We start from the raw sequence: 45,004 nt of genomic DNA, 5'->3' as shown, positions 1-45,004 counted from the left end.
TGGCGGAACGTCAATACCGGGACTGTCGGCATGTACGACATGGATGGCGGGCCAAGCTGGCAGACCATCGGCCAGGCCGCGCTGGCATGGGACGTCGAAGGGCAATTCGTGGACGAGTTCGTGTTCTGAACGGAAATAAGCCTGGATGGAGATTCGGAGCAGGCAGATGACAGGATGGTCATCTGCCTGCTCTGTTCTTGATAGAATGGCGGTTGCGGCAGATGGCAACTGGCCTGAGCATCTCGATATAGGCGTTAGCCTTCCTGACCATTTTGCCAAATTCTTTCCCGGCTTGTCCCTTCGGAAGAGCACCCGAGGCGACAATCGAGGGCTGTAGCGCGTTCCGAAATGGTCTGCAGAACCGCTTTCTACGCCCTACTAAGCTGGACCACGCCAGTTCATTCCAAAGATCGCATTTGCTCAATGGCATGTGCTGACGGAGGCAGGGACCATCCTACAAGCTGCGGGCAATGGGCTGAAATCCCGGCATGATACTTACCCAATCTCGGGTCTCACGTATCCACAATTCAGCGGCAATCGCCCACAGCGAAGCAATTATACAGTCATCCGCCGGTCCTGAAGCCGGTGTCGGCTGGCCCGCCCCCGTCAGAACACGAACTCATCCACGAACTGCCCCTCGACGTCCCATGCCAGTGCGGCCTGGCCGATGGTCTGCCAGCTTGGCCCGCCATCCATGTCGTACATGCCGACCGTGCCGGTATTGACGTTCCGCCACAGGATGTCGTCCGTGCCGTCGCCATTGTAGTCGCCGGTGCCCACGATATCCCAATCGAAGCTGGCCTGACCGAGGCCCTGCCAGACCGGCGAACCGGAGCCCATGGCGTAGTAGCCCACAGCGCCCGAGCTCTCGTGCCGCCACAAGAGGTCATCCGTCCCGTCGCCGTCCAGATCGCCGGTCCCAACCAACCGCCAGTCGTTGGAGACATTGGCCACGACGCTCCAGGTTGGTGTACCCGCGCCGGACATCTCGAACTGGCCCACCTGGCCGGTCGTGGAGTTCCGCCAGATGATGTCGTCGATGCCGTCGCCGGTGATGTCGCCCGTCGCCACGATCTCCCACGGCGCAGATGAACCGCCGATCGTCTGCCAGGTCGCCGTGCCGCCCGACATGGCGAACATGCCCACGCCGCCATTGTTGCTGTTCTGCCAGAGGATATCGTCGGTACCGTCGCCGTTGAAATCGCCGACGCCCATGATCTGCCATTCCGCCCCGGCGGTGCCGAGCGCGTTCCAGACCGGGCTGCCGGTGCCCATGGCCGAGAAGCCGATGCCGCCGGAGGTATCGTTGCGCCACAGAATGTCGTCGGTCCCATCCCCGTCGAAATCCCCGAGCCCGCCGATCTGCCAGGCGGTGCTCTCGCCGCCCAGAACGCTCCAGGTGGGCGTGCCGCCAGCCATGTCGAACATGCCGTACTGACCCGTCGTGCCGTTGCGCCACAGAATGTCCGACGTTCCATCGCCGGTCAGGTCGCTTTCGGGGTCGCTGTCGCCGACACGGATGCGCCCTGCGAGGCCTGCGGTGCTGGTCACACCGTTGAGTGTCAGCGTGTAACCGCCGCCGAAGTCGAGCACGAGATTGCCACTTTGGACGACTGCCGAGGCCAGCAGCGAGCTGACATCGCCAAACCATGAGGTCAGGTTGAGCCGAATAAAGTCCCCGTTGAAGTCCGTGATGACGTCCTGTCCGCCGGAATAGATGAACGTATCGACCGCGGCACCTCCGGTCAGGGTGTCATTGCCGAGGTTGCCATCGAGCACGTTGGCCACGTCATTGCCGATGATCGTGTCATTTCCCCGACCGCCGGTCGCATTCTCGATGACGGCCCCGGCAGCGATGGTGAAGCCGCCATGCACCCCGGTGACATAAGAGACATAGCCTCCGCCATTCGCCGAATAGGTCAGCGGGGCCTCGCGCAGGTCGATTATGGAGGACAGCAGGCCGGGGTTGACGATCGTGTCAATGCCGCCGGTATCCCAGATCGTCGAGTAGTAGGCGTGGGAAAAGGCTGTCTGATTGACCGTGAACAGTTCGTAGGTGTCGTTGCCGTTGTTGAAGGTGGTGTTTGCCCCGTAGAGCGACTGAAGAACCGCGATATCCATGGCCATCGGCGTGCCTTGCCAGCCGTAATTGTCCGACGGGCTGGCCCCGTGCGGGGCGGTCTGCCAGCCATCGTTATAGGACATCGTCGTGTAGATGCCCTGGTTCAGGTCGAAATCGCCCAGGCTGCCGAAAGGCCCGGTCACGCCGTCCATGATGGAAGACGTGCCGCCGGTGTCATGGGGGTGAGACAGGCCCATGCCGTGCCCGATCTCGTGGATCATGGTGATAAACCCGTAGCCACCCTGAGCCTGGCCGAGAGTCGTCCAGCCCTGGCCGCCATTGTAGAACACGCCGTGGCCGTCGAGGTTGTTGTAGGAGGTGCCGTTGATCGTCACCGAGGTGCCGCCAACGCCCCAATAGCCGAGGGAGGAGTCCGGGTCGGTGGATTCGACCATGAAGAAATCGGCCTGGTTGGGGTTCGTGACCACGTTGAAAGTCACGTTGGCCACGTTCTCGAAGGTCTCGAAGGCCAGCATCGCCTGCTGCTGTTCGTAAGTGCTCCAGGTCGAGGTGGTCTGTGGCGTGTCAAAGGGGTCATCGAAGCTGACGCCGCCGGGCACGAAGTAGACATTGATGGAGCTGGGGGCCGTATAGCCCCAGGTGATCGAGTCCAGCAGGTCGTTGCCGGAGGGCGGCGGCGGGTTGGTGCCTCCGCCGCTCATGGTCAGGGTGTAGGTGCCTGTATCGACCGTGCTGCCGGTATAGCCGGGGCTGTTGTAGTAGCTGTCAGCGGCGATGTAGTAGGTGCCGCTCGATGCTGCGGTGTAGACGATCTGGGAGTTCAGGTTGCCAGACCCGATATCGTCATTGCTCCGCACCGGGTTTGAGGCCCCGTCATAGAGATAGAGATACGGATCCGTCATCGAGCCAGCGGTCATCGTGAAGGTATAGGTCACGCCCGCCGTGAGATTCACTTCGACCCAGTCCCAATCGTTGTCAAAGCCAAGCGTGCCAACGAAGGAATCGCCCGAAGACATGCCGTAAACAGTGCTGGAATTTCCAGCTGCATCGGAGGTTTCGGAGATGGTCAGCGCGTTTTCGCTGCCAGTGTCATGCAGCCAGTCGCCATCGGTTTTGAAAGGATTGAATATGGCGCAGGTCAAACACATATCTGGTCTCTCCATGTTGCGTCCCGGCTGTTGCATCCAAGGGCAGGAGGCGGCGGACCCCCGACGGGACATCATTCATTTGCACAGCCAAAGGCCGCTTTGAATAGTCTTCGGGGACTGGTACGTTCTGCCAAAAGCGCGTCGAAGAAAGCTGCAAGACCGGGCAAAACGCGGTGGCTGCCAGGCATCTCCCCCGAAAGAACGCAACCACCACGAATACTTAACGGAGATTTAGGATGAAATTCAAGCTTGGCCACATGGTAAATCTGGCCGGGCTTCTGATGGCAGGAGGCCTGACGATGGTCGCGGACAGCTCATTTGGCAACGGGACAGGCGCTGGCGATGCGCTGCCCCATGCCGAGGGTCGAGAATTCACCACGCTGGATGCCTATCTGGCGCATCTGCAGGACCTTGGGACCATCGGGATCGCCTGGTATGAGCGGATGCCAGACGGGCGCTATCAGCTCGTCAGGCGCCGCCCGCCCTGGGAACAGCCCGAGGTCTTCACGCGCGAAGAATTGCTGGAACGGTTCGGGTTCGAGGAATAGCAGCCGCGCGGTTTTGATCGCCGTCGGTCGGGGCGCAGGGGGCCGGAGTAATGGGCGCCGCATCGTCATGCGCCATGCGGTGGCCGCGGGCCTCGACATCGACAGGCAGGCCACCGAAACGGCAGGGGCTTTGCTCGGCAAGTCACGGCATCAGCCCAAGCATGTCCTGAAGAGCAGGAACGATTCCTGCTCGACCGGATCTGCCAGATGCAGAGGCTTTGCACCTGGTCAACCGATCGTACTGCCCAGCCAAAGCGTGATCGCGGGGAAGGCGATCAGAGCAGCCAGCCGCAGGACATCCGCTGCGATGAAGGGCACGAGCCCCTTGAAGATCCGCACCACGGGCACCTCTGGCAGCACCGCCTTCAGGACGAAGACGTTCATGCCAACCGGTGGCGTGATCAACGCGATCTCGGTCACGACGATGACGATGATCCCGAACCAGACCAGGTCGAACCCCTGCGCCACCACGATCGGGGCAAAAAGCGGCACGAAGATCAGGATGATCGCCATCGAGTCCATCACGCAGCCGAGCACGAGGAAGACCAGCATGATCGCGAGGATCAGCATCGTGCCCTCCAGCCCGGTCGATTGCACGAGGCCCAGAACGCCCGCCGCAAGGCCCGACAGGGTCAGCAGTTTCGACAGCATCAGCGCGCCGAAAAGCACCGTGTAGAGCGAGACCGAGGTATAGGCGGTGTCGACGATGATCCTGCGCAGAGTGGCCCAGTTCAGGCGTCCGTGCAGCGTGGCGATCAGGATCGCAAGGCCCGCGCCCATGCCCGCCGCTTCCGTGGGCGTGAAGAGCCGGGCGTAGAGCCCGCCGATGATGAGCCCAAAGAGCAGCAGGAAGGGCCAGACACCGGACAGGGCGCGCAGTTTCTCGGGCCAGGGGGTGCGTTCGCCCTGCGGGGCGTGTTCGGGCTTGCGCGCGGCGACAAGGCGGATCGCCAGCATGTACATGGCGAGGCCGAGCAGGCCGGGCACCACGCCCGCGATGAACAGGTCGCCGATATTGGTCTGGGTCAGGATGCCGTAGATCACCATGATGATCGACGGTGGGATCAGAATGCCCAGGGTGCCACCCGCTGCGATGGTGCCTGCCGCCAGTTCATCGGAATAGCGGTATTTCTTCATGCTGGGGTAGGAGACCTTGGCCATGGTCGCGGCAGTGGCGTAGCTCGATCCGCAGACCGCCGAGAACCCGGAACAGGCCACCATGGTCGAGAGCGCCAGCCCCCCGCGCACATTGCCGACGAAGGCGTAGGCGGCGCGGAACAGATCCTGTGCGATACCGGTTTTGGAAATGACGTTGCCCATCAGGATGAACATCGGCACCACGGCAAGGTCATAGGACAGAACCGCGTCGGCGATGGTGAGCGGGATCAGCTGGAAGGCGATGTTCCAGTTGATGGCGAAGCCGATCCCGGCCACCGAGACCGCCAGAAGGGCGAAGGCAAGCGGAACGCGCAGGAAGGCGAGGATGATGGCCGAGGCCATCGCGATGGAACCGACGATCATAGGGCTTCCTCCTGGTGGGTGTCTTCGGGATCGACCATCGGCCCGGCGAGGGCGATGATCAGCGCGGCGAGGGCCGAGAGGCCGAGGCTTGCGGACATGACGAAGTAGAGCGGTGCGCGCGGCACCCGCAGGGCTTGGCTGACCTCGGAAATCTGCGAGGCGTTCAGCCCGTGCTTGACGAAGAGCCAGGCCATCATCGCCAGAACGGCGGTGACAAGGACCGAGATCAGCACCCGCCACCAGCCCATCCGGGGGCTGGAGATCAGCTTGTCGAACAAGTCGATAGTCAGGTGGGCGCCGGCGGCGGTCACCAGCGGCAGGCCGGAAAAGACGACCAGCGCCATGAGGTGTTCGGTGATGTCGTTCGAGCCGTAGATCGGCGCGCCGAAGATGCGCCTGCCGATGACGTCTGCGAAGGTCAGGGCCACCATGGACAGAAGGAACAGGGCCATCACCGTTTCGACGGCATGCCGGATCTTCCATGTCAGGTTTCGCATGTTTTCTCCTCCCCTTTTGTGGCCGGAGGCAGGCGGGCTGCCCCCGGTCCTGCCGATCAGCTGCCGGAGGCCTCTGCGTTGACGAGGTCCGTGTAGGTTCGGGTGTAGAACTCCAGAACGGCGGCCGGATCCTCGACCCCGGCGGCGGTGGCGGCGGTGATCCATTCGGCGATCATGTCGTCGGTGATGGCATCGACCGCTGCGACCAGTTCGGGCGAGGCTTCCACGATCTCGTGGCCTTCGCCGGACAGGGTTTCGAACGCGGCGGCGTTCTGGATGTCGAAGGTCGCCCCCCAGGCCGCCGACAGGGCCTCGCCCGAGATCTCTTCGATCGCGGCGCGGTCTGCGTCGCTCAGGCCGTCCCAACGGGCGCCGTTCATGGCGATGAAGAAGCTCGCGTCGTAAAAGCCGCCCGGAAACACGGTGTGGTGGGTCAGGCTTTCGTCGAGGCGAAAGTTGACCACGGATTCCATCGTGTGCAGCGAGCCGTCGATGACGCCGCTTTCCAGCATCTCGTAGGCGCGGGTTGCGGGCGAGGCTACGGGAACCGATCCGAGCGCGGTCAGCAGCTGTTCCTGGATCGGGCCACCCATGCGGAACTTTTGCCCTTCCATGTCCTCGGGCGCGGAAATGGTGGTGGAGCCGTGGTGAAGCTGACCGCCACCGAAGAGGCCGACGCCCAGAACTTCAACGCCGTCGAACGCCGCGTTGTCGGCAAGATAGGTGTCAAAGGTGCGCCACAGGGCAACGCTTTGCGCTTCGGCATTGGTGCCGGAGTTCGGGAATTCCGAGAACCACATCGAAACGAAGCGCTCGGGCTCGTAGGTGAAGTTGCCCCAGGTGATGTCGGCCACGCCATTGCGCGCCAGTTCCCAGTGTTGCGGCGGGCTGGCCAGCGGCGCGGGCAGGATCATGATGGTGACGCGGCCCTCGGTGGCCTCGGCCACGCGCTCGGTGAAGGGCACGAGGATGTCGGTGTGTACGAAATGGGTCGGCGGAACCCAGGACGACATGGTCAGCACTTCGGCGCTTGCAGCCTGGGTGCTTGCGACAATCGCGATGGCGGCGACCGACGCCTTGAGGGTTTTGGTGGTGAAGTAGGTCATCTGGAACCTCCCTTTGATGACGGTGTGTTTCAGGTGTTCGCTTGCGCGTTGAGCGAACGGCTCGTCCGCGTTCGGGCGAGATCGGCAAAGATTGCCGCGCCGACGGGGATGATCTCGGGGTCGAAGACATATTCGGGGTGGTGGGGCGCGCGGCCCGACTGGCCGACGAAGAAATAGGCACCCGGAACGCGCGCGCTGAATTCCGAGAAATCCTCGGAGGCCATCAGGCTGCGGGCGTTCTCGATCACCTTGTCGGGGCCGATGACGCGGCTGGCCGACGTCACGACGGCGGCCACGGCGGCGGGGTGGTTCATGGTCACTGGCGCGACCTTTTCCACGGAAACGGTTGTCGTGACGCCGAAGATCGCGTCGGTCGCGCGGGCGGTGTCGGTCAGGAGCGTTTCCAGGCGGTCGCGGACCGAGGTTGCGGTCGTGCGCATGGTGCCTTCGAGCCGGATTTCCTCGGGCAGGATGTTGCGGGCGGTGCCGCCGCGCAAAGTGCCGAAGGAAATCACGCCCGCGTCGCGGGCATCGAAAGCGCGCGTCGCGGCCTGCTGGACAGAGGTCAGGAAACTGGCGGCGGCGAGCATCGCGTCCTCGCCGGTATGCGGCATCGCGCCATGGGCACCGTTCGCGCGGATCGTCACGTCGATATTGTCAGCCGATGCCAGCGCAGACGATGCGGGAACCGCGACGGCCCCCTCCGGCAGGCCCGGCAGATTGTGCAGGGCGTAGATCTCGTCACATGGGAAGCGCCCGAACAGCCCGTCAGCCAGCATGGCGCGCGCCCCGGTCAGAAGCTCTTCGGCGGGCTGGAAAATGAAACGGATCGTGCCGTCGAAGTCGCGGTGCTGTGCCAGGTAGGCGGCGGCGGTCAGCGACGTGACCGTGTGCCCGTCATGGCCGCAGCCGTGAAAGCGTGCCGCATCCGTGGAGCGGTAGGCGACATCGGCCTTTTCTTCCATCGGCAGCGCGTCCAGTTCGGCCCGGAAGGCGATGCAGCGGCCAGGGCGTTCGGGGCTGGCGTCGCGGCCATACAACGTGCCGACAACGCCTGTTCCGCCGATGCCGGTGGCGACCTCGAAGCCGAAATCGGCCAGGCGCGCGGCAACAAAGGCGGCGGTACGGACCTCTTCGAACCCGGTCTCGGGGTGGGCATGCAAGTCCTGAAGCCAGGCCAGCGATGTGTCGCGCTGCGTGTCATACCAGGTGTCGAACATGTCGGCTTTCCCTTGATTCTCAGGGTGAGATGGTTGCATGTTGAGACTTGTATCCCAAAAAGGTTTCAAGCTGAGAATAAATTGACCACCCAACAGGTATCGTGCGATACCTTTTGAGTATGAACGGAAGGGCAGGGCCAAAATGCTGGAGAAAAAAACCTTTCAAAACGAGCGGTTGACCTACCGTCTCGATATCGTCGCGCAAGAGGCGATCCGGGCAAACGATGCCATCTTCCTGCGAGAAACCGGCTGCCGAATCCGGGAGCTGAGGGTTTTGCGTCTGGTTGACGATTCTCCGGGAACGACGTTTGCAGAGATATTGAAGTCAACCGGACTCGAACGCAGCCTGACCTCAAGGATTATCCAAAGCCTCCTGGGTGCTGACCTGATCTATCGCGAAAACTCCCCCGAGGATGCACGCGTTTTCTTCCTCCGAACGACCGAAAAAGGAAAGCAGGTGCGCCGGATCGCAAGGGACCTGTCGGACCGGCTTGAGGTAATTCTGACCGAGCCGCTGAGTGCGGATGAGATGGCGCAATTGAACGGGCTGCTGCTGCGGTTGGGGCGTTGGGTCACCTCTCCGGAATACAAGGACTCTCTGCGCGACGCCTGTGCAACATAGGTATCAAGAAAAGATAGTCTTGATATGAGAATAAATATCGACTATCACCACTCTGCCAACGAAGCCGAGACAGGAGAGGCTGGCCAACATGCCGGCGCCGAAGGAGCAACCCCCCGGAACCTCTCAGGCAAAAGGACTGTGATCGGACAGGCAATCTGAAGCGTGGTGCCGCCCGCGACAGAGGGGATGAGCCCGCCGAACGGCGGAACCTAACCTTTGGTCGCGGAGGACATGATGACCAGAATTGCCGTAATTGGCGCCGGAATCACCGGCGTGACGACTGCTTCCAGCCTCATGGACCGGGGCTACGAGGTGACGCTTTTCGACCGCAACCGTTATGCGGCGATGCAGACGTCCTTCGCCAATGGCGGGCAATTGTCCGCGTCGAATGCCGAAACCTGGAACCGGCTGTCCACCGTCTTCAAGGGCATGAAGTGGATGATGACACGGGGCGCGCCGCTTCTGATCAACCCGCGCCCGAGTTGGCACAAGTACAGCTGGATGGCCGAATTCATCGCCGCGATCCCGCAATACCGGGCCAACACCGTGGAAACCGCCCGCATGGCGATTGCCGCAAGGGGTTTGCTGCGCGAAAAGGCCGACCGGTTCGGCTTCGACTTCGACTGCGAAAACCGGGGCATCCTGCATATCTACACCGACAAGGCCGAGTTCGACCACGCCACCGAGGTCAACAGGCTGCTGGCCGAAGGCGGGCTCACGCGCCGCGCCGTCGCCCCGGAAGAAATGCGCCAGATCGAACCGGCGCTGAGCGGGGAGTTCTACGGCGGGTACTACACGGAAAGCGATTTCACCGGCGACATTCACCGCTACACGACGGGTCTTGCCAAATCCATTGAAGCGAGCGGCGCGGTGTTGCGTTTCGGAACGGATGTGGAAGATATCCGCGCCGATGACAAAGAGGTGCGCATCACCTGGAGCCGGAACACCGAAAGCCAGGTCGAGACCTTTGACGGCATTGTAGTCTGTGCCGGTGTCGAAAGCCGGGCCATCGCAGCGCAGCTTGGTGACCGGGTGAATGTCTACCCGGTGAAGGGCTATTCCATCACCGTTCGCCTCGATGACGAGGAAAGCCAGCGCGCGGCGCCCTGGATCAGCTTGCTTGATGACGAGGCCAAGGTGGTCACCAGCCGCCTTGGCAAGGACCGGTTCCGGATTGCCGGAACGGCGGAGTTCAATGGCTATAACCTCGATATCCGGGATGACCGCATCCGCCCGCTGGTCAAGTGGTGCGAACGTTTCTTCCCGGGCGTCAGCACGGAACACGCCATTCCCTGGGCGGGCCTGCGCCCGATGATGCCGAACATGATGCCCAAGGTGGGGCAGGGTGTTCGGGACCGGGTGTTCTACAATACCGGGCATGGACATCTGGGTTGGACCTTGTCCGCCGTGACGGCCGAGATGGTGGCAGAAACTGTCTCGGAATCCCGCACGGTAAACGGGTCGTGCGGTGAATCTTTGGGCACCTCTACCGCTCTGAGAACACAGGGGGCCATGTGATCTATATCCCTTCATACGACGACATGCTTGCCGCGCAGGACCGGATCGCGCGCATATCCGCCGAACACCGGTGCGGGTGTCGGCCTGCAAGACCTTGCTGTCGCTGCCGCGGTCGTCAACCTCGCCGTTGAGCGCGGCGTCGCTATAGAGATTGCGTTCTCGTCCGCCGCCACCCATGTTGACGGTCCAGATCAGGCGTCACAATTCGTGGCGCCTGTTTTGGTATTCGAGCTGTCGCAACCGGCATGCATCTCGTCAGGGTATCACCCAAGACCCCCCCAATCATCGACAGAATCCGGCCCGGGCAGGCAATCTGCATCCAATCGAAACTTGCAGTTGCGGTGAGCCCCAGTGACCAAGATTGACCAGATCGAGACCATGATCCTCGACATCCCGACCATTCGCGGTCACGTGCTGTCCATGGCCACGATGCGGACGCAAACCGCCGTGCTGGTCAGGGTCAAGTTCTCGGACGGCTCCGAAGGTATTGGCGAAGGCACGACGATCGGCGGGCTGAGCTACGGACCGGAAAGCCCCGAAGGCATCCTGTCGGCGATAGACACCTATATCGCGCCAGCGCTGATCGGGCGGAACGCGGATGATGTGAATGGCGCGATCCAGCTGATCGACAAGCTGGTCAAGGCCAATCGCATCGCCAAGACAGCGGTCGAGATCGCCCTCTGGGACGGGCTGGGCAAGCGGTTGGGCGTGCCGGTGTCGCAACTCTTCGGCGGGTCGGTGCACGAGCGTCTGCCGGTCGCCTGGACCCTGGCTTCGGGCAATTCGGACACCGATATCGCCGAAGCCCACGAAATGATCGAAACCCGCCGTCACAACATCTTCAAACTGAAGATCGGCAAGCGCTCTGTGCGCGAGGACGTGGCGCATGTGGCGCGGATCAAGGAGGCTGTTGGCGACGCTGCAAGCGTGCGCGTCGACGTGAACACGGCATGGTCCCTTCAGGACGCGCGCTGGGGTCTCAAGGGCCTTCAGGATGCAGGCTGCGAACTGGTCGAGCAACCGGTTCCCGCCCGCTATCGCCGTGCAATGGCGGAGCTGACCAGAGGCTACGAGATCGCCGTGATGGCGGACGAGGCGCTGAATGGCCCCGAAGACGCTTTGGAAGTCGCGGCCGCGCGCGCGGCAGATGTGTTTGCCGTAAAGATCGGGCAGTCCGGCGGTCTCAAGCGTGCATCGGAAGTCATTGCCATCGGGCAGGCGGCGGGTCTTGGCCTCTATGGCGGCACGATGCTGGAAACCGGGCTGAGCACCGCCGCCGCGTTGCAGTTGTTTTCGACCGTCGAAGATCTGACCTGGGGCACCGAGCTTTTTGGCCCGCTTCTTCTGACCGAGGACATTCTGGCTGACCCAATCGTCTACCGCGACTTCTGCGTCGAGATCCCCAAGGGCACCGGCATCGGCGCAACGCTTGATCCCGACAAGGTTGATTTCTTCCGCCGCGATGGCGGGCGGACCATGAAAGCCGTCGCCGGCGAATAGGCCCGCGACACCACGTCAAAACCAGCCGAAGCGCGCAACAGGGTGCCAAGGCAGTCAGGAGGAGGACCACACATGTTCACCCAATCCAATCTCGATGAATTCGAGGCCCGCCTCGACGGTGCGATCCAGGACGATCCCGAAAACGGCGTCTTCCGCTGCCGACGGGACATCTTCACCGATGAAGAACTGTTCGAACTGGAGATCAAGCACATCTTCGAAGGCAACTGGATCTACATGGCGCATGAAAGCCAGATCCAGGAACCGGGCGACTATTTCACGCTGCACATGGGCCGCACGCCCGTGGTCATCACCCGCGACAAGGATGGTGAGCTGCACGCGCTGGTCAACGCCTGTTCGCACCGGGGCGCGCAGCTCTGCCGCTTCAAGCGCCGCAACCAGAAGACCTTCACCTGCCCGTTCCACGGCTGGACCTTCTCGAACACCGGCAAGCTGCTGAAAGTGAAGGACCCCAAGGGCGCGGGCTATCCCGAGCAGTTCAACACCGACGGCAGCCACGATCTGACCAAGGTGGCCAGGTTCGAGAATTATCGCGGCTTCCTCTTCGGCTCGCTCAACGCCGACGTGCAGCCGCTGGAGGATTACCTCGGCGAAGCGCGCAAGATGATCGACATGATCGTCGATCAGGCCGACGACGGGCTGGAGGTGCTGCGCGGGTCTTCGACCTACACCTATGACGGCAACTGGAAGCTTCAGGCCGAAAACGGCGCCGATGGCTATCACGTGTCCGCCGTGCACTGGAACTACGTCGCCACCACGGCGCACCGCACCGACGACGGCAAGGAAGACAATATCAAGGCGACCGATGCCTCCAAATGGGCCAAGCAGCGCGGCGGGTTCCACGCCTATGAGAACGGTCACATCCTGCTGTGGACGGAATGGGCCGACCCGACCAACCGCCCGGGTTATCCGCGTCTTGAGGAATGGACCGAGCGCTTCGGCAAGACCAAGGCGGATTGGATGGTGGGCGTTCTGCGCAACCTCTGCCTCTATCCCAACGTCTTCCTGATGGACCAGTTTTCCAGCCAGATCCGGGTGTTCCGCCCGATCAGCGTCGACAAGACCGAGGTCACGATCTACTGCATTGCCCCCAAGGGTGAGAGCCAGGAAGCGCGCACGCGTCGCATCCGCCAATACGAGGATTTCTTCAACGCCTCCGGCATGGCGACGCCGGATGACACCGAGGAATTCCGCGCCACGCAGCGCGGCTATGCCGGGGCGGCCCACGCCCAGTGGAACGACCTGACCCGTGGCGCGACCCAGTGGATCAAGGGCGCCGACGAGGACGCCAAAGCGCTCGGGATCGAGGCTGTCCTGTCGGGCGCGCGCACCGAGGACGAAGGGCTCTTCGTCATCCAGCACAGCAACTGGTCCGACCGTATGGGTGAGGCCATCGCCAAGGAACGCGCCACGGCGTCCGCAGCCCGCACCGCGGCCGAGTGAGGAGACAGAGAGATGAGCATCGCAACGCTTGAACGCCCCGCCACCGACACGGAACTGAGCTTCGCCGAGATCCAGGCCTTCCTTCATGCAGAGGTCCGCGCGCTCGATGATCGCGATTGGGACACCTGGCTGACCTTCTATCACAAGGACTGCCCGTTCTGGATGCCGGCATGGGACGACTACGACACGCTCACGGAAGATCCGGCAAACGAGATGTCGCTGATGTACTACCCCAACAAGCAGGGCATCGAGGACCGCGTGTTCCGGATCAAGACCGACCGGTCCTCGGCCACGTCGCTGCCGGAACCCCGGACGAACCACAACATCGCGAATATCGAGGTGCTGAGCCAGGAGGGGTCGCAACTCAAGCTGCGCTTCAACTGGCACACGCTGAGCTATCGCTACGGCGACACCGACCAGCACTGGGGCACGTCCTTCTACACCATCGACACCAGCGGGCCGAAGCTGCTGATCACGTCGAAGAAGGTGGTCCTGAAGAACGATCACATCCACCACGTGATCGACGTCTACCACGTCTGATCCCTGTTCAACCGGATCGCAACAGACCCCGCGCGCCCGCTCATGGCGCGCGGCCAAGGGAGGAGCTTGGCCCATGACGACCTACAACGTTGCCCTGAACTTCGAAGACGGTGTCACCCGTGTCATCCAGTGCGATGACGACGAAAAGGTGACCGATGCCGCCTTCCGCCAGAAGATCAACCTGCCGATGGATTGCCGCGATGGCGTCTGTGGCACCTGCAAGTGCTTTGCCGAAAAGGGCGAGTACGAGCTGGAATTCTACATGGACGAGTCCATGTCGGACGAGGAGGCGGAACAGGGCTATGTCCTGACCTGCCAGATGATCCCCGAAAGCGATTGCGTGCTGCGCGTCCCGGCCTCGTCTGCCCTGTGCAAGACCGCGCCCGAGGCGGTCGAGGGCGAGGTTCTGGGCGTCGATCGCCTGTCGGAAACCTCCTTCGGCCTGCGCGTCAAGCTGGCCAAGCCCATCGGGTTCCTCCCCGGTCAATACGTGAACGTGACCGTGCCCGGAACGGGCGTGCACCGGTCCTATTCCTTCTCGTCGGCCCCCGGCGCCGAGGAGGCCACTTTCCTGATCCGCAATCTGCCCGGTGGGGTGATGAGCAGCTATCTTGGCGAACGCGCTCAGGCGGGCGATGCCGTCACGCTCACCGGTCCCATGGGGGCCTTCTACCTGCGCCCCGTCGAGCGCCCGCAGCTCTGGCTGGCCGGTGGCACGGGGCTGGCCCCGTTCCTGTCGATGCTGGAACAGGTGGCGGAGCAGGGCGCGGATCACCCCATCACGCTCTACTATGCCGTCACCCGCGCCGCCGATCTGGTGGAACTGGAGCGGGTCCGCGAACTGGCCGACAGGATCGGCAATGTGACGGTCATCACCATCCTCGCCGCCGAGGAGGAAGCGCATGACCGCAAGGGCTTCGTCACCGATCACGTGACCGCCGACGATCTGAATGCAGGCGATGCCGATGTCTACCTGTGCGGTCCTCCGCCGATGGTCGATGCGGTGCGCGCGCATTTCGCCAAACTGGGGGTCGATCCCGCGAATTTCTACTTCGAGAAGTTCAACCCGACCGAGGCGGAGGCGGCTGCAGCATGACCCGGCGGTTCGACGATAAGGTGATGGTCGTCACCGGCGCGGCGCAGGGAATTGGCCGCCTGGTGGCCGAGCGCGCCGCCGCCGAAGGCGCCCGCGTGCTGATCGTCGACCGCTCACCCGCCCGAAAGGACGTGGTCGCCACGATCCGGGGGGCAGGGGGCATGGCCGAGGCGATCTCGGTCAATCTCGAAACCTGGGCGGGCTGCGAGAAGGCCATGCAGAAGGCCGTGGAGCTCTGGGGGCGCATCGACATCCTTGTGAACAACGTCGGCGGCACCATCTGGGCCAAGCCATATGAAAACTATGAACCCAGGCAGATCGACGCCGAGCTGCGCCGCTCGCTCTTCCCCACACTCTACTGCTGCCGGGCGGCCATCGAGCACATGCTGCCGCGCGAAAGCGGCGTGATCGTCAACGTCTCGTCCATCGCCACGCGCGGGCTGAACCGCGTGCCTTATGCGGCGGCCAAGGGCGGGGTGAACGCGATCACGGCAAGCCTCGCCTGGGAAGTGGCCGAACGCGGCATCCGCGTGGTCGCGACCGCGCCGGGCGGCACCGAGGCCCCGCCGCGCATCGTGCCGCGCAACCCCAATGCGGAGGAGGAGCAGCGTGAAGACTGGTACCAGACCATCGTCGATCAGACGATCCAGTCCTCGCTGATGAAACGCTATGGAACACTCGACGAACAGGCAGGACCGATCCTGTTCCTGGCGTCGGATGACGCCTCTTACATCACAGGCGTGACCCTGCCCGTGGGAGGCGGAGACCTGGGCTGACACGGGCGATCTGTCCGCTTAACCGGCCCGGCTGCGCCCTTGGGGCCGCCGGGCCGACCCGCTAGATCACTTTCCGCGCCACCTTCTGGGCGATGGTGACGAAGTTCTTCACATGGACCCCCTGATCGTCGAGCCGGTAATTCACCGAAAGCTCCGTTCTGGCGATCTCCGGTTCGATCTTCAGGAACTTCATCCCTTTCCTGGGCGCATTGGCCACCGACTCCGGCACAACGCAGACGCCTTCGCCAACGGCCACAAGCCCGAGCGCGGTTTGCAGATCCATGCACCAGATCCGCAACGGGGCCTCGAACCCGGCCTCTTCGATCGCGTTCAGCACCATGTCGGCATAACTTGGCCGTGGTCGTTCCGGGTAGAGGATCAGGTTGTGGGTCATCAGCCGTTCGAGCTTGGCCACAGAGCGTGACCCGGTATCCACGATGTCCGGCAACGCAAGGATCAGCTTTTCCTCGATAAGGTGTTTGGACAGGAATTCCGGATCCTTGAGCGTCGGTCTCGCGAACACAACATCGAGCTCGCGTGACACAAGCGCCCTGTGCAGCTCGGCATTGTTCATGGGATTGAGGCTGAGGTTCACCTCGGGGAAATTCGCCCGGTAGGATCGTATGATGTTGGGCAGGATGCCGAAGGTGGCCGATCCAACAAAGCCGATTCTGAGCCGACCTTCGGAGCCCTGGCCAAGACGGCGGACTTCCAGCTTGGTGTCATCAAGCTGCGCGATGATTGACCTGCCGCGCTTCAGCAACCGCTCGCCTGCCTGAGTCAGGGTGATTGCACTGCGGCCCCGATTGAACAAGACAGCCTGAAGCTCTTCTTCCAGCTGCTTTATCGACCGGCTGAGCGGGGGTTGCGCCATGTCCAGCCTTTCGGCGGCACGCCCGAAGTGCAGTTCCTCGGCAACTGCGATGAAATAGGCCAGCTGTTTGAAGTTCATCTTTGCCGCCCTCCCAGGATGTCACGTTAAGCGATCCCTCAAACTGAAAAAAGGCCCCCGAACAAGCGGGGGCCAGTCTTCAGGGAGGAATGTCGGATTATTCGGCGGCGACGGCCTTTTCATCGGCTTCGGCCTTAAGAACGAAGTCGAATTCGAAGTGCAGGTCCGTGCCGAGGTCTTTCGCGGCGGGTTTGAACTTGCCGATCAGGCTCTCCTTCACGGCGAACACGCTGTCATCCTCAAGCCACGCGCTGTCCGCGTCGTAGATCTGGCTGATCAACGGGCGATAGCCTTCGCGCGAAATGATGAAGTGCATGTGGCCGGGGCGGTTCGGGTGATGACCCATGAAGCGCAGCAGTTCACCGGCGGTTTCATCGTCCGGGATCGGGTAGGGGACGGGGCGCACCGCGACAAAGGCGTAGTGGCCGTTTTCGTCGGTCTCGAACCGGCCGCGCAGGTTGTATTCCGGCTGATCGGGGTCCAGGTTTTCATAGATGCCGTTCGGCGCGTCTTCCCAGACGTCGAGCGTCACACCGGCGATGCCATTGCCGTTTTCATCCTTGATGTAGCCTTCGAAATAGGCGGTTTCTTCGTTGTCATAATGTTTCTGGATGGTCGACGCACCCTTGGGCAGAACCGGCGGGTTTTCGCGATAGAACGGCCCCAGAACGGTGGATTCGCTCTCGTTGCCTTCGACGGGGTTGGTCATCATGTCGACCAGCACTTCAACGCCAAGGATGTCGCCCAGTAGAATGAACTCCTGGCGGTTGTCATTGCAGAGCTTGCCAGCGCGGGCGAGGTAGTCGCAGACGAACAGGAATTCGTCATGCTGCAGTTTCACGTCCTTGATGAAGGCGTGCAGATGCTTGACCAAGCCGGTCGCGAGTTCGCGCTGGCGGCCGGTGATGTCGCCATGCTTGCCGAGGCTGTCGATCACGACCTCGGTGATGTTGTCTTGGTTGACGATGCCCATGGGTATTTCCTCCTCCTGGCAGTCTGAATATCTGAGTGCGAGTTGCTTCAATGCTGCCCGCCATAAAACAGACTTCGCCGAATCCCCGTGCTTACCCAATGCCCGTGGCGGTATCGGGTGATACCAGCGGCGGGCTGGCCCTGGCAGAACTATGAAGTCCCTGCGATCTGCAGGTCAGAGTATTGACCCATACCCCTGCTGGCATGGCCCCGGTGCAGCTGATCGTGGCAGCTATGGTCCAGCTTACGAACGCATGGGAGGCCAGGGTGATCGATACCTTCAAGCAAATTCAAACGCGCCTAGAGGCAACGCCGCATTTGCAGCGACTCGGCCGACTGTTTTCCGAAACGGTTCTGATCGAGATCGACGGGACCGAGTTTTACCTGTCGTTCGAAAAAGGCCGCATCGTCTCTGTTGTCGAAGGTCCAAGTCGCAAGACACCGTGGCGCTTTGCGCTGCGGACGGATGCGGAAGCGCTGCAGAAGTTCTGGCAAGCGCGTCCTGAACCCGGATTCCACGATGTTTTCGGACTGGTGAAGATCGGCCGCGGCCGAATCGACGGCGACATCCTGAGCCTCGTGAAAAACCTTCTTTTCTTCAAGGACGTTCTGGGACTGGCCCGCGGCAAAGAGGAGTTTGCGGCATGAGCATCGAGCCCATCACCGGTCGTTACCTGACAGTCACCATCGAGGGCGCAGCACGCCGCATTTATTTCGAAGAGGCCGGGCAGGGACGCCCTGTCGTCTGTTTGCATACCGCAGGCGCCGATACCCGTCAGTGGCGTCACCTGATGAACGATGCCGAGATCACCGAATCGAACCGCCTGATCGCCTTCGACATGCCCTGGCACGGCAAATCCCTGCCGCCCGAGGGCTTCGAAACTCAGGAATACCTGCTGACGACCGAGGCCTATATCGAAACCGTTCTGGCCGTGATCGAGGGCCTCGGTCTGGACCGGCCCGTTCTGGCGGGCTGTTCCATGGGCGGGCGCATCGCGCTGCAACTGGCGGCGCTTCACCCCGACAGGTTCAGCGGCTTCATTGCCATCGAGGCCTCGGATTTCCAGCCCGCCTGGTACGATATCGACTGGTTCCACCGCCCCGACGCGCATGGCGGCGAGATGGGGGCTGCATTGGTGTCCGCCAATATCTCTCCCTACGCACCCAATGCCGAGCGCTGGAACACGCTGTGGATGTTCATGCAAAGCGGTCCGGGCGTATTCCGGGGTGATCTGAGCTTCTACACCAAGGATGACAGCCTGATCCCGCGCCTGCCGACCATTGATACGGGGGCGACCCCGGTTCACATCATCGTCGGTGCCTATGATCTGACCTGCACGCCTGACGACGCTGAACGGACCGCCAAGGCCATTCCCGGTGCAACCCTGGCCGTCATGGATGAGCTTGGTCACTTCCCGATGAGCGAGCACCCGGAGGTGTTCCGCCCATTCTTCGTGGACGCGCTGGAAAAGATGCCGGGAACCGCCGCCAAAGCCGCCTGACAGATCAACCGCCGCACGGGAGGAGGAGCCATGTGCAAGAACGCCAATACCCCATGCCCAGGATGCAAGAAGCACAACAGGGACGATGCCGTCTGGATGTTCTTCACCGATGAAGAACGTCAGACCCTTGAGGCAGCGAGCAAGCATCCGCCCCTTTCAAATCTGCGATCCTGAACACTGAAAAACCAGGGCACTTCGGTAATCTGACCGGAGTGCACAATTCGGAATGAAATCATGACCAAGCCTTGCATCATCTGTGTGGCGATCACGGGCAGCCTGCCTACGAAAGCCAACAACCCCGCCGTTCCGATAACTGTGTCGGAACAAGTGGAGTCGACTCACGAGGCGTTTGAGGCAGGCGCCACCATTGTTCATGCCCATGTGCGAAATGACGATGAAACGCCATCGTCCGACCCCGAGAAATTCGCCGCGCTGAAGGACGGGATCGAGAAACACTGCCCCGGCATGATCATCCAGTTTTCGACCGGCGGACGGTCGGGCGCCGGCCAGACGCGGGGCGGAATGCTGCTTCTGCGCCCTGACATGGCGTCCCTGTCGGTTGGGTCGAACAACTTCCCGACCCGCGTCTACGAGAACCCGCCGGCTCTTGTCGACTGGCTTGCCAGCGAAATGCTTCTGCACGAGATCAAGCCGGAAATCGAGGCCTTTGACCTGAGCCATATCCTGAAAGCGAAGGACATGGTCGACAAGGGGCAGCTTGCCGGGACACCCTATATCCAGTTCGTGATGGGCGTGAAAAACGCCATGCCGGTCGACCGGGATGTGTTCGACTACTACATCCACACCGTCCGCCGCCTCTTCGGCGAAGAAACGCCCTGGTGTGCCGCGGGCATCGGTGCCAATCAGCTCAGACTGAACGAATGGGCCATCGCAGCGGGTGGCCATGCCCGCACCGGGCTCGAGGACAATGTCCGCCTCGACCGTGACCGGCTTGCCCCCAGCAATGCCGCATTGGTGCGCCGTGTCGTGGACATCTGCGACAGCAACAATCGCCCCGTGGCGCGTTGGCAAGAGGCGCGCCGCATTCTCGGTCTGCGCCTGCCTGAACAGACCAGGAAAGGCCAAGCCGCATGAAGAATGCATATGGTTTCGCCGACGAGGCGCTCGCGACGGCATGCGGATCGCCGCCGGGGGGGCTCCATGGCATCCCCGAGCGGCTAATTGACGGGATCGAGAAAGCGGGCACCAAGGTGCTGACCGTCGCGTCGTAGCAAAATGCGCCGGGGGCGGCTTTGACAAACAACGGCTGAGGTCCGGCGCGGAAGAATGGGCCCCTTCCCGATGGGGCAACCATCGTCGACGCGTGGTGCCTTTTTTGGTTCCGGCGAAGGACATGACTGGGCACAGCATGTTCGATCTTGTGCCCGGGACTGACGAGAGGCCTCTGTGCTCTTTGAAGAAATAACGCAGAACGCGTTTGCGTCCGCCTTGGTGTAGGCTTGGAGGTCTTTGTCGCCACATGCGTCGATGCCGTAGCCACAGGCCCTCTCAGCTGCCCTGTGAAAGGTCACAGGTGAGCTGTAGATATATGATCCAGCTTCTGACAGCTTGATCGAGGCCGATGACATGGGCTGCTGCTCGGGACCATCAGGGCGAGTAGCCACCTGCAGCCGCAGCATGTGCTTGCCCGGAAGGTCTGTGGCCTGGCACCGCAGGTGGTACCAATACTCGTGCAGTTGATCGGCTGCTCGTCTGGCCGTGGATTCTACGATCCTCAGGGCTTTAATGCGGAGTGAGTATGCGATCCGGGGAGAAGTACAGTGGCGTTTTAGCTCTTTCGGGATTCGACGGCTGAAGTGGAAGACCCCGTCTTTCACGAAGGTGACCGTTGGTGAAATGGTCTCTGACATGGTCTGCGGCTCCTAGCGGTGGCTAAAAGCTGAATCGAAACCAATGAGTTAGCTCGGGAAGTGGTGCCGGTCGAGGGACTCGAACCCCCGACCCCCTGATTACAAATCAGACGCTCTACCAGCTGAGCTAGACCGGCTCGGGGCATTCGATATGAAATTGCAGGGCCGGATACAAGAGCGAATGCGCCTGGTCGAGGGCCGGGTGCCGCGCGGCAGGAAAATCACCCGTCCGGGCCTTGCAACCACTCCGCAGGGGCCGCACCATGGCACCGGACCAAGAGGGACAGGCAGGCCATGGGTGGCACAGAACAGGATAGCGGGTTTCCCCGGCTTCACCGGATGGGCGAGGCGGGTCTGCTGGTCGAATTCGGGGATCGCCTGTCAATGGCCGTCAATGCCGCGACGCTGGCATTCCGGGCGGCCGTCGAGGCCGCCGCCTGGGACGGTGTCGAGGAAAGCGCCACCTCGCTGAAATCGGTGTTCCTTCGCTTCGACCCGGTCCGGCTGAGCCATGAAGCGCTCGAAGCCGCTCTGAAGGATCTGTTGCGAAGCCGTGACTGGTATGGCGTGCCCTTGCCCCGTGGACGCAAGCTGTGGCGTGTGCCGACGGTGTTCGGAGGCGATCATGGCCCACAGCTGGAAGAAGCGGCCAGCATGGCCAAGCTGTCGCCGGATGATGCGGTCGCGCAGATTTCCCGGACTCCGGTCCGGGTGCTGACCATCGGATTCTCACCGGGGATGCCCTATCTGGGCCGATTGCCGGAGATGTTTGATATCCCTCGGAAAACCGAGTTGAATCCACATGTTCCGGCGGGCGGTCTGGCCTTGGCGATCCGCCAGTTGGTGCTGTTTCCTGTCGGCACCCAGACCGGCTGGCGCTGGATCGGACGGGCGGCGATTGACGTGTTCGGCCAGCAGGCAGAGCAGCCCTTTCCCCTGACCGCGGGCGATGAGATCCTGTTTCAGCCGGTCACGGAATCGGCCTTCGAAGATGCCTGGGCCGGGGTGGAAGCCGGTCGGATGATGGCAAGTTGCGAGGCCCTGCCATGAGCGCGGTCCTGCAGATCCTGTCCGCCGGGCCGGGGCTGTCCTTGCAGGATGCGGGCCGTCCGGGGCTTCTGTCCAAGGGATTGTCGCGCGGCGGTGCGATGGACCCGCTGGCGCTGGCGGAAGGGGCGGCGCTCCTGCGATCCGATCCGGGCCGGGCGCTGGCCATCGAGATGGCCGGGGCAGGGGGCACCTTCCGGGCCGAGGGCGCGGATCTGCTGATTGCCCTGACCGGTGCGCCGATGACCGCAGAGATTGATGGGGCCCGACTGCACTGGTCTGGCAGCCATGTGTTGCCGCGCGGCGCGACGCTGAAGATCGGCGGGGCGCTGAAGGGCAGCTATGGCTATCTCAACGTGTCGGGATTGGATGCGGCAGAGATCCTCGGTGCACGGTCCGCCCATATCTCTGGCGGGATCGGCGGGCGTTTTCAGGCCGGCGACCGGCTGACCTGCCGTCCTGCACCGGATGCGGGGGGCATGATGATTGCCGCCGATGATCGCTTTTCTGGCGGTGAAATCCGTATCCTCCCCTCGGTGCAGACCGATCAATTCGCCACCGATACGCTCGCCCGTCTGGAAACGACCGCCTTTCACAAGGATGCCCGTGCCAGCCGCATGGGCGCGCGGATGGGCCATGATGGCCCGGGCTTTTCCTCGGATGCGCATCTGGCGATCCTGTCCGAGATCATCGTGCCCGGCGATGTGCAGGTGATCGGCGATGGCTCGCCTTTCGTGCTGCTCAACGAATGCCAGTCCATGGGGGGCTATCCCCGCATCGCGACGGTGATCAGCGCCGATCTGACCAAGGTCGCGCAAGCGGCGCCCGGCAGCCCGATCCGGTTTCGTTTCGTGACGCTGGCAGAGGCGCTATCCGCGCGAACGTCGCTCGATAAGTATCTGAAATTACTCCCCTCCCGTGTTGAACCCCGCGTGCGCCATCCCGGTGACATACCTGACCTTCTATCCTATCAACTGGTGAGCGGCGTGATTTCCGCCCATCATGACCCCCATGAACAGGAGACTTGAGCCATGACCATCCGCGTCGATCTGAACGCCGATATGGGCGAAAGCTTCGGTCCCTGGCCCATGGGCAATGATGCCGAGGTGCTGAAGGTCGTGACATCGGCCAATGTGGCTTGCGGTTTTCACGCGGGCGACCCGAGCGTGATGGCCGAGACGATCAAGGTGGCACAGGCCAATGGCGTCGGCATCGGCGCGCATCCGGGCTTTCCCGACCTTCAGGGCTTTGGACGCCGACGCATGCAGATGGGGCGCGAGGACCTGCAAAACGCGATCCGCTACCAGTTCGGGGCGATCAGGGGCATGGCCCGCGCGCTTGGCGCCGAGGTGCGGCATTTCAAGCTGCACGGGGCGCTGTCCAATATGTGCTCCGAGGATGAGGAGATGGCCCGCGCCTGTTATGAGGCGGCGCTGTCGGTCGATCCCGACGTGATCATCTTCGTTCTGGCCTCGACCGCGCAGGAACCGGCGGTGAAGGCTTTGGGCGCGACCTACGCGGGCGAGATCTTTGCCGATCGGGCCTATAATGACGACGCCACCCTTGTGGACCGCAGCCTGCCCGGCGCGGTGATCCATGACGCGGACCGGGCGGCCAAACGCATGGTCGAGATGGTCAAGGCAGGCGCGATCATCGCGGAATCGGGCAAGGTGATCCCGTCGCGCGTCGATACGATCTGCCTGCATGGCGACAACGAGACCGCGCTGCAAATTGCCCGTGCGGTGCGTGCCGGGTTGGAAGCCGAGGGCGTCAAACTGGCCCCAGTGGGGGCATGAGTCTGGCCCTGTCGCCTTGCGTCATGATCCTGTTTCATGCCCGCCATACCGTTAACCCGCGCCTGAGTCGCGAGGCTCCCCTCCTCGTGCGCGCATCTGCCCGGAGGTCAGCCCCATGACCACGCTCTCCAACACCCCTTACGAGTCGCTCAAGGTGGGAATGGAGGCTGCCTCCCCCCGGCTGGTCACGGCGGATGATCTCTATGTCTTCGCCAATTCCAGCGGCAATCATAATCCGATGCATCTGCCGCGAGAGGATGGTGACGGCGATGGACGGCCCGAGGCGATTGCGCCGGGCATGTGGGTGGGGGCGCTGATCTCGTCCGTTCTGGGCAACCAGCTGCCGGGACCGGGGGCGCTGTACAAACGCCAGACGCTAACCTTCCTCGACCGCGCCCATGCGGGCGAAACGCTGGTGGCCAAGGTGCGGGTGGCGGAAAAGCTGCCGGGCAATGTCGTGTGTTTCGACACCTGGGTGGAACGCGATGACGGGCTTCGCATCTGCGAGGGGCGGGCCGAGGTGATCGCCCCGGACCGCCCGATGAGCTTCGATGACATGGACGTGCCCGCGCTGACGGTGCAGCGTCATGTTCATTTCGACCGCCTGCTGGAACTGGCCGCCCCGTTGCCCGCGCTGGCCACCGCGGTTGTGGCCCCGGAAAAGCCCGATGCGCTGAACGGGGCGCTTCTGGCGCGCGATCATACGCTGATTGATCCCGTCTTTGTCGGATGCGCGAAGAAGATCGCCGCAGCCGCGGAGGAGCTTGGCGCGGATCTGACCGGCATCGAGATCATCGACATCCCCGACAACCGCGCCGCCGCTTTGCGCGCTGTGGCGCTGATCCATGAGGGCCGGGCCAAGGCGCTGATGAAGGGGCATCTGCACACTGACCAACTGCTGCACGCGATCCTGAAAAAAGAGGGCGGGCTGCGCACCAACCGCCGCCTCAGCCATGTGTTCGTGATGGATGTGCCGGGGCTCGATCATCTTCTGTTCGTGACCGACGCGGCGATCAACATCGCGCCCGATCTCGATTGCAAGGTCTCGATCTGCCAGAACGCGATTGATCTTGCCCTGTCGCTCGGCATTACGCAGCCCAAAGTGGGGGTGTTGTCGGCGGTGGAAACGGTGACGCCCTCCATCCCCTCGACGCTGGATGCGGCAGTGCTGTCCAAGATGGCCGACCGGGGCCAGATCACCGGCGGGCTGGTCGATGGGCCCCTGGCCATGGACAACGCGATTGATCTGGAGGCGGCACGCACCAAGGGGATCACCGGGCTGGTGGCGGGACATGCCGATATCCTGCTGGCCCCCAATCTCGAAGCGGGGAACATGATCGCCAAGGAGCTGAGCTTCCTCGCCCATGCAGAGGCTGCGGGCGTGGTCATGGGCGCGCAGGTGCCGGTGATCCTCAACTCCCGCGCCGATGACGACAAGGCGCGGCTGGCCTCCTGCGCCGTGGCCGCGCTCTACGCAGAAAGCCTGACATGACCGGCGTGATCCTGACCCTCAATGCCGGGTCCAGCTCGATCAAATTCGCGCTTTACGGGGCGGTGGCGGCACCAGCTCTGGAAGCCTCCGGCATGGTCGACGCCATCGGCCCGGATGCCCGGCTGGTGCTGAAACCGGAAGGCGGCGAGAAAATCAGCACCGCGCTCGGCAAGACCGACCATGTCGCGGGGGTCTCTGCCATCCTGACCGCGTTGGAGCCGTTGCTGGCCAGCCGGCCTGTCCTCGGGGTCGGTCATCGTATTGTCCATGGGGGACCCGAGATCGACGGCCCTCGCGTGCTGGATGCCGCCCTGCTGGACCATCTGGAAACGCTGAAACCGCTCGCCCCGCTGCATCAACCCCATAACCTCGCGGCCGTCCGCGCGGCCCGCGCGGCCTTCCCGGATGCGGTGCAGGTGGGGGCCTTCGACACTGCCTTCCATCGGGGGCATCCGCGGGTGCATGACCTCTTTGCCCTTCCGCGCCGCTACTACGATCAGGGCGTGCGCCGCTATGGGTTCCACGGGCTGAGTTACGATTTCATCGCGGGCAAGATGGCACGTGATTACCCGGATCTGGCCAGAGGCAAGGTGATCGTTGCCCATCTGGGAAATGGCGCTTCGCTGTGCGGCATCGAAAACGGGCGCTCGATCTCGTCCACCATGGGGTTTTCAGCGCTGGAGGGGCTGTGCATGGGAACGCGGCCCGGGCAGGTCGATCCGGGCGTTCTGCTCTACCTGATGAAGGAAGAGGGGATGGGCTATGACGACCTGACCCGGCTTCTTTACAAGGAAAGCGGGATGCTGGGTCTGTCCGGGATCAGCCATGACATGCGGGAACTCTTGGCCTCGGATGTGCCGGAGGCGGAGGAGGCGATTGCCTATTACTGTGCCCGGCTGGCGCGGGAAATCGGGGCAATGGCGGCTGTACTTGGCGGGGTGGATGCGTTGGTGTTCACGGGGGGCGTGGGTGAAAACGCGGCCCCGATCCGGGCGCGTGCGCTGGAGGGGCTCGGGTTTCTGGGGCTGGAGCTCGACCCCGACGCCAATGCGGCCAATGCGACCGTGATTGATGCCGGTCGGGTGCCGGTCCTGGTCCTGCCGACCGATGAAGAAAGCGTAATCGCCCGGTCAACCAAGGCGTTGATTGCTGAGTGACCAGAGACCGGTCCGCTGTTTCGGCCTGCAGCGGGGGTTGCTTTCCCGAAGCTGGCCCGTTTGACACCGCCCGCTGCCAACCCTCGTTTTTGACGCGCAGTCTGACCCATCTTGGGACCGCGCTTCAAAAAGCGTTAATCCTAACCGGCATTAACCCTAACCGGCGTTAACCTTAACCGGTGTAAACCTTAATGCGTTGGTCTTCGAGGGTCGTCAGCACCGCGCGGGAAGAGCCCTGAAATCAGGGCGCAGCTTGTGCCGCGTCACCTTTGCAAATTCGGCGTGCCGCCCCATCTATGGCAGATGCGTTACCTTCTATTGCTCCTGCTGCCCGTTGCCTTGCTGCTCTATATCCGGCTCTCCCCCATGTCGGTCGAGCGGTGGCATGTGGACCCGTCAACGGCGGAACGGCCCCGCACCCCCAATGCCTATCTTCTGAGGGGCAGCGACGGGGACGCCCCGGCGTTGATGCTGCAAGCATCCCCCGAAGCCGTCGCAGATGCCCTGGACCGCGTCCTGGCCATGGCCCCGCGCGTGTCGCGCCTTGCGGGCAGGGCAGAGGAGGGGCTGGTAACCTATGTGCAGCGCAGCCGGATCATGGGCTATCCCGATGCCATTTCCATCCGGCTGAGCCCGGAAGGGGATGGAACGCGGGTCGAGGTGTTTTCCCGGTCCCGCTTCGGCTATGGCGATGCCGGGGTGAATGCGGCCCGTGTCAGCCGCTGGATGGAGCGGCTGGAGGCAGCGCTAGCCCCTTGACGGCGCGCGCGCCCCGCGCCACACCGCCTGTCATGTTGCCCGCAGATCGCCTGACCCAGATCACCGAACGGTTCGAGTTTCTCGAAGCCCGGCTGAATGCCGGTCCCGCCGCCGATGAAATCGCGGCGATCAGCCGGGAGTATTCGGACCTCAAACCGGTCGTGGACCAGATCGCCGCCTATCGCCGGATCCTCAGCGACATTGCCGAGGCCGAAGCGATGCTGGACGATCCCGACATGGCGGAACTGGCGGAGGAGGAGTTGCCGCAGCTGCGCGACGCGCTGCCCGAGGCCGAAAAAGCCCTGCAACTGGCACTCTTGCCCAAGGACGCCGCCGATGCCCGCCCGGCGATGGTGGAAATCCGCCCCGGCACCGGCGGCGACGAGGCCGCGCTGTTCGCCGGTGACCTGCTGCGCATGTATGAGCGTTATGCCGATCAGCGCGGCTGGAAGCTGGAGATCATCGAACAGCAACTGACCGAGCTTGGCGGCATCAAGGAGGTCGTGGCCCATGTGACGGGCGAGGGCGTCTTTGCCCGGCTGAAATACGAATCCGGCGTCCACCGGGTACAACGGGTGCCTGCCACGGAATCGGGCGGGCGCATCCACACCTCTGCGGCCACCGTCGCTGTTCTGCCCGAGGCCGAAGAGGTCGATATCGACATTCCCGCGCAGGACATCCGCATCGACACGATGCGCGCCAGCGGGGCAGGGGGGCAGCACGTCAACACCACCGATTCCGCCGTGCGGATCACCCATATTCCGTCGGGCATCGTGGTGACGAGCTCGGAAAAATCGCAGCACCGAAACCGAGAGATTGCCATGTCGGTCCTGCGCGCCCGGCTTTTCGATCTCGAACGTCAGAAGGCCGCCGATGAACGCGCCGCCGACCGCAAGGCGCAGGTGGGCAGCGGCGACCGCTCCGAACGCATCCGCACTTACAATTTCCCGCAAGGGCGCATCACCGATCACCGCATCAACCTGACGCTCTACAAGCTCGACCAGGTCATGCAGGGCGATCTGGATGAACTGATCGACGCCCTGATCTCGGATGATCAGGCCCGCATGCTGGCGGAGATGGAGGGGTGAGCGACGCCCCTCTGACCGTGACCACCGCCCTTCGCGCGCTGAAATCCGAGATGGAGTATGATGGCGCCGACCTGCCCATGTCCGAACTGCGGATGCTGCTGGCCCATGCCATGGGGGCAGATCCTGCGCGCCTGACCCTGATGGCGCAGGACGAGGTGGCGCAAGAGGTCTTCGAAGAGGCGCGGCGCCTCTACTTCCGTCGCTCCTTCGGTGTGCCCATGTCCCATATCCGCGGCTACCGCGATTTCTATGGCCGGCGCTTTACCGTGACCGACAAGGTTCTGGACCCGCGCCCGGACACGGAGGCCCTGATCGAACTTGCCCTGAGCGAGCCCTTTTCAGAGGTGTTGGACCTCGGCACCGGATCGGGCTGTATCCTGATCACGCTTCTGGCGGAACGGCCTCAGGCGACGGGGATCGCAACAGATCTCTCTACCGACGCGCTGGAAGTGGCCGAGGCCAATGCCGAGAAACACGGTGTCCTGCCGCGCGTTGCCTTTCTGTGCAGCAACTGGCTGGAAATCGTGGGGGGGCAGTTCGATCTGATCGTCTCCAACCCGCCCTATATCGCGCTTGACGAGATGCCGGGCCTCTCCGCCGAGGTGCATCACGAACCAAGGATGGCGCTGACCGATGAAGGGGACGGGCTGTCCGCCTACCGCATCATCACCCGCGACGCGCCTGCGCATCTCAGACCCGGCGGTCGGCTGATGGTCGAGATCGGCCCCACCCAAGGGCATGCCGTGGCCGCCATGTTCCGCAAGGCAGGGCTTGAAGAGGTGCAGGTCCGACCCGATCTTGATGGCAGGGATCGCGTGGTTCTGGGCAGAAAACCTGCCTGATCGGGCACGCATGGCGTCAATTTGCGCGATATTTCCGCCAACCCCGGCGGAAAACGCCGCATAAGGGCCAGTTTGCCCTTGTTTTGCCGGGAAACCCGTGGTTACACAGGGGCAGCGGATGCGGAATGGACATCAGGCCATGCCCCCGCGGTTCACCCTCAGACGAGACGAAAACAGCAGGGATAACCGCAACAGCAGGGGCAAGCTGCAACGTCCAGCCGGACAGGCCCGATTGCCTGACCATCGCATGTCCCGCATCCCAATGACACCAGGACAACTGGAACAGATACAGACACATGAGATCATCTAAAAACCGTTCGCGGTCCAAGGGCAATCGCAACAACAACCGCTCCATGGGCAACATCGTCAACCGCGTGTTCGACAGTTCCGGCCCCGAGGGCAAGGTCCGTGGAACGCCGCAGCAGATTATTGACAAATACAATCAGCTGACCCGCGATGCGCAGCTTGCCAATGACAGGGTGGCCGCTGAGAACTTCCAGCAGCATGCGGAGCATTACGCGCGGATGCTGGGGGAAGCGCAGCGCGAACAGGACGCCCGCCGCGCCGAGCAGGAAGCGCAGCAGCAGCAACAGCAGCAGGCCCGAGAAGCGCGTCAGGCGCGCGAAGATGAGGCCGCGCAGGACCAGCCCGCAGACATGCCCGACAGCAAGCCGGAACAGAAGTCCTTCGGCGAGGTAATCGACGTGCCCGCATCGGGCGACAGCGGCCTGGTCAGCACGCCCGAAAGCGCGCCCAAGCCCAAGCGCCCCCGCACCCGCCGTGCGCCGAAGAAAACGGCAGAAGCCCCGTCAGAGGGGCAGGGTGACGCGCCGAACTCTCCGGAAGAAGGCCCGCAGGCCGCCGAATAAGCCTCAGCCCGCCGCCACCTGGCGGGCGAGCGCACAGAACCCCTCGATCGGGACCTGCTCGGCCCGGTCGGTGGGTTTCAGCCCCGCCGCGAGGATGCGATCCTCGATATCCGGAGCAACCCCCTTCAGGGCCGCCCGCAACATCTTGCGCCGCTGGTTGAACCCGGCGGCGACGACGCGTTCCAGAACCTTGGGATCAGCGGCAAAGCGCGGCTCCGGCAATGCCTCCAGATGCACAACGGCGGAGCGCACCTTGGGCGGCGGGGTGAACGCTTCGGGCGGTAATGTCAGGGCGATCTTCGCGCTGCAACGCCATTGCGCCAGAACCGCCAGACGCCCATAGGCCTTGCCGCCGGGCTGCGCCACGATCCGCTCCGCTACTTCGCGCTGAAACATAAGGGTCAGGCTTTGCCACTCAGGCGGCCAGAGCTTCGGGGTCAGCCAGCGCACCAGCAATTCCGTGCCCACATTATAGGGCAGGTTGGCGACAACCTTGATCGGCGGGGTCAGATGGGCGGCCCAATCGACCTGCAACGCGTCTTCGTTCAAAACCTCCAGCTGACCGGGATAGGCCGCGGAAATCTCGGCCAGCGCCGGCAAACACCGCGCATCCTTCTCGATGGCCACAACCCGCCGCGCGCCTTCGGCCAGCAAGCCGCGTGTCAGGCCGCCGGGGCCGGGCCCCACCTCCAGCACATCGCAGCCGCTCAGATCCCCGGCAGCCCGCGCAATCTTCGCGGTCAGGTTCAGATCCAGCAGGAAGTTCTGCCCAAGCGCCTTGCGGGCACTCAACCCATGGGTCGCAATGACCTCGCGCAGCGGCGGCAGCCCGTCAATCGTGGCCATGCAACACTCCATTAAGGTTAACGCGCGCGCCCCCTTTCAGCTTGGCAAAAATACCTCGGGGGAGTCGCGTAGCGACGGGGGCAGCGCCCCCTCCGACCTCTGTCATCCTGCGCCTCCGGTCCTGGCAAGCGCCATATCCTGCGCCATACGCAGCGCCGCGATCATGCTGCTCGGATCGGCTATACCGCGCCCGGCAATGTCAAAGGCGGTCCCGTGATCGGGTGAGGTGCGGATGAAAGGCAGGCCGAGCGTCACATTCACGCCGCCCGCGAAATCCAGCGTCTTGATCGGAATCAGCGCCTGATCGTGATACATGGCAATCGCCGCATCATAGCCCGCCCGCGCGCCCGCGTGGAACATGGTGTCGGCAGAGGCAGGCCCCGCAATCCGCATCCCTTCGGCGCGCAGCATATCCAGAACAGGGGTGATGACCGCCATCTCCTCGACCCCCATGGTGCCGCCTTCGCCCGCATGGGGATTGAGACCCGCTACCGACAATCGCGGGGCCTCCAGCCCGAAATCGCGGATCAGCGCCGCATGTGTGATGCGGATTGTCTCGGCCAGCAGCTCTGGTGTCAGAGCGGCAGGCACCTCCGTCAGTGGAATGTGGATCGTCACCGGCACCACCCGCAGCACGTCACAGGCCAGCATCATGACCACACGCTCGACCCCCGCAAGATGGGCCAGGAACTCCGTATGTCCGGGAAAGGCGAAGCCTGCCCCGTCCTTCAGCGCCTTCTTGTGGATGGGTGCGGTACAGATCGCCGAAGCCTGGCCCGATCGAACCAGATCGACACCTTTCCCGATCACGTCGATCACGCCTTGCGCGTTTCGCGGGTCGGGCTGGCCGGGTGCGGCATCTGCGGCAAAATCATGGGCCAGGAGCGGCAGGCGTCCGGGTGGCACATCCAATGCGTCCGCGGGGGCCGAGATCAGGTCAACGGCCCCATAGGCTTCGAAATGACGCCGATCCCCAATCGCGAAGAAGGGCAGATCCACCCCAAGCGCGGCACGTGCCTTGACGATGATTTCCGGGCCGATCCCGGACGGCTCCCCGCAGCTGACGGCCACGGGGGGCAGTGTCTGCGCGGTCATGGGTTTTCGTCGATGATCGCATCGGCGCGCAGTTCGGCCAGATAGCCCTGCGCATAGCTTTCCAGCCGCTGCTGGAACAGGGCCTGCCGGACTTCGTCGCGTCCACCTTCGGGCAGTTCCGTGGACCGGCCGCAGAGCATCAGGAACAGAAGCTGCGTCCCGTTCGCGCGGGTCAGCCCGGTCGAGACCTCGTTGGCATCCAGACGGGTCAGCTCGAGCGAGATATCACCAGGCACATCCGCGATCGGCAGGGAAACGAGTTCAAAGCCGCCCGGACGCACACCGTTCAGATCGTCACAGGTGTCGATGCTGTCGCGCAGATCCTGCGCCTCGGCCAATGCCTCGGCGCTGTGGCCGCCGGGGATCAGCACCTCGGCATATTCGACCGCCATCACCTCTGGCGATACGAACCCGGTCTCGTCCAGCCCGCGCAGCTGGAAAATCGCGATGGCAGGTCCAAGCGGCACCGGGTCGGTCACGTCGCCCACATTCATCGGCAGCAGGATCGCGCGCAGTTGCGGCGGGATCGCGGACAGGGGGCGCCAGCCAAGCCCGCCGCCCTGACGGCCTGTCGCCGCAGCGGAATAGGCGCGGGCGGCTTCCGAAAAGGCCCCGATCGAGCCGTCGAGTTCCCGCGCAAGGCGGGCAATGTCGGCACGGATCTGATCGGCGTTTTCCGGGGTGACCGGCACCACGAGCTCGGCGACATTGATCTGTGCGCCGCCATCGGATGCGGACAGGGTCAGCGCCCGGTCGATCTCTTCCTCGGTGACCTGCGCGCGGGGCCCAAAACGGGCGCGCACGATATTGCGCCAGGTGATCCCGGCCGCCACGAAATCGCGGAAGGTTTCCGGCGAAATTCCTTCGTTCTGCAAGGCCCCGAGAAACGCCTCGGTGTTCATGTTGGCACGGCCCGCGAACTCGGCCATGCCCTCTTCGATATCGTCAATGCTGGCGAGCATGCCGAACCGCTCGCCGACTTCGCGTTGCAGGCGTTCGTTGATCAGGGCTTCGCGCGCCTCTTCCTGCAAGTCACCCGGAGCGTTCAGAACTTCGAGAAACAACACCCGCTGCGTGATTTCGTAATGCGTGACGATCTGGTCATTCACGGTCACAGCGGCCGAAAACGGGCTTTGCGCCGTGGCCGGTGTCAACGGGACAAGGGACAGGGCAAGCGCTGCGGTCAGGGTTTTCAGGGGGCCTGCGATGCGGGGTCTGTCTGCTTGGGTCGTCATGGTCATATGCGTCATTCTTTCGTCCGGCGTTCCGGTCACCTGTGGCAGCTTCGGTCATAGCTGCGCCCGTCGCGGGACGCGCCGAAACCGTTCAATGCCACAGTCAATCCGATATCGGTGGCTGAGGGCAACGTAGCCGAGGTCGTGAACCGACGCGAGAGAGAAAACTCCACGTCCACGCACTCGGTTGCGTAGATCAGGCTCAATCCCGCCCTCGTGGGCTCGTTGGCCTCGAAATCATAGCGCCAGTCCACTGTTGCGGCCCAGGCATTGTCGAAATCATAGCTGGCATCAAAGGCCCATTCCGCCATGTCCTGAGGACGGCCCTCGGCGGGATCTGCTTCCAGCCAGGTGATGGACGAGGCAAGATCGAACTGATCCTCCTCCCACATCAGGGCGAATTCATTCGAGCTTATGTTGAAGGACTCGCTGAAAAGGGCGCGGTTCATCAGGGTCAGCGAATTGCCGATCCCGAGGCTGGTGGACAGCATGAAATCGGATTGCGTCCCGTCCAGCCCCGATCCTTGGGTAAATTGTGCATGATCGCGTTCGCGCAAGACCTGCCCGATTGTCACCCCAAGCGACCAGCCAAGCGGATCGTTGCGGGTATAGGACAGCCCATAGGCAAGGCGCGGCCCCAGTTCCTGACCGTCGGCGCCGGGAAAGCGGTTGAGCGAGAACAGGTTGCCCTCGTCGAATTCCACCACGCGCCCGTCTTCATTGGGCAGGGCAGGCTGCGTGTCAGGGGCCCAAACATATTGCAGCACCGGTTCCAGCAGATGCGTCACCCCCGCCGAATTCGCCCGCGCCAGGGGCCAGCGCAGCTCGGCCGCAAGATAGGGCGTCGAGCGTGTGATGGTGTCGTCATAGGTGGAGTCCTGGCTGATATTGTAGACATCCCCCTGCCATTGCGCTTCGACCGCCGCCAGGATGCCGGCGGGCAAGATCCAGTCGCGCCGCCAATTGGCATCGAAGCTGAGCCGCGCCACATCGCGCCCGTCGATATCGGCATCCGACCGGCGGGCATGGCTGTGCGTGGACATGCCGACCGTGGCAATGCCCCCAAGCCCGGCGGGGCTGAAGCGTTCCGTCACCTCCGCATCAAGGGTCAGGGTCGGCAGGGTGAAATTGTTGTCGCCTTCCCGCAGGGACCGGAACCGGTTGGCGGAAATGCCGATATATTCGTTGCGATCGGCCCGGCTGAGGGTCACGCCCGTGTTCAGGCTGTCTTCCTCGCCATAGCCGTAGGTTAGCAGGTAATCCGGGTCCGAGACGGTTTCGTAGGTGAACTCCAGCCGGAAATCGCGCGGCAGGTCGAACCACCCCTCGGCAAAGACGTAGGATCGGGAGGAGTCTACCGACAGGTCATCCCAGCTGACAGCCCCGTTCAGTTCGACAAATCCGTTCTCGAACGCGCGGCGAAAGCGGGCCTCGAGCGTCTGGCTGTCGCCTGCGGTGATATAGGGCGTGACGGTCAGGTCCGCATGGTCGCCCAACTCGATGAAATAGGGCAGGCGAATGCCGGTGCCCAACTGGTTCGACGCGCGAATGGTCGGGGTCAGAAAGCCGGTGGCGCGTTCCAGCGTCGGATCGGGCAGACGCAGACGCGGGAACCATGCAATCGGCACACCGAGCGCGCGGAACTGGGCATCTTCGAAATAGAGCTGTTGTTCCTGCTGATCATGAATGATCCGACGCGCCCGGATCTGCCACAGCGGCACCGGGTTGGCGGCGCAGACCTCGCAGGACGACGCAACGGTCTGGTACATCTGCGTATAGCGCCCGTCGACCCGGTTGATCTGGGTCGCGGCAATCTGCAACTGCCGGTCCAGAACCAGCCGGGCGGATTGCAGCACACCGTTTTGCAGATCGGCCGAAAGCTCGGCGAAATCGGCGAAGAGGATGCTGCTTCCGTTGTCTTCGGTCAGGGTGATCGGGCCTTCGACGGTCACGCGATCAGCGGTGCCATCATAGACGATCCGGCCCGCGCGCAGCCTGACCCCGTTGTAGAAGATCTCGACATTGCCGCTGGCGGTGACCGACGTGGTTGCGCGGGAAAAGCGGATGTCGTCGGCGATCAGCGTCGCGGGAATGGCGCGCGTTTGCGCGGCCAGCGGGCCAGCCAGCAGGATCACGGACAGAAGAAACGCGCCGATCCGCATCATCCGTCCTCCGTATGCAAGAGAATGCCAAGCGACAGCAGAATCGCCGCGATCGGTGGAGTCCATGCCGCGACGGCCACCGGCAACTGGCCGGTTTCCCCCAGAACCTGCGCGAAATTGCGCAGGAAGAACAGCCCGAATCCCACCAGCAATGCGAATAGCACCATCATCCCCGTTTTCCCAAAACGTGTATGCCTCATCGTGAAGCTCGCGCCAATCAGAACCATCGCGGCAAGAAGCAGGGGATTGGCCAGTTCGCTCATGAACCACATGCGATGTTGCAGGGCGGCAAAGCCCGCCGTGCGCAGTTGCGAGATGAACCGGGGCAGTTCGTAGATCGGAATCGTCGTGGGGCGGCCGAAACTGTCGCGGATCTGATCGCGGGTCAGGGTGGATGGCAGGGTGAAGGTTTCGTGGCTGGTGGCCTCCGCTTCGGGGTTTGCCTGTCCTAGCGGCCAGAGCTTGGCATCGGTCAGCGTCCAGGCCCCATCCGTCAGAATAGCGGAGTCCGCGTCAATGCGACTTTGCGCCAATCCGTCGGGGTCGAAGACGAAGAAACTGGTTTCGAAAAGCGACGTGCCATCGGAATTGGCACGCGCCGCGCGGATCACGGTCTGGCCGAACTGGCTGCCCTGGCGCAGCCACAGCCCTTCACCAGACACGGACAGGGTCCGGTTTTCGCCGCTCTGGTAGCGCGACATGGAGATCTCGTATTGCCGCTCGGTTGCGGCGACGAGCGGATTGATGACCAGCAGTCCGAGGATGCCGATCACAAGCGACATCATCACCGGCGACAGGGCCGAATGCAGGGCAGACCGGCCCGAGGCCCTTATGACCACAAGCTCGGAGGTGCGCGCCAGGGACAGGAACAGAACGAGCGTTGCCAGAATGATGAACAGCGGCAACATCCGGTAAAGCGTTCCGGGCAGGTTCAGCAGCGCCAGATTGAACGCCGCGCCGAGCCCTGCATTGCTTTCCCCGATGGCACGCAGCTGTTCGGCAAGGTCGATCGGCAGCAGAATGGCGACAAAGACCGCCAGCACGATCAGGAAAGAGCGCAGGAACCTGCGGGCGATATACAGATGCAGGATCACGCCGCGGCCTCCTGTCGGCGCGGGCGCCGGTGGCCTCGCAGGGCCAGCGCGATCATCAGCGCGGCAATGGCTCCGGCCGCTGCCGGTTGCAGATAGGCCAGCCAAGCCATGCCGTCCTGCCGCATCCCGACGCTTTCAGCCACGTTCCAGATCATCTGCAGGGGAATGATCAACGCGATGGCCAAAAGAATCTGCGGCCAGATGCCAAAGCGCGAGAACGCGCCGAGCATCAGGGTCGCAGCTGCGATCACCGGCACGAACAGCGCGAAGATGGGGCGGGCAAGCCGGTCGTGACCCGAAAAGCGGAACTCGGCAAGCGTCGAGCCCTGCGCCTCTGCAAAGGCACGCGGCGCAAACAGCAGCACCGGGGTGGACAGTTCCCGGATATGCAGCGTGCGTGTCTCCGGCGTTTCGATCAGCCCGGCAATATCATAGGTGAAATCGTCGAATTCGACGATGGACAGGCGCTGCCCCTCGGCCTGCACGGTCTGCGCCACCCCCTCGAACATCACCAGTCGGGGGCCGGCCTCTGACGAGACCAGCAGCGCGCGCCGGGCGGTATAGGTCGTTTCCACGTCGGGCGTGGACCTGTCTTGCAGGAACACGTCGCGAAACTCGCCCAGTTCGGTGATTTCGCGGATATAGACGGTCAGCCCGTCCGTGGGGTGGATGAACTCGCCTTCCCGCAGAAGCCTGCCGGTCATGTCCTGAGACACCTCCACCGACCGGTTCATGAGCTGGCCACGGGCGGCGGGCACAAGGTAATGCGCCAGAATCGCCAGAAGCAGCGCGGCCACGACACCGAACACCCAGACCGGACGCAGAAGCCGCAGGGCCGAGCAACCCGCGGTCTGCATCACCACAAGCTCACTTTCCGAGATCATCCGGTTGGTGACATAGATCGCCGCCACAAAGGCCGAAACCGGCAGCACGAGAAAGATGATCTGTGGCAGGGAAAGGGCGGAAAACTCTAGGAAAACCCGCAAGGACTGCCCGTCGCCGATCAGCCTGTCGAACAGGCCCACGGCCCGGTTGACCCAGTAGACCGAGACCAGCACAAGGCTGAAGAAGCTGAACAGCGCCAGAAGCTGTGACAGGATATACCGGTCATAGCGTCCCACGTTCATCGCCCCCCGAAATCAAGCTCTTAACAACCCCAGTAACCAAGGTCTTAATCCAATCGCAGCCACAAGGACAGGCATATCTGGTCAAGCCTGCCCACTAGTTCTAGTGTTGCAACAACATCCAATTCCAGAGGTTCCCACATGACCACGCCGATTGCCATTTCCTTCTCTGAAACCGACCTCGATGCGCTGGCAGGCGCCGAAGGCAAGCTGGCGGTGATCGTCACCCCCGATGGCAAGCTCGACCAGTCTGCGCGCCGGGTGAACCGGCTGACCAAGGGGGCTTTGGTGCGTCTGGCCGAGTCGGACGCCTGGGACAAGGCCAAGACGGGCGATTGCGTTTCTCTGGGCTTCCCGACAGGCCTCGCCGCCGAGGCGTTGCTGGTCGTCAAGCTTCCCCGCCGGGTCAGTGTCGAAGAGGCACGTCGCGCCGGGGCCGAACTGGCCAAGGCCAAGGGCAAGGCGGCGCTGACCGTGGCCGCCGGGGCGTTCCACCGGGCGGCGGATCTGTCCTTCGGGCTGGCGATGCGGGCCTATGAATTCACCGATCACATGACCGGTGACCCTTCCATCGGCGAAGGGGCCGTGTTCCTTGTCAGCAAGCCCGAGGAGGTGTCTGCCGAAGCCGCGCCCATGACCGCCGTGGCCGAGGGCGTCTTTTTCACTCGCGATCTGGTGAGCGAGCCGTCCAACGTGCTGACCACCGAAGAGTTCGCCGCGCGTCTCGCCGCAATGGCGGATCTGGGGCTGGAGGTGGAGATCCTCGACGAAGCGGAGCTGGAAACACTCGGCATGCGGGCGCTGCTGGCCGTGGGGCAGGGGTCCGAAAGCCCATCGAAGGTCGTGGTCATGCACTGGAAGGGCGGCGGGGACGAGCCCCCGCTGGCTTTGATCGGTAAGGGCGTTGTCTTCGACACCGGCGGCATCAGCCTGAAACCGGCGGGCGGCATGGAAGACATGACCATGGATATGGGCGGCGCGGGCGTTGTGTCCGGTGTCATGCGGGCACTGGCGCTGCGCAAGGCCAGGGCCAATGTCGTCGGTATTGTCGGGCTGGTCGAAAACATGCCCGACGGGCGGGCGCAACGGCCCGGTGACGTGGTTCGCTCGATGAAGGGCGACACGATCGAGGTGATCAATACGGACGCCGAAGGCCGGCTCGTCCTGTGCGATATCATGTGGTACGCGCAGGACCGCTTCCAGCCTGCCGGCATGGTGGATCTCGCCACGCTCACCGGCGCGATCATCATCGGGTTGGGGCATGAAAACGCGGGCGTGTTTTCCAATGATGACGGGTTCTGCAACAGCTTCCTCAAGGCTGCCGGCGCGGAAGGAGAGGGCGCTTGGCGCATGCCTCTCGGCGACGCCTATGACAAGATGCTGAAATCCCATGTGGCGGATATGAAGAATGTGGGCGGCCGTCCTGCGGGCTCGATCACCGCGGCGCAGTTCCTGAAACGCTTCGTCAAGGACGGGACACCGTGGATTCATCTCGACATCGCGGGGGTGGCCAGCGTCAAGGCGGATACCGCACTGGCCCCGAAGGGCGCGACCGGTTGGGGCGTGATGGCGCTCGACCGGATGATCCGCGATGGCTACGAGGCGGAGTAACCCCTTATGGGCGCAGCCTTTTTCTACCATCTGACCCGGTCCAGCGCCGAAGCGACCTTACAATCCTTGATTGGCAAGTCGCTTCAGGCGGGCTGGCGGGTGGTGGTCCGGGGCCGAACGGACGGGTTTCTGGACCGTCTGGATGAGCTTCTATGGCTGCGCCCCGAGGATGGCTTCCTGCCCCATGGCCGCGCGGGCGGGCCGCATGATGCCGATCAGCCGGTATTGCTGTGCAGCGGGGCAGATATCCCCAACGGGGCGGCCTGCCTGATGAGTGTGGAGGGCGCCGAGGTCAGCCCCGAAGAGGTGCAGAGCCTCGACCGGGTCTGCATCCTCTTCGATGGCGCCAATGGCGATGCCGTGGCCCATGCCCGCACCCAATGGAAAGCGCTGACAGGCGCGGGCTGTGCCGCGCAATACTGGTCGGAAGAGGGTGGCAAGTGGGAGAAGAAGGCGGAAACAGGCTGACGCAGAGGGGCGCGTCTTTGATCCTTCAGGCTCCGTGTCAGGCCACGGCCTTTCCAGCCAGCTTTGCCCTGAGCCTTTCCGGCACCTGCCGCGCGCTCATCGCTCGAGGGTAAGGCAGTTCTTCCATCTCCGGCACGTCTCCGTAGAGCGCTTCGAACTCGGCATAATTGTCAAAGACCCGGCGCGAGACATTGTCGATGAAGGTCTCGGCAGGCGTGCCATTGGCCAGGATGATCTCATGCGCTTCGGTTTCGATGTGATAGACGGTATACGTCTCTCCCATCTCGGCAAGCGGCACCCGCGTGATGCTCTCGCCATTCACCAAAGCGCCCGCGTGGCAGATCACACCATCCACCAGCATCCCGTGGTCGGCGGTCACCGTCAGGTCGGTATGCGGCAGGCCATCGCCCAAGGAACCCGCCGCAAAGCGCACCGGTGTCAACCGCTCTGCAGGGCCGAAGCGGGTTGAGATCGTCTGCCGCCCGATCCACTTGATCGGAACAACGCCGCCATCCGTTACGACCGGATCGCCGACCTGCAATGCCTCGACCGCGACCTCACCCTTTGGTGTGGCTATCAGCGTGCCTTTGGCGAAACACATGATGTAAGTGGATTGGGTGAATCCCATCGGGCTGAAGCTGGGGAATGCGGAGTTGCTCAGCACATAGTAGGAATTTGGCCCGACGACCCAGACGACCGGATCGCCGGTCCCGGTCGTTCCGACCAGCTGGACGGTGCCGCCCGCTGCGCTCCAGGCAATTTGTTGTCCCGGTCCAATTGAGCCGTTGTCATTGCCATCCAGTGTATCCGATAATGTGGTGGAAGTGACGGTTGGTGCAACGTTGGGATAGGTCGTTCCGGCGTTCGGAAGCGAGGCACCGATATAGAGATACTGGGAATAGGTTGCTGTGAAAGGCACGGTATTTTCCTTACAATATTCTGTTGCTGTTGCTGTTGCTGTTGCTGTTGCTGTTGCTGTTGCGCCATTGGGGGAAAAGCGTCCAGGTCACCCCCCCCATTTCAAAGGTTCGCCCGGCGCATCTTGGTAACTTGATTGTTGTATGTGACAGAGTCCTTCGCGGCCCGTCAACCGTTCCTCCCGATAGATGCCTTTGTCACTGAAAAGACGTCAATGCGGCACCCAATGCAGCGAATGCCCTATCGCGTCAGCACCATCTGTCCGTCTTCAATGGCGATCCGGTCGAAGAGGTTGAGGTAGGACATACCAAGCAGGCTTTCCTGCATGGGCGAGCCATTGACCACGGCGGGCACGCGGCGGTCGGTGATCGGGCCAAGCTCCACCCGGTCGAGCCGCACGGGGGCGGTCTGGACCATGCCATTGGCGGTCATGGCGCGGCTTGTATAGCGCAGGGTGGCGGTGTCCAGACCGGCGCGGGCGGCGTCCTGCGGGGTCAGCACCATGTCGGTCGCGCCCGTATCCACGACAAAGCGGATGGGCGCGCCGTTGATCTCCAGTGTCAGGTAGTAATGACCGTCGAAACTGCGCGGCACCGTGACTTCGCCGGTTCCGGTCACGACCGATTGCTGGGGCAGCACACCGTTTCGCAGTTCCGGCCAGACGCCCACAGCGACGAAGCCGCCCAGGATCAGAGCCCCCCAGACCACCGCATAGCGCGCGACCTTGCCGATCTGATGCCGATTGGCCGAGATGATCGACCCCGTCAGCGCGATGGCAAGCAGGCTGAGATAGATGATCGAGGCGATGTCGGTGTCTTTCATCGGGCCGGTCTGAACGTTGATCCTGAGGCCAATATAGGGCAGGGGGCCGCCTAAAACACCTGCAGATCGCGAATGCCGTCGATCACGAACTGGACAGAGAGTGCCGCCAGCAGCATGCCAAGCAGCCGCGTGACCACGTTGATGCCCACGGGCCCCAGCATCTTTTCCATCGGCCCGGCCAGAAGAAACAGCAGGAACACGACGAGGATCACCGCCAGCATCACCCCATGCACCATGGCGATGCCCGAGGCAGACCCGGCAGAGCCGGTCAGCAGGATCATCGTGGCAATGGCGCCCGGACCGGCAATCAGCGGCATGGCCAGCGGAAAGACGGACGGATCATCCGCATGGGGTGCATCGGCCTGACCCTGACGGCGCTGCGTGCGCCGTTCAAACAGCATGTCGAGCGCGGTCAGGAACAGAAGGATGCCACCCGCGATGCGGAAGGCGGACAGCGATATGCCGAGAAAGCCCAGAACCGCCTCTCCGGCCAGGCCGAACACGGTCAGAAGCCCCACGGCAACGACACAGGACCGGATAGCGATGGCACGGCGCGCCCGGGTGCTCATGCCGCGGGTGATGGCGATGAACATCGGCGACAGGCCGATCGGGTCAATGACCACGAACAGCGCCACGAAGACGGTGATTGCCTCGGCCATGGTCATAGCGCTTCGGCCTCCTCCAGTTTTTCCAGTGCCTTGAGCCACATTGCCTCGGCCCGGTCGAGACCGTTCATGACTTCGGCGTATTTCTTCTGCCAGACCTCGATTTCGCCGGTGTTTCCCGATTCATACAACTCCGGGTCCGCCAGTTTCGCGGCTAGCTTGTCGCGCATGGCGTTCAGCTTCTCCACCCGTTCCTCGCATTTGCGCACCTCGCTGCGCAGTTCGAGGATCTGGTCGCGGCTGGCGCGTTTGGGCCTGGGCTTTTCGGGCTTCGGCTTCGACGTCGCCGCCTCGCCCGCCAACAGCATCTTGCGATAGGCCGCGAGGTCTTCGTCATAGGGTGTCACGGTGCCATCCTTGACCAGCCACAGCCGATCGGCGGTCATTTCCAGCAGATGCATGTCGTGGCTGACAAGAATGACCGCGCCGCTATAGGCGGTCAGCGCTTCGACCAGTGCCTCCCGGCTTTCGATATCGAGGTGGTTGGTGGGTTCGTCGAGGATCAGCATATGCGGCGCATCGAGCGTGGCCAGCAAGAGCGACAGCCGCGCCTTTTGTCCCCCGGACAGCTTGCCGACCACGGTTTCCGCCTGATCGGCCCCCAGGCCGAAGCCTGCCAGCCGGGCGCGCAGCTTCGCCGGGGCCTCTTCGGGCCGCATCCTGCGCAGATGTTGCAGGGGTGTTTCGTCGATATGCAGCTCATCCACCTGATGCTGCGCGAAATATCCCACCCGCAGTTTGGAGGATTTGGTGATCCTCCCCTCCAGCGTGAGGAGCTTGTCGGCCAGCAGCTTCGAGAGCGTCGATTTACCCTCGCCATTGCGGCCAAGCAGCGCGATGCGGTCATCCTGGTCGATGCGCAGGTTCAGCCGTTTGAGAACCGGCACACCGTCATAGCCCACGGCGGCCCCGTCCATCTGTACGATGGGCGGCGACAGCTGCTCGGGTTCGGGGAAGCTGAACTTGCGGAACGCACGTTCGGAGGGCGCGGTGATCGGCTGCATCTTTTCCAGCATCTTCAGCCGCGATTGCGCTTGCCGGGCCTTGGTGGCCTTGGCGCGGAACCGGTCGACGAAGCTTTGCAGATGGGCGCGGCGCGCCTCCTGCTTTTTCGATTCCGCCTGCGCCACGGCGATCCGGGCCGCGCGGGTCTGCGCGAAGGTGTCATAGCCACCCTGGTAAAGCGTCAGCTGCCGGTCCTCCAGATGGAGGATATGGCCCACGGCGCGGTTCAGAAGCCCCCGGTCGTGGCTGATCACCAGCACCGTATGCGGGTATTTCGCCAGGTAGCTTTCCAGCCAGAGCGCGCCTTCGAGGTCGAGATAGTTCGTCGGTTCGTCGAGCAGCAGGAGGTCCGGCGCCGAGAACAGCACCGCCGCCAGTGCCACACGCATCCGCCAGCCGCCCGAGAAGGCGGAACAGGGCATCAGCTGTTCCTCGGGCGTGAAGCCGAGCCCGCGCAGGATGGTCGCGGCGCGTGCCTCGGCGGACCAGGCGTCGATATCGGCAAGCCGGGTCTGGATATCGGCAATGCGGGTCGGGTCCTGCGTCTGTTCGGCCATCAGCGACGCGCGCTCGGTATCGGCGGCCAGAACGGTGTCGATCAGCGAGGTCTCGGAAGACGGCACTTCCTGCGCCACACCGCCGATGCGGGACCGGGGGGGCAGGGTGATTTCACCCGTATCGAGCGTCAGCTCGCCGCGGATCAGCCGGAACAGCGTGGTCTTGCCACTGCCATTGCGCCCCACGATTCCCACCTTGTGGCCCTCGGGGATGGTGGCGGTGGCGTGCTCCAGTAAGGGGCGGCCCGCGATGGAATAGGAGATGTCTGAAATCCGTAGCATGGGCGCGGGTGTGACCCGGTCGCGCGGCACTGTCAATTGGCGGGTTTTCTTTACAGGCGCTGCGTGCTAGCAGCCGCGCCAAACCAACCCCTTTTTCGGAGATCCCCCATGGCGGTTCAACGCACCTTCTCGATCATCAAACCCGATGCCACCAAGCGCAACCTGACTGGCGCGATCAATGCCAAGATCGAGGCCGCCGGCCTGCGCATCATCGCCCAGAAGCGCATTCACCTGACCCCCGCGCAGGCTGGCGTCTTCTATGCCGTGCACAAGGAACGTCCCTTCTACGGTGAACTGTGCGAATTCATGGCATCCGAGCCGGTCGTCGTGCAGGTTCTGGAAGGCGAGAACGCCATTGCCGCCTACCGCGAAGTGATGGGCGCCACCGATCCGGCCGAAGCCGCCGACGGCACCATCCGCAAGGACTTCGCCCTGTCCAAAGGCGAAAACTCGGTCCATGGCTCCGACGCGCCGGAAACCGCGGCTGAAGAGATCGCCTATTTCTTCGCTGGACTCGAGCTGGTCGGCTGAGGTCAAACCTGACCTAACATGATTTGCGGGCCGCTCTGAACTGGGCGGCCCGTTTTCTGTTCAGGCCCTGAAAAATCTTCGGGAAGATTTTTCCGCGTTACAAATTTCTTCCAGAAGAAATTTCTGGCCTGAAGAATTTTGATCCAAAATTCTTCTTCGCTCAGCGGCGCGCCCCCACACCAAGCTCATTCATCATCGCTTCGAAGGCGGAGCGGTCCGCGTCGACGCACTCGGCCTTGATCTGATCGAAGCGCCTGCGCAGCGCTGCTTTCTCATCTCCCTGGCAATCGTTCCAGGGGCGCCCCTGCAGCCCCATATGCAGCACGTAATAGGCGATGAAATGCGGGCGGCTGCCGGCACGCAGCATCGCCGCATAGGCCGCATCGGGACCTGCCCTGCGCAGGCTCTCGGCATCCGGGATACCGGCGCGTTTCAGGTCTTCGGCCATGGCGGGGCCGATGTTTCTGATTTCGGTCAGAGGGGTGGGCATGGGCGCGGCTCCGGTCAGGGGTCGGCCCGGATCCTATCAGATGCTGGCCCAGTCCCGGAAGGTGGCGGGCGTCTCATCCTCGCTGCTGCCCTTGCGCGGGACCGGTTGGGGGGTGG

The 45,004-nt window shown here is 63.2% G+C and carries 43 protein-coding genes, 1 tRNA gene and 1 riboswitch; of the genes, 24 read left to right on the top strand and 20 right to left on the bottom strand.

Annotation, left to right across the window (positions count from 1 at the left end; translation table 11 throughout):
* Positions 1-606: 606 nt before the first annotated feature.
* On the bottom strand, positions 607-3,246 hold the full coding sequence (locus RBB16_RS15415; protein ID WP_306047006.1) for an FG-GAP-like repeat-containing protein: 2,640 nt from the start codon (positions 3,244-3,246) through the stop codon (positions 607-609).
* 221 nt (positions 3,247-3,467) lie between these two features.
* On the opposite strand from RBB16_RS15415, the gene RBB16_RS15410 reads away from it, so the two are divergent.
* The gene (locus RBB16_RS15410) at positions 3,468-3,779 is read left to right on the top strand and encodes a hypothetical protein (RefSeq protein WP_306047005.1); all 312 of its coding nucleotides are present in this window, start codon (positions 3,468-3,470) and stop codon (positions 3,777-3,779) included.
* Positions 3,780-4,007: 228 nt separating this feature from the next.
* Here the strand turns inward: RBB16_RS15410 and RBB16_RS15405 are convergent, their stop codons facing one another.
* The 4 genes from RBB16_RS15405 to RBB16_RS15390 are packed head-to-tail and all read right to left on the bottom strand — an operon-like array spanning position 4,008 to position 8,123.
* Entirely contained in the window at positions 4,008-5,300 is a 1,293-nt protein-coding gene (locus tag RBB16_RS15405; RefSeq protein ID WP_306047004.1) for a TRAP transporter large permease, read from the bottom strand.
* Positions 5,297-5,797 carry a TRAP transporter small permease gene (locus RBB16_RS15400; RefSeq protein WP_306047003.1) on the bottom strand — a complete coding sequence of 167 codons (501 nt, stop codon included), beginning with the start codon at positions 5,795-5,797 and terminating at the stop codon, positions 5,297-5,299. Before RBB16_RS15400 ends, RBB16_RS15405 begins: the two co-directional genes overlap by 4 nt.
* A 56-nt stretch (positions 5,798-5,853) precedes the next feature.
* Positions 5,854-6,903, bottom strand: coding sequence for a TRAP transporter substrate-binding protein (locus RBB16_RS15395; RefSeq protein ID WP_306047002.1), 1,050 nt, complete (start codon positions 6,901-6,903; stop codon positions 5,854-5,856).
* A gap of 29 nt (positions 6,904-6,932) precedes the next feature.
* A complete protein-coding gene (locus RBB16_RS15390) occupies positions 6,933-8,123 on the bottom strand; it encodes an amidohydrolase (protein ID WP_306047001.1) in 1,191 nt (396 codons plus the stop codon).
* Positions 8,124-8,265: 142 nt separating this feature from the next.
* Between RBB16_RS15390 and RBB16_RS15385 the strand changes: the two genes are divergently transcribed.
* The 7 genes from RBB16_RS15385 (at position 8,266) to benD (ending at position 15,636) form a co-directional block, all read left to right on the top strand.
* Positions 8,266-8,745 carry a MarR family winged helix-turn-helix transcriptional regulator gene (locus RBB16_RS15385; RefSeq protein ID WP_306047000.1) on the top strand — a complete coding sequence of 160 codons (480 nt, stop codon included), beginning with the start codon at positions 8,266-8,268 and terminating at the stop codon, positions 8,743-8,745.
* Between the two features lie 60 nt (positions 8,746-8,805).
* A riboswitch (glycine riboswitch) is annotated at positions 8,806-8,894 on the top strand.
* Positions 8,895-8,979: 85 nt separating this feature from the next.
* Positions 8,980-10,263, top strand: a complete 1,284-nt coding sequence (locus RBB16_RS15380; protein WP_306046999.1) for a D-amino acid dehydrogenase — start codon at positions 8,980-8,982, stop codon at positions 10,261-10,263.
* 351 nt (positions 10,264-10,614) lie between these two features.
* Positions 10,615-11,763: a muconate/chloromuconate family cycloisomerase gene (locus RBB16_RS15375; RefSeq protein ID WP_306046998.1), complete on the top strand. Its 1,149-nt coding sequence runs from the start codon at positions 10,615-10,617 to the stop codon at positions 11,761-11,763.
* A gap of 72 nt (positions 11,764-11,835) precedes the next feature.
* Positions 11,836-13,224: a benzoate 1,2-dioxygenase large subunit gene (benA, locus tag RBB16_RS15370; protein ID WP_306046997.1), complete on the top strand. Its 1,389-nt coding sequence runs from the start codon at positions 11,836-11,838 to the stop codon at positions 13,222-13,224.
* Positions 13,225-13,236: 12 nt separating this feature from the next.
* Positions 13,237-13,764 (top strand): benzoate 1,2-dioxygenase small subunit, encoded by a 528-nt coding sequence (benB, locus tag RBB16_RS15365; protein ID WP_306046996.1) that lies wholly within the window; start codon positions 13,237-13,239, stop codon positions 13,762-13,764.
* Positions 13,765-13,837: 73 nt separating this feature from the next.
* On the top strand, positions 13,838-14,860 hold the full coding sequence (benC, locus tag RBB16_RS15360; RefSeq protein WP_306046995.1) for a benzoate 1,2-dioxygenase electron transfer component BenC: 1,023 nt from the start codon (positions 13,838-13,840) through the stop codon (positions 14,858-14,860).
* Positions 14,857-15,636 (top strand): benzoate diol dehydrogenase BenD, encoded by a 780-nt coding sequence (gene benD / locus RBB16_RS15355; protein WP_306046994.1) that lies wholly within the window; start codon positions 14,857-14,859, stop codon positions 15,634-15,636. The genes benC and benD overlap by 4 nt, the downstream gene beginning before the upstream one ends.
* A gap of 61 nt (positions 15,637-15,697) precedes the next feature.
* Here benD and RBB16_RS15350 read toward each other — a convergent pair whose 3' ends face one another.
* Positions 15,698-16,588, bottom strand: coding sequence for a LysR family transcriptional regulator (locus RBB16_RS15350; RefSeq protein ID WP_306046993.1), 891 nt, complete (start codon positions 16,586-16,588; stop codon positions 15,698-15,700).
* Between the two features lie 97 nt (positions 16,589-16,685).
* Positions 16,686-17,561, bottom strand: coding sequence for a dioxygenase (locus RBB16_RS15345; RefSeq protein WP_306046992.1), 876 nt, complete (start codon positions 17,559-17,561; stop codon positions 16,686-16,688).
* Positions 17,562-17,794: 233 nt separating this feature from the next.
* On the opposite strand from RBB16_RS15345, the gene RBB16_RS15340 reads away from it, so the two are divergent.
* The 4 genes from RBB16_RS15340 to RBB16_RS15325 all read left to right on the top strand — a co-directional run bounded on the left by RBB16_RS15340 (position 17,795) and on the right by RBB16_RS15325 (position 20,294).
* Complete coding sequence (locus RBB16_RS15340; protein WP_306047009.1) at positions 17,795-18,208, top strand: hypothetical protein; 414 nt, start codon at positions 17,795-17,797, stop codon at positions 18,206-18,208.
* Positions 18,205-19,062 carry an alpha/beta hydrolase gene (locus RBB16_RS15335; RefSeq protein ID WP_306046991.1) on the top strand — a complete coding sequence of 286 codons (858 nt, stop codon included), beginning with the start codon at positions 18,205-18,207 and terminating at the stop codon, positions 19,060-19,062. The genes RBB16_RS15340 and RBB16_RS15335 overlap by 4 nt, the downstream gene beginning before the upstream one ends.
* A 234-nt stretch (positions 19,063-19,296) precedes the next feature.
* The gene (locus RBB16_RS15330; protein WP_306046990.1) at positions 19,297-20,157 is read left to right on the top strand and encodes a 3-keto-5-aminohexanoate cleavage protein; all 861 of its coding nucleotides are present in this window, start codon (positions 19,297-19,299) and stop codon (positions 20,155-20,157) included.
* Positions 20,154-20,294, top strand: coding sequence for a hypothetical protein (locus RBB16_RS15325; RefSeq protein ID WP_306046989.1), 141 nt, complete (start codon positions 20,154-20,156; stop codon positions 20,292-20,294). The genes RBB16_RS15330 and RBB16_RS15325 overlap by 4 nt, the downstream gene beginning before the upstream one ends.
* On the opposite strand, the gene RBB16_RS20705 is transcribed toward RBB16_RS15325, so the two are convergent.
* The gene (locus tag RBB16_RS20705; protein ID WP_371931256.1) at positions 20,241-20,933 is read right to left on the bottom strand and encodes a DUF6538 domain-containing protein; all 693 of its coding nucleotides are present in this window, start codon (positions 20,931-20,933) and stop codon (positions 20,241-20,243) included. The two genes, RBB16_RS15325 and RBB16_RS20705, sit on opposite strands and share 54 nt — an antisense overlap.
* 61 nt (positions 20,934-20,994) lie before the next feature.
* Positions 20,995-21,070 (bottom strand) — tRNA-Thr (locus RBB16_RS15320).
* A 157-nt stretch (positions 21,071-21,227) separates the two neighbouring features.
* Here RBB16_RS15320 and RBB16_RS15315 point away from each other — a divergent pair.
* From RBB16_RS15315 to RBB16_RS15275, 9 genes are all read left to right on the top strand, one after another.
* Positions 21,228-21,983, top strand: coding sequence for an allophanate hydrolase subunit 1 (locus tag RBB16_RS15315; protein ID WP_306046988.1), 756 nt, complete (start codon positions 21,228-21,230; stop codon positions 21,981-21,983).
* Positions 21,980-23,008 (top strand): urea amidolyase, encoded by a 1,029-nt coding sequence (locus RBB16_RS15310; protein ID WP_306046987.1) that lies wholly within the window; start codon positions 21,980-21,982, stop codon positions 23,006-23,008. Before RBB16_RS15315 ends, RBB16_RS15310 begins: the two co-directional genes overlap by 4 nt.
* A gap of 3 nt (positions 23,009-23,011) precedes the next feature.
* Positions 23,012-23,776, top strand: a complete 765-nt coding sequence (locus tag RBB16_RS15305) for a 5-oxoprolinase subunit PxpA (RefSeq protein ID WP_306046986.1) — start codon at positions 23,012-23,014, stop codon at positions 23,774-23,776.
* A gap of 115 nt (positions 23,777-23,891) precedes the next feature.
* Positions 23,892-25,268 (top strand): bifunctional enoyl-CoA hydratase/phosphate acetyltransferase, encoded by a 1,377-nt coding sequence (locus tag RBB16_RS15300; RefSeq protein ID WP_306046985.1) that lies wholly within the window; start codon positions 23,892-23,894, stop codon positions 25,266-25,268.
* Positions 25,265-26,425, top strand: coding sequence for an acetate/propionate family kinase (locus tag RBB16_RS15295; protein WP_306046984.1), 1,161 nt, complete (start codon positions 25,265-25,267; stop codon positions 26,423-26,425). Before RBB16_RS15300 ends, RBB16_RS15295 begins: the two co-directional genes overlap by 4 nt.
* A gap of 303 nt (positions 26,426-26,728) precedes the next feature.
* Positions 26,729-27,184, top strand: coding sequence for a DUF1499 domain-containing protein (locus RBB16_RS15290; protein ID WP_306046983.1), 456 nt, complete (start codon positions 26,729-26,731; stop codon positions 27,182-27,184).
* A gap of 32 nt (positions 27,185-27,216) precedes the next feature.
* Entirely contained in the window at positions 27,217-28,272 is a 1,056-nt protein-coding gene (gene prfA, locus RBB16_RS15285; RefSeq protein WP_306047008.1) for a peptide chain release factor 1, read from the top strand.
* A complete protein-coding gene (prmC, locus tag RBB16_RS15280) occupies positions 28,269-29,114 on the top strand; it encodes a peptide chain release factor N(5)-glutamine methyltransferase (protein ID WP_371931255.1) in 846 nt (281 codons plus the stop codon). Before prfA ends, prmC begins: the two co-directional genes overlap by 4 nt.
* A 296-nt stretch (positions 29,115-29,410) precedes the next feature.
* Entirely contained in the window at positions 29,411-29,983 is a 573-nt protein-coding gene (locus RBB16_RS15275) for a DUF4167 domain-containing protein (protein WP_306046982.1), read from the top strand.
* A gap of 3 nt (positions 29,984-29,986) precedes the next feature.
* Here RBB16_RS15275 and rsmA read toward each other — a convergent pair whose 3' ends face one another.
* The 6 genes from rsmA to lptF all read right to left on the bottom strand — a co-directional run bounded on the left by rsmA (position 29,987) and on the right by lptF (position 37,542).
* Positions 29,987-30,829: a 16S rRNA (adenine(1518)-N(6)/adenine(1519)-N(6))-dimethyltransferase RsmA gene (gene rsmA, locus RBB16_RS15270; RefSeq protein WP_306046981.1), complete on the bottom strand. Its 843-nt coding sequence runs from the start codon at positions 30,827-30,829 to the stop codon at positions 29,987-29,989.
* Between the two features lie 102 nt (positions 30,830-30,931).
* On the bottom strand, positions 30,932-31,924 hold the full coding sequence (gene pdxA, locus RBB16_RS15265) for a 4-hydroxythreonine-4-phosphate dehydrogenase PdxA (RefSeq protein ID WP_306046980.1): 993 nt from the start codon (positions 31,922-31,924) through the stop codon (positions 30,932-30,934).
* Complete coding sequence (locus tag RBB16_RS15260) at positions 31,921-33,159, bottom strand: peptidylprolyl isomerase (RefSeq protein ID WP_306046979.1); 1,239 nt, start codon at positions 33,157-33,159, stop codon at positions 31,921-31,923. The genes pdxA and RBB16_RS15260 overlap by 4 nt, the downstream gene beginning before the upstream one ends.
* A gap of 35 nt (positions 33,160-33,194) precedes the next feature.
* Positions 33,195-35,324 carry an LPS-assembly protein LptD gene (locus RBB16_RS15255; protein ID WP_306046978.1) on the bottom strand — a complete coding sequence of 710 codons (2,130 nt, stop codon included), beginning with the start codon at positions 35,322-35,324 and terminating at the stop codon, positions 33,195-33,197.
* Entirely contained in the window at positions 35,321-36,415 is a 1,095-nt protein-coding gene (lptG, locus tag RBB16_RS15250) for an LPS export ABC transporter permease LptG (RefSeq protein ID WP_071689671.1), read from the bottom strand. The genes RBB16_RS15255 and lptG overlap by 4 nt, the downstream gene beginning before the upstream one ends.
* Positions 36,412-37,542, bottom strand: a complete 1,131-nt coding sequence (lptF, locus tag RBB16_RS15245; protein WP_245764434.1) for an LPS export ABC transporter permease LptF — start codon at positions 37,540-37,542, stop codon at positions 36,412-36,414. Before lptF ends, lptG begins: the two co-directional genes overlap by 4 nt.
* 138 nt (positions 37,543-37,680) lie before the next feature.
* On the opposite strand from lptF, the gene RBB16_RS15240 reads away from it, so the two are divergent.
* Positions 37,681-39,150, top strand: a complete 1,470-nt coding sequence (locus tag RBB16_RS15240; protein ID WP_306046977.1) for a leucyl aminopeptidase — start codon at positions 37,681-37,683, stop codon at positions 39,148-39,150.
* A gap of 6 nt (positions 39,151-39,156) precedes the next feature.
* Positions 39,157-39,618 (top strand): DNA polymerase III subunit chi, encoded by a 462-nt coding sequence (locus tag RBB16_RS15235; RefSeq protein WP_306046976.1) that lies wholly within the window; start codon positions 39,157-39,159, stop codon positions 39,616-39,618.
* 37 nt (positions 39,619-39,655) lie between these two features.
* On the opposite strand, the gene RBB16_RS15230 is transcribed toward RBB16_RS15235, so the two are convergent.
* From RBB16_RS15230 to RBB16_RS15215, 4 genes are all read right to left on the bottom strand, one after another.
* Complete coding sequence (locus RBB16_RS15230) at positions 39,656-40,537, bottom strand: Hint domain-containing protein (RefSeq protein ID WP_306046975.1); 882 nt, start codon at positions 40,535-40,537, stop codon at positions 39,656-39,658.
* Positions 40,538-40,776: 239 nt separating this feature from the next.
* Complete coding sequence (locus RBB16_RS15225) at positions 40,777-41,358, bottom strand: TIGR02281 family clan AA aspartic protease (protein WP_306046974.1); 582 nt, start codon at positions 41,356-41,358, stop codon at positions 40,777-40,779.
* Between the two features lie 50 nt (positions 41,359-41,408).
* Positions 41,409-42,023 (bottom strand): MarC family protein, encoded by a 615-nt coding sequence (locus tag RBB16_RS15220; RefSeq protein ID WP_131541796.1) that lies wholly within the window; start codon positions 42,021-42,023, stop codon positions 41,409-41,411.
* Positions 42,020-43,867, bottom strand: a complete 1,848-nt coding sequence (locus tag RBB16_RS15215) for an ABC-F family ATP-binding cassette domain-containing protein (protein ID WP_306046973.1) — start codon at positions 43,865-43,867, stop codon at positions 42,020-42,022. Before RBB16_RS15215 ends, RBB16_RS15220 begins: the two co-directional genes overlap by 4 nt.
* Before the next feature lie 108 nt (positions 43,868-43,975).
* Here RBB16_RS15215 and ndk point away from each other — a divergent pair, with 108 nt between their 5' ends.
* Positions 43,976-44,398 carry a nucleoside-diphosphate kinase gene (gene ndk, locus RBB16_RS15210; RefSeq protein ID WP_071689676.1) on the top strand — a complete coding sequence of 141 codons (423 nt, stop codon included), beginning with the start codon at positions 43,976-43,978 and terminating at the stop codon, positions 44,396-44,398.
* A gap of 160 nt (positions 44,399-44,558) precedes the next feature.
* Here ndk and RBB16_RS15205 read toward each other — a convergent pair whose 3' ends face one another.
* Positions 44,559-44,888: a TfoX/Sxy family protein gene (locus RBB16_RS15205; RefSeq protein ID WP_306046972.1), complete on the bottom strand. Its 330-nt coding sequence runs from the start codon at positions 44,886-44,888 to the stop codon at positions 44,559-44,561.
* Positions 44,889-45,004 lie beyond the last annotated feature (116 nt).

The sequence above is a fragment of the Nioella sp. MMSF_3534 genome (assembly GCF_030732985.1).
In the GTDB taxonomy this organism is placed as follows: Bacteria; Pseudomonadota; Alphaproteobacteria; order Rhodobacterales; family Rhodobacteraceae; genus Nioella.
Note: the sequence above shows the minus strand (reverse complement) of the source record. Positions and strands in the feature narration are given on the sequence as shown.

What these genes read in the sequence shown, in the direction of transcription:
- RBB16_RS15400 (WP_306047003.1), bottom strand. Translation starts at nt 5,797, where the DNA reads ATGCGAAACCTGACATGGAAGATCCGGCATGCCGTCGAAACGGTGATG.
- RBB16_RS20705 (WP_371931256.1), bottom strand. Translation starts at nt 20,933, where the DNA reads ATGTCAGAGACCATTTCACCAACGGTCACCTTCGTGAAAGACGGGGTC.
- RBB16_RS15405 (WP_306047004.1), bottom strand. Translation starts at nt 5,300, where the DNA reads ATGATCGTCGGTTCCATCGCGATGGCCTCGGCCATCATCCTCGCCTTC.
- benC (WP_306046995.1), top strand. Translation starts at nt 13,838, where the DNA reads ATGACGACCTACAACGTTGCCCTGAACTTCGAAGACGGTGTCACCCGT.
- rsmA (WP_306046981.1), bottom strand. Translation starts at nt 30,829, where the DNA reads ATGGCCACGATTGACGGGCTGCCGCCGCTGCGCGAGGTCATTGCGACC.
- RBB16_RS15205 (WP_306046972.1), bottom strand. Translation starts at nt 44,888, where the DNA reads ATGCCCACCCCTCTGACCGAAATCAGAAACATCGGCCCCGCCATGGCC.
- RBB16_RS15290 (WP_306046983.1), top strand. Translation starts at nt 26,729, where the DNA reads ATGCGTTACCTTCTATTGCTCCTGCTGCCCGTTGCCTTGCTGCTCTAT.
- RBB16_RS15275 (WP_306046982.1), top strand. Translation starts at nt 29,411, where the DNA reads ATGAGATCATCTAAAAACCGTTCGCGGTCCAAGGGCAATCGCAACAAC.
- benB (WP_306046996.1), top strand. Translation starts at nt 13,237, where the DNA reads ATGAGCATCGCAACGCTTGAACGCCCCGCCACCGACACGGAACTGAGC.
- RBB16_RS15385 (WP_306047000.1), top strand. Translation starts at nt 8,266, where the DNA reads ATGCTGGAGAAAAAAACCTTTCAAAACGAGCGGTTGACCTACCGTCTC.
- RBB16_RS15220 (WP_131541796.1), bottom strand. Translation starts at nt 42,023, where the DNA reads ATGACCATGGCCGAGGCAATCACCGTCTTCGTGGCGCTGTTCGTGGTC.
- RBB16_RS15225 (WP_306046974.1), bottom strand. Translation starts at nt 41,358, where the DNA reads ATGAAAGACACCGACATCGCCTCGATCATCTATCTCAGCCTGCTTGCC.
- RBB16_RS15335 (WP_306046991.1), top strand. Translation starts at nt 18,205, where the DNA reads ATGAGCATCGAGCCCATCACCGGTCGTTACCTGACAGTCACCATCGAG.
- lptF (WP_245764434.1), bottom strand. Translation starts at nt 37,542, where the DNA reads ATGAACGTGGGACGCTATGACCGGTATATCCTGTCACAGCTTCTGGCG.
- benA (WP_306046997.1), top strand. Translation starts at nt 11,836, where the DNA reads ATGTTCACCCAATCCAATCTCGATGAATTCGAGGCCCGCCTCGACGGT.
- RBB16_RS15345 (WP_306046992.1), bottom strand. Translation starts at nt 17,561, where the DNA reads ATGGGCATCGTCAACCAAGACAACATCACCGAGGTCGTGATCGACAGC.
- prfA (WP_306047008.1), top strand. Translation starts at nt 27,217, where the DNA reads ATGTTGCCCGCAGATCGCCTGACCCAGATCACCGAACGGTTCGAGTTT.
- RBB16_RS15260 (WP_306046979.1), bottom strand. Translation starts at nt 33,159, where the DNA reads ATGACGACCCAAGCAGACAGACCCCGCATCGCAGGCCCCCTGAAAACC.
- RBB16_RS15300 (WP_306046985.1), top strand. Translation starts at nt 23,892, where the DNA reads ATGACCACGCTCTCCAACACCCCTTACGAGTCGCTCAAGGTGGGAATG.
- RBB16_RS15305 (WP_306046986.1), top strand. Translation starts at nt 23,012, where the DNA reads ATGACCATCCGCGTCGATCTGAACGCCGATATGGGCGAAAGCTTCGGT.
- RBB16_RS15295 (WP_306046984.1), top strand. Translation starts at nt 25,265, where the DNA reads ATGACCGGCGTGATCCTGACCCTCAATGCCGGGTCCAGCTCGATCAAA.
- RBB16_RS15235 (WP_306046976.1), top strand. Translation starts at nt 39,157, where the DNA reads ATGGGCGCAGCCTTTTTCTACCATCTGACCCGGTCCAGCGCCGAAGCG.
- RBB16_RS15415 (WP_306047006.1), bottom strand. Translation starts at nt 3,246, where the DNA reads ATGGAGAGACCAGATATGTGTTTGACCTGCGCCATATTCAATCCTTTC.
- RBB16_RS15330 (WP_306046990.1), top strand. Translation starts at nt 19,297, where the DNA reads ATGACCAAGCCTTGCATCATCTGTGTGGCGATCACGGGCAGCCTGCCT.
- RBB16_RS15310 (WP_306046987.1), top strand. Translation starts at nt 21,980, where the DNA reads ATGAGCGCGGTCCTGCAGATCCTGTCCGCCGGGCCGGGGCTGTCCTTG.
- RBB16_RS15240 (WP_306046977.1), top strand. Translation starts at nt 37,681, where the DNA reads ATGACCACGCCGATTGCCATTTCCTTCTCTGAAACCGACCTCGATGCG.
- benD (WP_306046994.1), top strand. Translation starts at nt 14,857, where the DNA reads ATGACCCGGCGGTTCGACGATAAGGTGATGGTCGTCACCGGCGCGGCG.
- RBB16_RS15325 (WP_306046989.1), top strand. Translation starts at nt 20,154, where the DNA reads ATGAAGAATGCATATGGTTTCGCCGACGAGGCGCTCGCGACGGCATGC.
- RBB16_RS15215 (WP_306046973.1), bottom strand. Translation starts at nt 43,867, where the DNA reads ATGCTACGGATTTCAGACATCTCCTATTCCATCGCGGGCCGCCCCTTA.
- RBB16_RS15395 (WP_306047002.1), bottom strand. Translation starts at nt 6,903, where the DNA reads ATGACCTACTTCACCACCAAAACCCTCAAGGCGTCGGTCGCCGCCATC.
- RBB16_RS15255 (WP_306046978.1), bottom strand. Translation starts at nt 35,324, where the DNA reads ATGATGCGGATCGGCGCGTTTCTTCTGTCCGTGATCCTGCTGGCTGGC.
- RBB16_RS15340 (WP_306047009.1), top strand. Translation starts at nt 17,795, where the DNA reads ATGGTCCAGCTTACGAACGCATGGGAGGCCAGGGTGATCGATACCTTC.
- RBB16_RS15380 (WP_306046999.1), top strand. Translation starts at nt 8,980, where the DNA reads ATGACCAGAATTGCCGTAATTGGCGCCGGAATCACCGGCGTGACGACT.
- RBB16_RS15410 (WP_306047005.1), top strand. Translation starts at nt 3,468, where the DNA reads ATGAAATTCAAGCTTGGCCACATGGTAAATCTGGCCGGGCTTCTGATG.
- pdxA (WP_306046980.1), bottom strand. Translation starts at nt 31,924, where the DNA reads ATGACCGCGCAGACACTGCCCCCCGTGGCCGTCAGCTGCGGGGAGCCG.
- RBB16_RS15390 (WP_306047001.1), bottom strand. Translation starts at nt 8,123, where the DNA reads ATGTTCGACACCTGGTATGACACGCAGCGCGACACATCGCTGGCCTGG.
- RBB16_RS15315 (WP_306046988.1), top strand. Translation starts at nt 21,228, where the DNA reads ATGGGTGGCACAGAACAGGATAGCGGGTTTCCCCGGCTTCACCGGATG.
- ndk (WP_071689676.1), top strand. Translation starts at nt 43,976, where the DNA reads ATGGCGGTTCAACGCACCTTCTCGATCATCAAACCCGATGCCACCAAG.
- RBB16_RS15350 (WP_306046993.1), bottom strand. Translation starts at nt 16,588, where the DNA reads ATGAACTTCAAACAGCTGGCCTATTTCATCGCAGTTGCCGAGGAACTG.